Annotated in this window: 54 protein-coding genes and 1 pseudogene (2 of these 55 only partly in view); 30 read left to right on the top strand and 25 right to left on the bottom strand. The window is 62.4% G+C overall.

The features are described from left to right. A protein-coding gene (locus NKI49_RS13420; protein ID WP_352597962.1) for a phosphate/phosphite/phosphonate ABC transporter substrate-binding protein crosses the window boundary here: on the bottom strand, window positions 1-446 show its 5' portion. It extends 382 nt beyond the left edge of the window; the window shows 446 of its 828 coding nt (coding positions 1-446); the start codon lies at window positions 444-446; the stop codon falls past the left edge of the window. An 82-nt stretch (window positions 447-528) separates the two neighbouring features. Beyond that, window positions 529-1,539, bottom strand: a complete 1,011-nt coding sequence (locus NKI49_RS13415; protein WP_352597961.1) for a fatty acid desaturase — start codon at window positions 1,537-1,539, stop codon at window positions 529-531. 231 nt (window positions 1,540-1,770) lie between these two features. On the opposite strand from NKI49_RS13415, the gene NKI49_RS13410 reads away from it, so the two are divergent. Continuing rightward, window positions 1,771-2,628 (top strand): helix-turn-helix domain-containing protein, encoded by an 858-nt coding sequence (locus tag NKI49_RS13410; RefSeq protein ID WP_352597960.1) that lies wholly within the window; start codon window positions 1,771-1,773, stop codon window positions 2,626-2,628. Between the two features lie 166 nt (window positions 2,629-2,794). Then, entirely contained in the window at window positions 2,795-3,817 is a 1,023-nt protein-coding gene (bmt, locus tag NKI49_RS13405) for a betaine--homocysteine S-methyltransferase (RefSeq protein WP_352598055.1), read from the top strand. A gap of 17 nt (window positions 3,818-3,834) precedes the next feature. On the opposite strand, the gene NKI49_RS13400 is transcribed toward bmt, so the two are convergent. The 6 genes from NKI49_RS13400 to NKI49_RS13375 all read right to left on the bottom strand — a co-directional run bounded on the left by NKI49_RS13400 (window position 3,835) and on the right by NKI49_RS13375 (window position 10,404). Beyond that, the gene (locus NKI49_RS13400; RefSeq protein ID WP_352597959.1) at window positions 3,835-4,026 is read right to left on the bottom strand and encodes a hypothetical protein; all 192 of its coding nucleotides are present in this window, start codon (window positions 4,024-4,026) and stop codon (window positions 3,835-3,837) included. Window positions 4,027-4,330: 304 nt separating this feature from the next. Next, complete coding sequence (locus NKI49_RS13395) at window positions 4,331-6,466, bottom strand: vWA domain-containing protein (RefSeq protein WP_352597958.1); 2,136 nt, start codon at window positions 6,464-6,466, stop codon at window positions 4,331-4,333. Window positions 6,467-6,468: 2 nt separating this feature from the next. Continuing rightward, the gene (locus NKI49_RS13390; RefSeq protein ID WP_352597957.1) at window positions 6,469-7,029 is read right to left on the bottom strand and encodes an RNA polymerase sigma factor; all 561 of its coding nucleotides are present in this window, start codon (window positions 7,027-7,029) and stop codon (window positions 6,469-6,471) included. A gap of 177 nt (window positions 7,030-7,206) precedes the next feature. Beyond that, the gene (locus NKI49_RS13385) at window positions 7,207-7,944 is read right to left on the bottom strand and encodes a dienelactone hydrolase family protein (protein ID WP_352597956.1); all 738 of its coding nucleotides are present in this window, start codon (window positions 7,942-7,944) and stop codon (window positions 7,207-7,209) included. 106 nt (window positions 7,945-8,050) lie between these two features. After that, on the bottom strand, window positions 8,051-8,740 hold the full coding sequence (locus NKI49_RS13380; RefSeq protein WP_352597955.1) for a 4Fe-4S dicluster domain-containing protein: 690 nt from the start codon (window positions 8,738-8,740) through the stop codon (window positions 8,051-8,053). An 89-nt stretch (window positions 8,741-8,829) separates the two neighbouring features. Continuing rightward, window positions 8,830-10,404 carry a trimethylamine methyltransferase family protein gene (locus tag NKI49_RS13375; RefSeq protein ID WP_027026063.1) on the bottom strand — a complete coding sequence of 525 codons (1,575 nt, stop codon included), beginning with the start codon at window positions 10,402-10,404 and terminating at the stop codon, window positions 8,830-8,832. Between the two features lie 273 nt (window positions 10,405-10,677). On the opposite strand from NKI49_RS13375, the gene NKI49_RS13370 reads away from it, so the two are divergent. Then, window positions 10,678-11,376, top strand: a complete 699-nt coding sequence (locus tag NKI49_RS13370) for a cobalamin B12-binding domain-containing protein (protein ID WP_027026062.1) — start codon at window positions 10,678-10,680, stop codon at window positions 11,374-11,376. A gap of 90 nt (window positions 11,377-11,466) precedes the next feature. Here the strand turns inward: NKI49_RS13370 and NKI49_RS13365 are convergent, their stop codons facing one another. Further along, window positions 11,467-11,607: an entericidin A/B family lipoprotein gene (locus NKI49_RS13365; protein ID WP_032919642.1), complete on the bottom strand. Its 141-nt coding sequence runs from the start codon at window positions 11,605-11,607 to the stop codon at window positions 11,467-11,469. A gap of 63 nt (window positions 11,608-11,670) precedes the next feature. Here NKI49_RS13365 and NKI49_RS13360 point away from each other — a divergent pair, with 63 nt between their 5' ends. The 13 genes from NKI49_RS13360 to NKI49_RS13300 all read left to right on the top strand — a co-directional run bounded on the left by NKI49_RS13360 (window position 11,671) and on the right by NKI49_RS13300 (window position 22,158). Further along, a complete protein-coding gene (locus NKI49_RS13360) occupies window positions 11,671-12,300 on the top strand; it encodes a DUF1638 domain-containing protein (protein ID WP_352597954.1) in 630 nt (209 codons plus the stop codon). 206 nt (window positions 12,301-12,506) lie between these two features. After that, window positions 12,507-13,082: a DUF4893 domain-containing protein gene (locus NKI49_RS13355; protein ID WP_352597953.1), complete on the top strand. Its 576-nt coding sequence runs from the start codon at window positions 12,507-12,509 to the stop codon at window positions 13,080-13,082. Window positions 13,083-13,200: 118 nt separating this feature from the next. Next, a complete protein-coding gene (locus NKI49_RS13350; RefSeq protein ID WP_352597952.1) occupies window positions 13,201-13,983 on the top strand; it encodes a formyl transferase in 783 nt (260 codons plus the stop codon). A 73-nt stretch (window positions 13,984-14,056) separates the two neighbouring features. Beyond that, a complete protein-coding gene (locus tag NKI49_RS13345) occupies window positions 14,057-14,323 on the top strand; it encodes a type II toxin-antitoxin system TacA family antitoxin (RefSeq protein WP_027026058.1) in 267 nt (88 codons plus the stop codon). Further along, window positions 14,311-14,823 (top strand): GNAT family N-acetyltransferase, encoded by a 513-nt coding sequence (locus tag NKI49_RS13340; RefSeq protein ID WP_352597951.1) that lies wholly within the window; start codon window positions 14,311-14,313, stop codon window positions 14,821-14,823. The genes NKI49_RS13345 and NKI49_RS13340 overlap by 13 nt, the downstream gene beginning before the upstream one ends. A gap of 145 nt (window positions 14,824-14,968) precedes the next feature. Next, window positions 14,969-15,271, top strand: coding sequence for a virulence factor (locus NKI49_RS13335; RefSeq protein WP_027026056.1), 303 nt, complete (start codon window positions 14,969-14,971; stop codon window positions 15,269-15,271). Then, window positions 15,264-15,887: a methylenetetrahydrofolate reductase C-terminal domain-containing protein gene (locus tag NKI49_RS13330; RefSeq protein WP_352597950.1), complete on the top strand. Its 624-nt coding sequence runs from the start codon at window positions 15,264-15,266 to the stop codon at window positions 15,885-15,887. The genes NKI49_RS13335 and NKI49_RS13330 overlap by 8 nt, the downstream gene beginning before the upstream one ends. Next, window positions 15,884-16,975, top strand: coding sequence for a methylenetetrahydrofolate reductase (locus NKI49_RS13325; protein ID WP_352597949.1), 1,092 nt, complete (start codon window positions 15,884-15,886; stop codon window positions 16,973-16,975). The genes NKI49_RS13330 and NKI49_RS13325 overlap by 4 nt, the downstream gene beginning before the upstream one ends. Before the next feature lie 81 nt (window positions 16,976-17,056). Next, the gene (locus NKI49_RS13320; RefSeq protein WP_027026053.1) at window positions 17,057-18,031 is read left to right on the top strand and encodes a methyltetrahydrofolate cobalamin methyltransferase; all 975 of its coding nucleotides are present in this window, start codon (window positions 17,057-17,059) and stop codon (window positions 18,029-18,031) included. Between the two features lie 38 nt (window positions 18,032-18,069). Beyond that, window positions 18,070-18,417, top strand: a complete 348-nt coding sequence (locus tag NKI49_RS13315) for a hypothetical protein (RefSeq protein WP_352597948.1) — start codon at window positions 18,070-18,072, stop codon at window positions 18,415-18,417. A gap of 38 nt (window positions 18,418-18,455) precedes the next feature. Further along, on the top strand, window positions 18,456-20,504 hold the full coding sequence (locus tag NKI49_RS13310; RefSeq protein WP_502899436.1) for an ASKHA domain-containing protein: 2,049 nt from the start codon (window positions 18,456-18,458) through the stop codon (window positions 20,502-20,504). Window positions 20,505-20,787: 283 nt separating this feature from the next. After that, window positions 20,788-20,973, top strand: coding sequence for a hypothetical protein (locus tag NKI49_RS13305; RefSeq protein WP_352597946.1), 186 nt, complete (start codon window positions 20,788-20,790; stop codon window positions 20,971-20,973). Window positions 20,974-21,210: 237 nt separating this feature from the next. Further along, window positions 21,211-22,158 (top strand): alpha/beta hydrolase, encoded by a 948-nt coding sequence (locus NKI49_RS13300; RefSeq protein WP_352597945.1) that lies wholly within the window; start codon window positions 21,211-21,213, stop codon window positions 22,156-22,158. 21 nt (window positions 22,159-22,179) lie between these two features. On the opposite strand, the pseudogene NKI49_RS13295 reads toward NKI49_RS13300, so the two are convergent. Beyond that, window positions 22,180-23,069: pseudogene (locus tag NKI49_RS13295) on the bottom strand (LysR substrate-binding domain-containing protein). 198 nt (window positions 23,070-23,267) lie between these two features. Here NKI49_RS13295 and NKI49_RS13290 point away from each other — a divergent pair. The 4 genes from NKI49_RS13290 to NKI49_RS13275 all read left to right on the top strand — a co-directional run bounded on the left by NKI49_RS13290 (window position 23,268) and on the right by NKI49_RS13275 (window position 25,397). Beyond that, window positions 23,268-23,453, top strand: coding sequence for a hypothetical protein (locus tag NKI49_RS13290; protein ID WP_352597943.1), 186 nt, complete (start codon window positions 23,268-23,270; stop codon window positions 23,451-23,453). 340 nt (window positions 23,454-23,793) lie between these two features. Continuing rightward, on the top strand, window positions 23,794-23,928 hold the full coding sequence (locus tag NKI49_RS13285; RefSeq protein WP_013894968.1) for a hypothetical protein: 135 nt from the start codon (window positions 23,794-23,796) through the stop codon (window positions 23,926-23,928). A gap of 345 nt (window positions 23,929-24,273) precedes the next feature. Then, the gene (locus NKI49_RS13280) at window positions 24,274-25,212 is read left to right on the top strand and encodes a GlxA family transcriptional regulator (protein ID WP_352598054.1); all 939 of its coding nucleotides are present in this window, start codon (window positions 24,274-24,276) and stop codon (window positions 25,210-25,212) included. Beyond that, window positions 25,140-25,397, top strand: a complete 258-nt coding sequence (locus NKI49_RS13275; protein WP_352597942.1) for a type II toxin-antitoxin system TacA family antitoxin — start codon at window positions 25,140-25,142, stop codon at window positions 25,395-25,397. The genes NKI49_RS13280 and NKI49_RS13275 overlap by 73 nt, the downstream gene beginning before the upstream one ends. A 10-nt stretch (window positions 25,398-25,407) precedes the next feature. Here NKI49_RS13275 and NKI49_RS13270 read toward each other — a convergent pair whose 3' ends face one another. From NKI49_RS13270 to NKI49_RS13205, 14 genes are all read right to left on the bottom strand, one after another. After that, window positions 25,408-26,190, bottom strand: a complete 783-nt coding sequence (locus tag NKI49_RS13270) for an ABC transporter ATP-binding protein (protein WP_352597941.1) — start codon at window positions 26,188-26,190, stop codon at window positions 25,408-25,410. Next, complete coding sequence (locus NKI49_RS13265) at window positions 26,187-26,960, bottom strand: ABC transporter permease (protein WP_352597940.1); 774 nt, start codon at window positions 26,958-26,960, stop codon at window positions 26,187-26,189. The genes NKI49_RS13270 and NKI49_RS13265 overlap by 4 nt, the downstream gene beginning before the upstream one ends. A gap of 90 nt (window positions 26,961-27,050) precedes the next feature. After that, a complete protein-coding gene (locus tag NKI49_RS13260; protein WP_352597939.1) occupies window positions 27,051-28,001 on the bottom strand; it encodes an ABC transporter substrate-binding protein in 951 nt (316 codons plus the stop codon). A gap of 160 nt (window positions 28,002-28,161) precedes the next feature. After that, window positions 28,162-28,506, bottom strand: coding sequence for a peptidase inhibitor family I36 protein (locus tag NKI49_RS13255; RefSeq protein WP_352597938.1), 345 nt, complete (start codon window positions 28,504-28,506; stop codon window positions 28,162-28,164). Window positions 28,507-28,609: 103 nt separating this feature from the next. Further along, window positions 28,610-29,458 carry a DUF1194 domain-containing protein gene (locus NKI49_RS13250; protein ID WP_352597937.1) on the bottom strand — a complete coding sequence of 283 codons (849 nt, stop codon included), beginning with the start codon at window positions 29,456-29,458 and terminating at the stop codon, window positions 28,610-28,612. 83 nt (window positions 29,459-29,541) lie between these two features. Next, window positions 29,542-32,103: a GcvT family protein gene (locus NKI49_RS13245; protein WP_352597936.1), complete on the bottom strand. Its 2,562-nt coding sequence runs from the start codon at window positions 32,101-32,103 to the stop codon at window positions 29,542-29,544. Window positions 32,104-32,277: 174 nt separating this feature from the next. Beyond that, complete coding sequence (locus NKI49_RS13240) at window positions 32,278-33,510, bottom strand: hypothetical protein (protein WP_352597935.1); 1,233 nt, start codon at window positions 33,508-33,510, stop codon at window positions 32,278-32,280. Window positions 33,511-33,532: 22 nt separating this feature from the next. Further along, window positions 33,533-34,963 carry an aspartate aminotransferase family protein gene (locus tag NKI49_RS13235; RefSeq protein WP_352598053.1) on the bottom strand — a complete coding sequence of 477 codons (1,431 nt, stop codon included), beginning with the start codon at window positions 34,961-34,963 and terminating at the stop codon, window positions 33,533-33,535. 105 nt (window positions 34,964-35,068) lie between these two features. Next, entirely contained in the window at window positions 35,069-36,076 is a 1,008-nt protein-coding gene (locus NKI49_RS13230; RefSeq protein ID WP_352597934.1) for an NAD-dependent epimerase/dehydratase family protein, read from the bottom strand. Further along, complete coding sequence (locus NKI49_RS13225; RefSeq protein WP_027026036.1) at window positions 36,073-36,507, bottom strand: EamA family transporter; 435 nt, start codon at window positions 36,505-36,507, stop codon at window positions 36,073-36,075. Before NKI49_RS13225 ends, NKI49_RS13230 begins: the two co-directional genes overlap by 4 nt. 122 nt (window positions 36,508-36,629) lie before the next feature. Then, entirely contained in the window at window positions 36,630-37,982 is a 1,353-nt protein-coding gene (locus NKI49_RS13220; protein ID WP_352597933.1) for an FAD-binding oxidoreductase, read from the bottom strand. Window positions 37,983-37,984: 2 nt separating this feature from the next. Further along, a complete protein-coding gene (locus NKI49_RS13215; protein ID WP_352597932.1) occupies window positions 37,985-39,418 on the bottom strand; it encodes a UbiA family prenyltransferase in 1,434 nt (477 codons plus the stop codon). Window positions 39,419-39,641: 223 nt separating this feature from the next. Continuing rightward, window positions 39,642-39,905 (bottom strand): hypothetical protein, encoded by a 264-nt coding sequence (locus NKI49_RS13210; RefSeq protein ID WP_352597931.1) that lies wholly within the window; start codon window positions 39,903-39,905, stop codon window positions 39,642-39,644. Between the two features lie 146 nt (window positions 39,906-40,051). Continuing rightward, window positions 40,052-42,535 (bottom strand): mechanosensitive ion channel family protein, encoded by a 2,484-nt coding sequence (locus tag NKI49_RS13205; RefSeq protein WP_352597930.1) that lies wholly within the window; start codon window positions 42,533-42,535, stop codon window positions 40,052-40,054. Window positions 42,536-42,766: 231 nt separating this feature from the next. On the opposite strand from NKI49_RS13205, the gene NKI49_RS13200 reads away from it, so the two are divergent. The 4 genes from NKI49_RS13200 (at window position 42,767) to NKI49_RS13185 (ending at window position 47,981) form a co-directional block, all read left to right on the top strand. Next, window positions 42,767-44,026: a sarcosine oxidase subunit beta gene (locus NKI49_RS13200; protein ID WP_352597929.1), complete on the top strand. Its 1,260-nt coding sequence runs from the start codon at window positions 42,767-42,769 to the stop codon at window positions 44,024-44,026. 88 nt (window positions 44,027-44,114) lie between these two features. Further along, window positions 44,115-44,411: a sarcosine oxidase subunit delta gene (locus tag NKI49_RS13195; protein ID WP_027026030.1), complete on the top strand. Its 297-nt coding sequence runs from the start codon at window positions 44,115-44,117 to the stop codon at window positions 44,409-44,411. Further along, complete coding sequence (locus NKI49_RS13190; RefSeq protein WP_352597928.1) at window positions 44,408-47,401, top strand: sarcosine oxidase subunit alpha; 2,994 nt, start codon at window positions 44,408-44,410, stop codon at window positions 47,399-47,401. The genes NKI49_RS13195 and NKI49_RS13190 overlap by 4 nt, the downstream gene beginning before the upstream one ends. Further along, window positions 47,394-47,981 carry a sarcosine oxidase subunit gamma gene (locus NKI49_RS13185; protein WP_352597927.1) on the top strand — a complete coding sequence of 196 codons (588 nt, stop codon included), beginning with the start codon at window positions 47,394-47,396 and terminating at the stop codon, window positions 47,979-47,981. The genes NKI49_RS13190 and NKI49_RS13185 overlap by 8 nt, the downstream gene beginning before the upstream one ends. Before the next feature lie 128 nt (window positions 47,982-48,109). Here NKI49_RS13185 and NKI49_RS13180 read toward each other — a convergent pair whose 3' ends face one another. Next, entirely contained in the window at window positions 48,110-48,814 is a 705-nt protein-coding gene (locus NKI49_RS13180) for a nitroreductase (protein WP_352597926.1), read from the bottom strand. A 181-nt stretch (window positions 48,815-48,995) separates the two neighbouring features. Between NKI49_RS13180 and NKI49_RS13175 the strand changes: the two genes are divergently transcribed. From NKI49_RS13175 to NKI49_RS13150, 6 genes are all read left to right on the top strand, one after another. Further along, on the top strand, window positions 48,996-49,583 hold the full coding sequence (locus NKI49_RS13175) for a helix-turn-helix domain-containing protein (protein WP_352597925.1): 588 nt from the start codon (window positions 48,996-48,998) through the stop codon (window positions 49,581-49,583). Window positions 49,584-49,614: 31 nt separating this feature from the next. Further along, the gene (locus tag NKI49_RS13170; RefSeq protein ID WP_352597924.1) at window positions 49,615-52,068 is read left to right on the top strand and encodes a GcvT family protein; all 2,454 of its coding nucleotides are present in this window, start codon (window positions 49,615-49,617) and stop codon (window positions 52,066-52,068) included. A 2-nt stretch (window positions 52,069-52,070) separates the two neighbouring features. Further along, the gene (locus tag NKI49_RS13165) at window positions 52,071-53,024 is read left to right on the top strand and encodes a DUF4238 domain-containing protein (protein ID WP_352597923.1); all 954 of its coding nucleotides are present in this window, start codon (window positions 52,071-52,073) and stop codon (window positions 53,022-53,024) included. A gap of 109 nt (window positions 53,025-53,133) precedes the next feature. Continuing rightward, window positions 53,134-54,039 (top strand): homocysteine S-methyltransferase family protein, encoded by a 906-nt coding sequence (locus tag NKI49_RS13160; RefSeq protein WP_352597922.1) that lies wholly within the window; start codon window positions 53,134-53,136, stop codon window positions 54,037-54,039. Then, window positions 54,032-55,213 (top strand): pyridoxal phosphate-dependent aminotransferase, encoded by a 1,182-nt coding sequence (locus tag NKI49_RS13155; protein ID WP_352597921.1) that lies wholly within the window; start codon window positions 54,032-54,034, stop codon window positions 55,211-55,213. Before NKI49_RS13160 ends, NKI49_RS13155 begins: the two co-directional genes overlap by 8 nt. Then, window positions 55,210-56,961 carry the 5' portion of a GcvT family protein gene (locus NKI49_RS13150; RefSeq protein ID WP_352597920.1) on the top strand. It continues 699 nt past the right edge of the window, so only the first 1,752 of its 2,451 coding nucleotides appear in the window; it begins with the start codon at window positions 55,210-55,212; its stop codon lies beyond the right edge, outside the window. Before NKI49_RS13155 ends, NKI49_RS13150 begins: the two co-directional genes overlap by 4 nt.

The following is a 56,961-nucleotide window of genomic DNA, read 5'->3' as shown; positions in this document are numbered from 1 at the left end:
GGAAGGAAGGCGCTGCCGTCCGCCGGCGAACGAACCTCTGCCCCCTCGCCCGCCTGCATCACCAGCGCGCTGGAATAGAGCTCGCCTTGCCCGCCTTCGTAAGCGTCGTAGCTTGGTTGCCCGACCACCTGCACGTGCCGTGACAGGCCGAGTTCCATCGGCCCCCAGCAGGTCTGCGCGAACAGCAGAGCCGGGTGCAGCCAAACCTGGTGAAAATCGAGTTCGTCCGGCGGCAATGTCGCCGGGTCTGGCGCGATCAGTTTTCCCTGGGCATCGCGAATGCCGCCCGGCACCGGCGGCAGATCGCCAATGCGCCGCACGATGGTTTCCGGCGCATCGATGCCCCTTTGCCGGAACGCATCGCGCAACCCAGCCCATTGCGCGTCGACCTCGTCGCGTGCCTCGGGCCAGTCATACATCGGCAACGCCGCAACCAATTCGCTCATGCCGGGATCTGACCGCTATGTCTGGTATTGAAGGGAACCGACCAAAGCAGTCTAGCAGGCAGCGCCTGCTTGCTGCAAAAGCTCATTCCTTCGGCGGCTCAGCCGGGACCGGCACGGTGCCGAGCCCATTGATGTTGCGCGCCCTGACGCGTGGCTTGAATGCCCTGCCCGGTTCCGCCGCGCGCCGCAGCACGGGATGCACGACCGGCTCCTTCGCCTTGAAGGCATAGGCTTTGATCAGGGCGAAATAGTTCGGATAGGCATAGCCGTTGTTCATCCGCAGCCATTCCTCGCGGCGGTCACGAAACAGCTCGGGCAGCTTGTACCAGGCCACCGTCGGCGTCTTGTGGTGGACAAAATGCAGATTGTTGTTGAGGAACAGAAACGACAGCGGCGAGCGCTCGACGATGACCGTGCGGCCTTCGGGATGCTCGGACCATTGATGCTCGGCGAAGGTGCGGATCGCGATCAGCGACTGGCCGAGCCAAACCGGCACCAGAATGTAGAGCCACAGCGGAATACCGAAGCCGAACTCGACGATCGCCAGCACGACAGCAAGGCCGATCGCGTGCAGCAGCCAGGCTTTGCGGACTGCCTTGTCGCCGGCAATCATCTGCTTGGCATCGTCGATGAAGAAGCCGACGCAAGACAACCACGGGCCAAGCACGAACCGGCCGGCCATGGTGTTGTTGATCTTGAGCAGGAATTTCATCGTCGGCGGCAGGTCGTCATGCTGCCAGAGCGCCTGGTAATAGCTCTCGGGATCGTCGAGCGGATCGGTCAACCGCTCATCGGCGTGGTGGCGCAAGTGAAGCGTCTTGAAGCGGCGGAACGGCCAGACAAGCCCGATCGGCAGAAAGACGAAAGCTTCGTTGACCAGCGCGTTGCGCGTCGGATGGCCGTGCAGCACTTCGTGCATGAGCGACGACTGCAGTGCCAGGATGAAGCCGAGGATGGCAAGCGCCAGGATCGGATAATTCGGCCAGAGCAGCAAGCCGATAGCGAGCCAGGCTCCGTAGCAGAAGAAAGCGAGAGCCACGGTCGGCCACTCGATTGCCGGTGCATTGCGTCGCCTGATGCTCTTGCCTGCCATGCGATCGACCACTGTCCCTCAGTCGCCGGAACCCCGATCGGTTCCTGACAGCATTGTGTCAGGAGAAGCGATTCCACTCAACGAGACAAAGTGCACAAAATGTTGCGATTGCGCATTTGTGGCCGCATATGTTACACATTGTAAACAGTATCGGGGATTCATTTACGCCTGAGGCATGGCTTCGGCCCCGCTTTGGGGCAAAAATTTTCTCCCAATGTGCGGAGTCGGATGATGGACAAACGGGACCTGTCGGCGATCTTTAGGGAGCGTTTGAAGCTGCTCCTGACAAGGTCCGACCTCAACCAGTCAGCCTTCGCCACCGCTGTCGGCATCGATCGGTCGGCACTTTCGCAGCTGATGTCCGGCGCCTCGACCCGCCTGCCGCGCGCCGAAACGCTGCTCAACATCGCCGCCGAATTCAAGATTTCCCTGGATTGGCTGCTTGGCCTCAGCCAGGACGAAGGCGTCACGGGCGAAATCCGCGAAAGCCTCGAGATCGAGGAGGCTCCCGACGGTTTCGACCGCACCCTGCTCGCCAAATGGTTCGCCGAGGCGGCCGGCACAAAGATCCGCTATGTACCGGCCGGCATTCCCGATCTTCTGCGAACACGCGCGCTGGTCGACTACGAAGCCAACATCACCAACCGGAGCCGCCTGGCACAGGCCAGCGAGACCCAATACCGCATCGAATACAACCGGCGCCCGGAAACCGACATGGAAGTCTGCATGCCGCGCCATACGCTGGAGATCTTCGCACGCGGCCTGGGCGTATGGGATCGTTTTCCGGAAGCCGACCGCCAGCAACAGCTCGCCCACATGGCAACGCTGCTCGACGACCTCTACCCGACCTTCCGTCTGTTTCTCTACGACGGCCGCATGCGCTATTCGATCCCGCTGACCATTTTTGGGCCCTACCGCGCTGCCATCTATGTCGGCGACATGTACGTCGTGCTGAACGCCACCCAGCCAGTCCAGGCCCTGACCCGGCATTTCGACAATCTGATCCGTGCCGCCGACGTCAATCCGCATGAGGCCGCCGCCTTCGCGCGCAATCTGGCCGGCATGTCATTTCCATCGGGCGCCGGCTGATCGGCGTCAATCACGGTCATTCGGGTGAGGCGTTCGCGGTCGAGATCGTGCCGGCGGCGTGAGCGAAGGCATCGGCATTGACGGACGTCATCGCCGCTATTTCATTGACTAGACATAAAGACTTCTTTATATCCTTATTCGACTTCGAAACATGAAAGCCAATCCGATGACGACGACCAACCCGATCGATGCGCTGCTGGCCGAGAAGGGCGTGCTGCTCGCCGATGGCGCGACCGGCACAAACCTGTTCGCCATGGGACTGGAAGCCGGCGAGGCACCTGAGCTGCTGAACGAGACGGCGCCCGATACCATCACCAGCCTGCACCAGAATTTCGTCGACGCAGGCGCCGACATCATCTTGACCAATTCGTTCGGCGGCACACGCCACCGGTTGAAGTTGCACCACGCGCAGGACCGCGTGCATGCGCTGAACAAGCGCGCCGCCGAGATCGCCCGCGCTGTGGCCGACAAGGCTGGCCGCAAGGTGATCGTTGCCGGCTCCGTCGGCCCGACCGGCGAATTGCTGGTGCCGCTTGGCGCCATGACCTATGATGAGGCGGTCGACGCCTTCGCCGAGCAGATCGAGGGTCTCAAGGAAGGCGGCGCCGAAGTCGCCTGGATCGAGACCATGTCGGCTCCCGACGAGATCCGCGCCGCCGCCGAAGCCGCCATCCGCGTCGGCCTCCCCTACACCTACACAGGATCCTTCGACACCGCTGGCCGCACCATGATGGGCCTGCTGCCGAAGGACATCCACGGCGTCGTCAACGGCCTGTCGCAAGCCCCGCTTGGCGTCGGCGCCAATTGCGGTGTCGGCGCCTCCGATATTCTTGCTTCGCTGCTCGACATGACCGAGGCGAAGCCGGAGGCGACGGTCATCGTCAAGGGCAATTGCGGCATTCCCGAATTCCGCGGCACCGAAATCCACTATTCCGGCACGCCCGAATTGATGGCCGACTATGTCCGTCTGGCCGTCGATGCCGGCGCGAAAATCGTCGGCGGCTGCTGCGGCACCTCGTTCCAGCACCTCGCCGCCATGCGCAAGGCGCTCGACGCGCACACCAAGGCGGATCGCCCGACCGTCGGAGCGATCGTCGAGCGCATCGGTCCGATGCGCAACAAGGTGGCGACGGAAAACACCGCCGAGACCAGCGAAGCCCGCCGCGAGCGGCGCCGTGGCCGGGCCTGACCTCATCGTCGTTGTGATTATTCGCTGTTGTCGGCGTAGCTCGACTGCGCCGACCTGAAGTCGGTCCCGGCGCCGACCGCATCGCTGCGCATGATCATCAGCGCGCCCGAGGTGCCCGGATCGGTGATCTGCTCCAGCATGAGGCGGAACCGGTCGTTGTTGAGGGCCGACATGGCGGTGTTGCGAGCAGCGGCGACATCGTCCCGCATGCGCCTGGATTCCGCCGACGACGCTGGCGAAGCAGCTGCTTCTTGAGCTGGCTCTCGTGCCGGCGGTATCGAGTTCGCAACAGTCCTGATCTGCAATTCCGGCTCCTCAAGCCAAGTGGGCTGCCCCACGTAACAAGGAGGGGGTTGCGATCCTGTACCCGAAATGCCGAGCAATTTAACGACCGGGAAATTCTCGGAAAAAAGGCCGACAAGGGAATACCCCTCGCCGGCCCTGTCTCACCCGCCCGTGGGTCGTTTCCCTATCAGAACGATCCCATCTGAAGGAACCCGGCGGTCATCACCACTACCGCTTGCCGCCCAGCGCCGAGGCAAGGCGCACAAGCGAGAGGAACTCGGACCTGTACCCAAACGGGTCGGCTCCTCGGGCGGCAGTGGCGATCTCCATGATCTTGTCGTAACCGAACTTCGCGGTCGCATCCTCGTCGCGCAGCTTCTGGCCGAAGGCCGCGACCGCGACGGAGAAACGCTGGTCGATGCTGGCCTCGTCAAAGGACGCAACCTCGTTGGCCGATGTCACCGGCGTGGTGATCAGTTTCGAGACGTCTTCGTTGGGCAGCTTGTAGCGGATCTTGACGAAGGCATATTCGTCCGCATTGGCGACGCCGCCATTGTTCACCGCCGCCTGGCCATAGCGCAGCGGATCGATCTGCTCGCCGCCGCTGCCCCTGGGCGTGATCTCATAGATCGCGGTGACCGAATGCCCCGAACCGATATCGCCGGCGTCAACGCGGTCGTTGTTGAAATCCTCGCGGTTCAGCGCCCGGGTCTCGTAGCCGATCAGCCGGTATTCCGAGACCTTGTCCGGATTGAACTCGACCTGGATCTTGACGTCCTTGGCGATGGTGAACAGCGTCGAGGAAGCATCCTCGACCAGCACCTTTTCCGCTTCGGCAAGCGTGTCGATGTAGGCGGCGGTGCCGTTGCCGTTCTGGGCGATCGTCTGCATCATCTGGTCGTTCAGATTGCCGCGGCCAAAGCCGAACACCGACAGGAAGACACCGGTCTTGCGCTCCTGCTCGATCAGGCGCTTCAGATCGTCGTCATCGCTTTGGCCGACGTTGAAGTCGCCGTCGGTGGCCAGCATCACCCGGTTGACGCCGTCCTTGACGAAGGACTTTTGCGCCAGCCTGTAGGCTTCCTTGATGCCCGCCTCGCCGGCCGTGCTGCCACCGGGCGTCAAATTGTCGATGGCATTGAGAATTTTGTCCTTTTCGGACGCCTTGGTCGGCTCCAGGACGGTGCCCGCATCGCCGGCATAGGTGACGATCGAGATGGTGTCGTCGGCCTTTAGTTTGCTGACCAGCAGACGGAATGCCGACTTGAGCAGCGGCAGCTTGTCCGGCTCGTCCATCGAGCCAGAGACGTCGATCAGGAAGACCAGATTGGCCTTTGGCTGTTCGGCCGGCTTGACGTCAAAACCCTTGATGGCGACATGCATCAGCCTGGTGTGCGTGTTCCACGGCGTCGGCATGACGCTGACGGTCGAATTGAACGGCGTCGTGGCGGAGTCCGGCCCCTTCCAGTCGTAGGGGAAGTAATTGATCATCTCCTCGACGCGCACCGTATCGGCCTGCGGCACCAAGCCTTCCTTCAGCGAACGCCGCACGAAGGAATAGGAGGCGGTGTCGACGTCGATCGAGAAGGTCGAGACCGGGTCTTCGAGTGCTGCATGCACCGGATTGGTCTTGAAGTCCTGGACGCGGTCGCGGTTTTCCTCTTGCGGCTGCATCTGGTCGGCCGGCGCCATGGCTGGCTGTTGCGGTGCAATCAATTTGGACTCGGCCTGCATGCGGGAGGCGCGCGAAGTGCTGGGTGCGTTTACAGCGCCATCCAATGCGAATTCAGCTGTGGGTGCCGGTGGTGCTGGCTCGGCCGGCATACCACGTCCAAGCGCATTCTGCTGTACCGCGCCGCCAACGGCCGTCGATTCGGATTTCGGCGGCGCAGCCGGCGCCACAAGCGCATCGGTTGCATCGCGGCTTTCCATATCCGCATCGGCTTTTTTGTCCTTTTCCGGCGCAGTGGCCGCGAGCGGCTTCTTGGTCGCCTGATCTCCCTGCTTGGCCAGCGGCTTCACCGTCGCCGGCTTGTCGGCCAGTGTCTCGGTGATCTTCTCGCCGCCGCCGAAAGTGGACGGCTGCTCCCTCAGCATATGGAAAGTGGCATATCCGGCGATCGGCAGGGCGACGAGCCCGGCAATGGCCGGCGTGGCAATGAGTTTCTTTTGCATGATCTCGCTCCAGAGCTTTTGTGCTCGCTCTGTGAGACGAAGACCGCCGACCGAACCTTGGGTGACGGCAGAAATATTTTCCTCTTCGAAGGCGCGCATGGCGGCTTCGAAGGCACGCGCCTTCGCGCTCTCGCCAGGCGCCGGCACTGCTGCGTCGCGCAGTCTCTTGAGTTCGTTGTCGTCGACCATGGTCACACTTCCCCGGCTGAACGCATCAACGTCTTCAGCCGTTTCTTCGCTTCATGGATGTGCCAGGAAACCGTCGTCTCCGAGATCGCCATCGCCTCGGCGGCGACCGCGTGGCTCAAGCCCTCGCCATAGACCAGCAGCACCGCGTCGCGCTGCTTGTCGGGCAATTGCCGCACAGCCGCCCACAGCGCCTCGGCCGGATCCTCGCTCTCGGCCTCGGCCGCGCCCGAAATCAGCGCATGGACGCCGTAGGCCGCTGTCTTGACCGTCTCGCGTGCGGTCTTGCGCATCATGTCGCGCGCCGCGTTCATCGTCATGGTGTAGAGCCATGTCGTGAAAGCACTTCCGCCGCGATAGTCCCGGATCGCCCGGCCGAGCCGGACGCAGACTTCCTGGGCGATGTCTTCGGCATCGGCCTTCCTGCCGCACCAGCGATAGGCGGCGCGATAGACGAAGTCGTAGTGACGCTCCAGCAATGCGCCGAAAGCCCCCCTGTCTCCGCCCTTCGCCCGCCCGATCAGTTCGGCGTCGGAGGCTTCGCTCTCATCCAGCATCATCGCCATCATTTGCCTGTTGGACGAAGGCTAATGGCCAATCCTTGGGGTGTTGGAAAGATTTTTTTGCAGAGCGGTTTTTCCTTCTCCCCGTTCCACGGAGGTAAGGCATGGTCCGCGCAGCGGGCGAAACGCCAACGCGCTGCGTTCGGCAAATTGGGCTGGATTTGCGTTTGGATTGAAAGGCTACCCCAACGTCTCAGAAAACAGGGTGATCAACCTGTTCCAGTGACGCTCGGCGCCGGCGGCGTCATAGACGCTGTGGTCGGGCACGCACCAGCCATGCGCCATGCCGGCGTAATTCTCCAGGACATGATCAACTTTCGCCGCCCTCAGCGCCTCGGCCAGCCGCGTCGATTGTTCCGGCGGAAAACTCCTGTCGACGCCCGCCATGCCGACATAGACGCGCGCCTTGATCGTCTCCGCCTTGCGGTGCGGGCTGTCGGCGGCATCGCTGGCGAGATTGCCGCCGTGGAAACTGGCGGTCGCCCTGATCCTGTCGGGATAGCTAGCGGCTGCATTCAGCGATCGGGCTCCGCCCATGCAATAGCCGACGGTGCCGATCGGACCGGTCACGCCTTCGCCGGCGAGCGCATCGAGAAACGCCGCGCTGTCGCTGATGGTCATCTCTTGCGTCGTGCCGCTGACCAGCGCCGTCAGTGCCGCCTTGGTCTTTTCCTCGACGAAAGCGGTCTTGGCGTCGAACGGACCATAAGGCGCCTTGCGATAAAACAGATCCGGCACCAGCACCGCATAGCCCTCGCCCGCCAGCCGTTCGGCCATGCCGTCGAGCGCCGGGCGCGGACCGAAGGCATCCTGATAGAGAATGACACCGGCATTGACCGGGGAAGCCTTGGCTGGCCGGAACAGCGCGGCCTTTGCCGTACCGTCCCTGGTCTTGATCTGGAGATCTTGTTTCGTCATCACCTGCTCCGTTCGCGAGATGCGCGATACATATCCGCGCGAGCCGCCACGGCAAGGCGTCCCCTGAACCTGGCAGTCAACATTTCGTGCAGGATGGGGCTGCGAATTACAGGCCTGCAAATGCCGCCATGTGGAAGACCTGGACCTCCGGGGGATAGCGAAAGTCGGCACCGTAAGGGCAGGCGTTGCGATCGAGGCAACCGCCGCTGCGGCACGGTTCGCCGCTCGCTCCCCGCACATGCGCCAGACAGGATCGATAGGCAAATCCGTGCGCGGAATAGGCGTCGACCGGACAGGATTTCAGGCAAGGTTTTTCAACACAGCTGTCGCAGAGATGGATCGCCGGCTCGATGGCTTCGAGCGCAAGATCGTCCTCGAACAGCAGCGCACCGCGATAGGCATGCCACAGTCCGTATTGCGGGTGCATGAGGATGCCGAGCGGTGACGGCTTCAACCCTTCCGCCCGCATCCCCCATTGCTGGAACGGCAAATAAGGCTTGTCCGAGGGCGAAACGGCCCGCGCTCCGAATGTCTGAGCCACGACGCCAATGACCTGCCGCGACCAGCTGTCGAGCGGATTGGCAATTTTTTGTGGCTGCTGCTCGCGCCAGCGCTGGAAATACGGCCAGGGTGCCGCGCCCGCCTGCCCGACCAGCAGGACGGACCTGGCTGGAGCGCCCGAGGGGCCATGAGGCGCCTCCTCGCTGGCCGCAAAGGCGATGCCGCCGCGCAGGATGAGGCCATTGGCGCCAAGCGCGGCCGTGATCTCCCTGATCATGCCGCGCGCAGCAATCATCCCTTCTGGTCCGGGTCGGAGAAGGCGCTCCGCCAGACTTCCTTGTGGATGATGTTGGCGACTTTAGCCCCGCCTGACTCGGGCTCCTTTCAGGTGAAGGCGTCGGGCATCGACCCCTTCTTCTTGGCAATGAATTCCTTCAGCGCTTCGTCGATGGCCGGATCGAGATGCGGCGCCTCATAGCTTTCCAGCCAGCGGCGGGCGAGCTCGTTGGCGCGCTGCGGCGCCGTCTTCTGGCCTTCGGCCAGCCATTGCTCGTAGGAATTGTTGTCGGCGATGTTGGAGCGGTAGAAAGCAGTCTGGAAATTCGCCTGGGTGTGGTCGCAGCCGAGATAGTGGCTGCCCGGCCCGACCTGGCGGATGGCGTCCATCGCCTGGCCGTTTTCCGACAGGTCGACGCCTTCGGAGAATTTCTGCGTCATGCCGAGCTGGTCGATGTCCATCATGAATTTTTCGTAGCAGGAGGCCAGCCCGCCCTCGAGCCAGCCGGCCGAATGCAGCACGAAATTGGTGCCGGCCAGAATGGTCGAATTCAGCGTGTTGGCGCTCTCATAGGCCGCCTGCGCATCCGGGATTTTCGAGGCGCAGAGCGAGCCGCCGGTGCGGAACGGCAGGCCAAGGCGACGGGCAAGTTGTGCAGCGCCGTAGGAGACGAGCGACGGCTCCGGCGTGCCGAAGGTCGGCGCACCCGATTGCATCGAGATCGACGAGGCGAAGGTTCCGAACAGCACCGGCGCGCCGGGACGGATAAGCTGCGTGAACGATGCGCCGGCCAGCACTTCGGCCAGCACCTGCGTCAGCGTGCCGGCCACAGTGACAGGGCTCATCGCGCCGGCCAGGATGAACGGGGTGACGATGCAGGCCTGGTTATGGCGCGAATACACTTTCAGCGCGCCAAGCATGGTCTCGTCGAACACCATCGGCGAGTTGGCGTTGATCAGGCTGGTCAGCACCGTGTTGTTCTCGACGAAATCGTCGCCGAAAACGAGCTTGGCCATGGCGACCGTGTCTTCGGCGCGTTCCGGCGCCGTCACCGAGCCCATGAACGGCTTGTCCGAATACTTTATGTGCGAATAGATCATGTCGAGATGGCGCTTGTTGACCGGCACGTCGACCGGCTCGCACACCGTGCCGCCCGAATGGTGGATCGACGGCGCCATGTAGGCGAGCTTTACGAAATTCTGGAAATCCTCGATCGTCGCGTAGCGCCTGACGCCGTCCAGATCGCGCACGAAGGGCGGGCCGTAGACCGGCGCGAAGACGGTGGCATTGCCGCCGATCTGTACCGAGCGCTCGGCATTGCGGGCATGCTGGGTATAGACGGACGGCGCGGTTTTCAGCAGCGAGCGGCAGAGCCCCTTGGGAAAATGCACGCGCTCGCCCTTGACGTCGGCGCCGGCCTCTTTCCAGAGCTGCAGCGCTTCCGCGTCGTCGCGGAAGATGATGCCGATCTCTTCAAGCACCGTGTCGGTGTTCTTTTCGATCAGCGCCAGTCCTTCCTCGTCCAGCACCTCATAGATGTTGATCTTGCGCTTGATGTAGGTGAGCTGCGTGCCGGGACCGCCGCCGGAGCGGGCTGCACGCCTGGCCGCCGCTCCGCCGCTTGCGCCGCGCCCGCGTCGCGCGTTTGACGCTTCCTGGTCGACTGCCGCGTGATCGCTCATAATGTTTCTTCCCTGAATTGTTCTTGTCTGAAATCCGCTGCGGCCGCTGATCGCCGCTCCTCCTCGGATCGTAGCCATGCACCCTATTCGAAACGGCCAGCCAGCGCCAACGCCTGTCGCAAAATCGACAAGAAAACAGGTAGATTTTCCAGTCGCTTTCCTTTTGCGGGAAGTCGCAAATCAGCTATGGATACGTGCCCCTGGCGGGTTAGGTATCAATGCAAACATTTTGTGCCTTGCGACACAGTCGCGATGCGGGCAGGAGTTCGATACATGGCCGACGACGAGATCATCCTTTCCGAACTTTCCGACGACGAGTTGGTGCAGCAGATGCACGACGATCTCTACGACGGACTGAAGGAAGAGATCGAGGAAGGCACGCGGATCCTGCTCGACCGCGGCTGGGCACCTTACAAGGTGCTCACGGAAGCCCTGGTCGAAGGCATGCGCATCGTCGGTGAGGATTTCCGCGACGGCATCCTGTTCGTCCCCGAAGTGCTTTTGTCGGCGAATGCAATGAAGGCCGGCATGTTCATCCTGCGCCCGCTGCTCGCCGCCACCGGCGCGCCCAAGCAGGGCAAGATGGTGATCGGCACCGTCAAGGGCGACATTCACGACATCGGCAAGAACCTCGTCGGCATGATGATGGAGGGCGCCGGCTTCGACGTCATCGACCTAGGCATCAACAATGCGGTCGAAAAATATCTCGACGCCATCGAGCAGCATCAGCCCGATATCATCGGCATGTCGGCACTGCTGACCACGACCATGCCCTACATGAAGGTCGTCATCGACACGATGAAGGAGAAGGGCATCCGCGACGACTATGTCGTGCTGGTTGGCGGCGCACCGCTTAACGAGGAATTCGGCAAGGCCGTCGGCGCCGACGCCTATTGCCGCGATGCGGCGGTGGCGGTCGAGACCGCCAAGGACTACATGAAGCGCAAGCACAATGTACGCGCTTCGGCGTGAGCCCGACGGTTCCGCGACGACCCACGAAAAAAGCCGCGCCTTGCAGCGCGGCTTTTTTGTTCCCAGATGATGGAGAACGCAGTGCGCGGATCAGGGCTTGGTGACGGTGTCCTCGACTGCCTTGGCCGTCGACTTGACGTCCCTGCCGACGCCACGGACGGTGTTCGCGCAAGCCGTAAGGGCCAGGACGCAGGCTAGGATGGCAATCGGCGCGATGCGTAGCAGTTTCATGGACGGTATCTCCCTCGACAGATAAATTAGCGCCACAGCAACGAAGGCCGCTCGACTGGTTTCATGGCCAAGACGCAGAAAACCAAACCGAATCAAGACGACAGGCTGCTGGTCATTGCCTGTGGAATGATTGCGCGCGAAGTTTTGGCCGTCAAGGAGCAGCTCAAACTCGACCATCTCGATCTGATCTGCCTGCCGGCGGAGTTTCATTTCTATCCCGACCGCATCGCGCCGGCGATGGACAAGGCGATCGAAAAGGCCAAGGCGGAAGGCTACGGCAACATCTTCGTCGGTTACGCCGATTGCGGCACCGGCGGCTTGCTCGACCGGGTGTGCGAGAAGCATGGCGTCGAACGCATGGCCGGACCGCATTGCTTCGCCTTTTACCAGGGCATGGATGCCTATGCGAAGGTCGCCGACGACGACATGATGTCCTTCTACATGACGGATTTCCTGTGCCGCCAGTTCGATGCCTTCTTCATGAAGCCGCTCGGCCTCGACAAGCACCCGGAGTTGATCAAGGACTATTTCGGCAATTACGAGAAGCTGATCTATCTCGCCCAGACCGACGATCCGGAGCTCGACAAGGTCGCCGAGAACGCGGCGAAGATGCTGGGCCTCGTCTATGAGCGCCGCGCGACGGGCTATGGCGACCTGACGACCGGGCTGGCCAAGGCCACGGCACACGGCTGACGCTGATCAGGCCCGTATTCGGCCACGAGTCAGGCAAATACGCCGGCAAAGCTCGTCCAAACCACGCCTGCCCTTCGCCCGCGATGACCCCATAAGCAACATTCGCATTCGTCACACCATGATTTTCGAGCGCGACGCTGCTAAGCACGGGTAAGTTGTTCGCCAGATGCAGCGGCGCTGCTCCGCACATCGCCAGGGAGGCTACCATGACACTTCGCCCATTGTTTGCCGTTGTCGGCCTGCTCTGCTTCACCTTGCCCGCCCTTGCCGATGGCGAGGTGCAGAAGCTGATCACCGCCGCCGACAAGGCACGACTCGACAAATATGGCGAGACCCGCAAGGCGGCCCTCGCCGAGGCAAAAGCGGGCAACCCCGCCGAGGTCAAGCAGCTCGATGCCTTGCTGGCCAAGCCGCTGGTGTCCTTTTCCGACAAGGACCTGACCGGCACTTGGCAGTGCCGCACCATCAAGGCCGGCGGGCTTTCTCCGCTCGTCATCTATGGCTGGTTCAAATGCAAGGTGACCGACGATGGCTCCGGCTGGCGGCTGGAGAAAATCAGCGGCTCGCAGCGCACCAAGGGCCGCTTCTTCGACGACAGCGAGAAACGCGCGATCTATCTCGGTTCCGCTTCCGTCAACACCGATCCGGCGAAACCCTATGGCAGCGGCCCGCAGACCGATCAGGTCGGCTATGCCTTCCGCAACAGCGCCGGCGAATGGCGCATCGAACTCCCCGCGCCCTATTACGAATCGAAGCTCGACATCCTCGAATTCAAGCGCTGATCGAATCCTTTCCTCCCTTGATTGGCTGGCAACCAGGTTTTGGGCACACCAAGAATTAACCTGCCCTTCCTAGCATCCGCCCAGTCGACAACGGGTCGCTTGAAAGGGGGCAAGATCGATGGCAGCGTCGGAATCCAGTCCGCGACCGATCGTGATCGTCACCGGAGGAGGCTCGCATGTCTGGGCTATCGTCAATGCGATCGCCGACCGCATCGGTCCTGTCAGCGTCATTCTCGAAACCCCTGAATCCAAAAAACAATTGCTGATTGGCCGTGCTCGCCGCCAGGGCTGGCTACAAGCCATCGGTCAGCTCGGAACGATGGTGCTGACCAGGCTTGGCAAGCTGCTCCTCGCCGGCCATGCCAGGCGGCTGATAGCCGAGGAGAAGCTCGATATCGAGCCGCGACAGGACCAAGCAATCATCCATGTTGCTTCCGCCAACAGCCTGGAGTGTCTCAAGGCGATCGAAAAGATCCAGCCTGGCGTTGTCCTGCTTAACGGCTGCAGGCTCTTGTCAAAGGACATATTGGCCCGGATGCCCTGCCCGGTGATCAACTACCACGCCGGGATCACGCCCAAATACCGCGGCATGAATGGCGGCTACTGGGCGCTGATATCGGGCGATCCGCAGAATTTCGGCACCACCGTGCATCTGGTCGATGCCGGCGTCGACACCGGTGCCGTGCTGAAACAGGCGCACGGCCGGCCGAAACCGGGCGACAGCATCACGAGCTACGCATTGCGGCAGGCGGCGTTCTCGCGCGACATCTGCGTCGAGGCCGTCCGGGATGTGCTGGCGGGAAAGCTCGCAGCCGTCGATCCGGGCCTGCCGTCCCGGCAATGGTATCACCCGACGATCTGGTTCTATCTCTGGACCGGACTCCGTCGCGGCATCTGGTGAGGCTTCATTTGGTGAGGCTGGCAGCCGGAGCTTCCGTATGCTATTGTCATACAGGAAGCGAAAAGGTAATCCGATGTCCAACATGGGACCTGTCAGCGTGCGTGTCACCTCCGACGAGCGTGATATTCTTGAAGCAGCCGCCAAACAGACTCACACCAATCTCAGCGACTTCATTCGGCGAAAAGCCGTGGAAGCCGCCGAAATGGAGGTGCTGAGCGGGCGCGTGGTGGCGATCCCCGCGATCGACTGGGAAAAGTTCGAGGAATGGGCGAAGTCGCCGCCGAAGCATCTTCCGGCGCTCCGCAGGCTCGCCACGTCAGAGCCTGTATGGCAGGACTGACGCCGCCCCGGCCACTGGCCGCTGGCGACGACAGGGATGCTTTTGATTGCGACCGCGAGTCCCTCAACAACTGGCTTCGCCGCTATGCCTTGCGCAATCAGCAAGATGGGATATCGCGCACGAGTGTCGTATGCGATGCGAACGGTAACATCGCCGCTTATGTTGCTTTAAGCGCCGGTCAAATCGAGCGCGCATATTTGCCAAAACCGGCACAGCGCAACCGGCCCGATCCCATTCCCGTCATATTGCTTGGCCAACTTGCCGTCGATCGCAAATATCAAGGGCGCGGCTGTGGGCGCTCGCTGCTCTGGTTCGCGCTCAGGACAGCCGTTCGCTTCTCGAGCGAGATCGGTTGCTTCGGCGTGCTCACGCACCCACTTGATGAAGGCGTGAGAGCCTTCTACCGCAGCTTCGATTTTCAGGATCTCCCATTCGATCCGAAACGGAGCATGATCGTCCGCATCGCCGATTTAAGGCAAAACGGCTTCGACGAAGGATGAAACCACGGGTCAAAAGAATCGAAGATTTTCGCCTTTCATTTTGCGACATTCAAATGCGTCGCTTTTGAATGCGCGCGCGTCGTCCCATAACAAGCGGCTTCACGGCGCATGCGGCAATGCTCGAAACTTGGAGGAGCGAGAATTCATGGCCGATCTTATCGTCGTCTACTGGCGCGACATCCCTGCGCAGGTCATCGTCAGGAAAGGCCGGCAGAACGCCAAGCGCGAACTGCCGCTGCGCTTCACCGAGGCGATCGACATGTGCGCCATGCGCACCGGTGCCGGCGGCACCGACGACTATCTCGCCGAATGGCGCAAGGCCGATCCGGTTCCGGTCGGCGACGATCTCGAAGCCGAGGTCGAAAAGGCATTCCAGGATATCGACACGAAATATGACCGCGAGCGGCTGATCGCTCTCGTCAAGGCGGGCGGCAAAGAAAATGTCTGAAACTATTCCGGCCAAGGATAGCCCAGCGGTCACCCAGCCGGTTACCCAGGCCACGCTGGTCAAGAAGGCGGCGCCGAAATCCGACTACAAGCCGGCCGACGTGTCGCCGCAGCGGCGCGTGCAGCGCACCTTCGCGGTCAGGCTGTGGTCGATCAGGCACTCGCGCCTGCTCGAATGGTTCTACGCCCGTTTCGCCGACACCTTCCTGCTGCTGCATCCCTTGTGGAAGGGCATCGGCTATGGCCGCGTCGAGGCGCCGGTCAAGTTCGTCGAGAAACACGTCAAGGGCTTCATGTTCGACTGCCGCATGTGCGGCCAGTGCATACTGTCCTCGACCGGCATGTCCTGCCCGATGAACTGCCCCAAGCAGCTGCGCAACGGCCCCTGCGGCGGCGTGCGCGCCAACGGCAATTGCGAGGTCGAGCCCGATATGCCTTGCGTCTGGGTCAAGGCCTGGGAAGGCTCGCAGAACATGGTGCACGGCGACAGGATCCTGGCCGTGCAAAAACCGGTCGATCAGTCGCTGCGCGAAACCTCCGCCTGGCTGCGCGTCACCGCGCAGGCGGCAGCCGCCCGCGAGACGGCGGCCGATGCCAAGACCGGAGCCGCGGCATGAGCGCTCGCCAGCTTGACGAGAACCCGGCCGGCATTCATCTGCCGCTCGATCCCTTGCCCGGCCATACCTCGCGCGGCCGGCTTGAGCGCGTGCTGCGGCGTGGTGAATTCGCCGTCACCACCGAACTCAACCCACCCGACAGCGCCGACCCCGAGGATGTCTACAAAAGGGCGAAGATCTTCGACGGCTGGGTCGACGCCATTAACGCCGTCGATGCGTCGGGCGCCAACTGCCACATGTCCTCGGTCGGCATCTGTGCGCTGCTCACCCGCATGGGCTATGCACCGATCATGCAGATCGCCTGCCGCGACAGGAACCGCATCGCCATCCAGGGCGATGTTCTGGGCGGGGCGGCAATGGGTGTTGCCAACATGCTGTGCCTGACCGGCGACGGCGTGCAGGCCGGCGACCAGCCCGGCGCCAAGCCGGTATTCGACCTCGATTCCATGTCGCTGCTGGAGACCATCCGCATCATGCGCGACAACGGCAAGTTCCTGTCGGGCCGCAAGCTCACCACACCGCCGCAGCTGTTCCTCGGCGCCGCCGTCAATCCATTCGCGCCGCCCTTCGACTTCCGCCCGATCCACCTCGGCAAGAAGATCGCCGCCGGCGCGCAGTTCGTGCAGACGCAGTACTGTTTCGACGTGCCGATGTTCAAAACCTTCATGCAGAAGGCACGCGATCTCGGCCACACCGAAAAGGTGTTCGTCCTGTGCGGCGTGGGCCCGCTTGCCTCGGCCAAGACCGCCAAGTGGATCCGCTCCAACGTGCCCGGCATCCATATCCCGGACGCCATCGTCAAGCGGCTGGAGGGCGCCCAGGACCAGAAGAAGGAAGGCAAGCAGCTCTGCATCGACATCATCAACGAGGTGAAGGAAATCCCCGGCGTCTCGGGCGTCCATGTGATGGCTTACCGCCAGGAGGAATATGTCGCAGAGATTGTCGATGAATCGGGCGTGCTCAAGGGCCGCCAGCCCTGGAAACGTGAGATCCGTCGCGATGACCAGATGGTCGCCGACCGGCTCGACCACATATTGCACGACGAGATTACCGAAACCCAGGTGGACATGGTGAAGACCGCGCATTGACCGGCGCGGCGAGCCACCATTCACTTGATCGACAAGAGATAACGATATAAAGAACTCTTTATATCACGAGGGAGAGATTTCATGACCCGGACCATCGTCGCCTCGGCGACACGAGAAATCATCATCGGCTTCGACCAGCCCTTCTGCGTGATCGGCGAACGCATCAACCCGACCGGCCGCAAGAAGTTGGCCGCCGAGATGATCGCCGGCAATTTCGAGACCGTCATCAAGGATGCGCTGGAACAGGCGGCCTGCGGCGCCACCATGCTCGACGTCAATGCAGGCGTCACCTCGGTCAACCCGAATGAAACCGAACCCGGCCTCTTGGTGCAGACGCTGGAGATCGTGCAGGGCCTGGTCGACCTGCCGCTGTCGATCGACAGTTCGGTCACCGCCGCGATCGAGGCGGCGCTGAAGGTCGCCAAGGGCCGCCCGCTGGTCAACTCCGTCACCGGCGAGGAGGAGAAGCTCGAAGCCATCCTGCCGCTGGTCAAGAAGTACAACGTGCCGGTCGTTGCCATCTCCAATGACGAGACCGGCATTTCGATGGATCCGGACGTGCGTTTCGCCGTCGCCAAGAAGATCGTGCAGCGCTGCGCCGACTTCGGCATTCCGGCGCATGACGTGGTCGTCGATCCGCTGGTCATGCCGATCGGCGCGCTGGGTGATGCCGGCCGCCAGGTGTTTGCCTTGCTGCGCCGCTTGCGCGAAGAGCTCAAGGTCAACACCACCTGCGGCCTGTCCAACATCTCCTTCGGCCTGCCGCATCGCCATGGCATCAACGCCGCCTTCATCCCGATGGTGATCGGCGCCGGCATGACATCGGCCATCATGAACCCGGTGCGTCCGCAGGAGATGGAAGCCGTGCGCGGCGCCAACGTGCTGAACGGCACCGACGAGAACTGCACCAACTGGATCAGGACCTACAAGGACTACAAGCCGGCCGAAGGCGGCCACGCGGTCGCGGCACCTACCGCTGTCAATGCGCCTGGTGAAGGCGGCGGCAATGGTGGTCGCCGTCGCGGCGGCCGTGAAGCCCGGATGGCCAGGGGGTAGAGGCAATTCTTTAGGAAGGCAGTGAGTGGCTAACCTTGGTGTTTGAGCTCAGACGGCATTTTTTAATAATAGTGATCCTGCTGCCGGTGGTAGTGATCGCGCGTTATACGCTGTTCGAAAATGCCAGTGAGTTCGCCTTGTTTGCAAAGGAATTGAAGCGATATGTGGCGCCGCTTGGCATTGCGCTTTCGCTGGTTGCGATAGTGGGACTTATGGTTGTGGTAGTGGCGAAAGTCAGCATGTCCCAACAGAAACGACTGTCAAATATGTTCTTCTGGCTTAGTTCCATCTTGCTGGTGTTGGCTATTGCGGCGGTCTTTGCTCACGTAAAACTGCGAAGCGTTCAGTCTTTGGAAGAAGCCAATAGAAACGTGGTAGTGCTTTGAATTCACCTGCCAACATAACCGATCCGCTCGTGCTGTTCATGCCGTCGGGCAAGCGCGGACGGTTTCCTGTCGGCACGCCGGTTCTGGACGCAGCGCGCCAGCTCGGCGTCTACGTCGAAAGCGTCTGCGGCGGACGCGCCACCTGCGGGCGCTGCCAGGTCGAAGTGCAGGAAGGCAATTTCGCCAAGCATAAGATCGTCTCCTCCAACGACCACATCTCGCCCAAGGGCCCCAAGGAAGAGCGCTACGAACGCGTGCGCGGGCTGCCCCAACGGCGCCGCCTCTCCTGCTCGACGCAGATCCTTGGCGACCTCGTCATCGACGTGCCGCAGGATACGGTCATCAACGCCCAGACCATCCGCAAGGACGCCGACACCAGGGTGATCGCCCGCGATGCGGCGATCCGCATGTGCTATGTCGAGATCGAAGAGCCCGACATGCACAATCCATCAGGCGATCTCGACCGCCTCAAGATCGCGCTGATGAAGGACTGGAATCTCAAGAGCCTCGACTTCGATTTTCATCTTCTGCCTCAGGTGCAAGGCATTCTGCGCAAGGGCAACTGGACCGCGACCGCCGCAATCTACAAGGATGCCGACTCGGAGACCGCGCGCGTCATCGCTTTGTGGCCGGGCCTGAAGAACGAGGCCTATGGGTTGGCCTGCGATATCGGCTCGACCACCATCGCCATGCATCTTGTGTCGCTGCTGTCCGGCCGCGTCGCCGCCTCGTCCGGCACCTCGAACCCGCAGATCCGCTTCGGCGAGGATCTGATGAGCCGCGTTTCCTATGTGATGATGAACCCGGACGGCCGCGAAGGCATGACGGTCGCCGTGCGCGAGGCGATCTCCGGTCTCGTCGACAAGGTCTGCGCCGAAGGCAATGTCCAGCGCAACGACATTCTGGATTCCGTCTTCGTCGGCAATCCGATCATGCACCATTTGTTCCTCGGCATCGATCCGACGGAACTCGGCGGCGCGCCCTTCGCGCTGGCGGTCTCGGGCGCGGTGCACATCAAGGCGTCCGACATCGGCCTGAAGCTCAACCAAGGCGCCCGGCTCTACATGCTGCCTTGCATTGCCGGTCACGTCGGCGCCGATGCGGCGGCCGTCACGCTGTCGGAAGGGCCGCACCGCCAGGACGAGATGATGCTGATCGTCGACGTCGGCACCAACGCCGAGATCGTGCTCGGCAACCGTGCGCGCGTCGTGGCCGCCTCCTCGCCCACCGGCCCGGCCTTCGAGGGCGCGGAAATCTCCGGTGGCCAGCGCGCCGCGCCCGGCGCCATCGAGCGCGTGCGCATCGATCCGGACACGCTGGAGCCGAAATACCGCGTCATCGGGTCGGAGCTTTGGTCCAACGAGCCGGGCTTCATCGACAGCGTGCAGGCGACGGGTGTCACCGGCATTTGCGGCTCCGGCATCATCGAGGTGGTGGCGGAGATGTATCTCGCCGGCATCATCTCGGAAGACGGCGTCGTCGACGGATCGCTCGGCATGCGCTCGCCGCGGGTCGTCGCCAACGGCCGCACCTTCTCCTATGTGCTGAAGGAAGGCTCCGCCGCATTGAAGGAAGATGGGCCGAAGATCACCATCACCCAGACCGACGTGCGCGCCATTCAGCTCGCCAAGGCAGCGCTTTATGCCGGCACCAAGCTTTTGATGGAAAAGCAGAATACGGAGCATGTCGACCGGATCCATTTCGCCGGCGCGTTCGGCTCCTTCATCGATCCGAAATACGCCATGGTGCTGGGCCTGATCCCCGATTGCGACCTCGACAAGGTTTCGGCCGTCGGCAATGCCGCCGGCGCCGGCGCCCGCATGGCGCTGCTCAACCGCGGCTATCGCCGCGAGATAGAGGACACGGTCAGCAAGATCGAAAAGATCGAGACGGCGCTGGAGCCGAAATTCCAGGAGCATTTCGTCTACGCCATGGCGTTGCCCAACAAGGTCGATCCGTTCCCGAAACTGTCGGCGGCGGTAAAACTGCCGGCACGCAAAACCGTCAGCGAGGACGGTGTCGCCGGCGACGCGGCACCACGCCGGCGTTCGCGCGAAGGCCATGCCGCCCGCCGCGGCCGGGGATAGCAAGGATCCAGATGCGCGTCATCTGATGCCGTGTTTTCCACCAATGCATCGTCCTGCCTGGCGCCTCACCACGTCACCATACTGGGAGAAGGTGCCAGGAAGCGGATGAGCGACAGCCCTGCCGTCTGTTTAATTTCATTTGCATGCAAATGTTTCCGGATCGCCCGATCCAGAAACCAAAACACTGGTTTCGTGAAATCGGCCAGATACATGGCAGGCGCATTCAACCGACATTGAACGGCGGGCAGAATCTGCCGCCATAAGTGCTCCAAGGGAGAGATCAATGTCGATGTTCGAAAGCCTCGGCCGCTACGGTGCGGCCATCAAGATTGCCCATGACCGGAAGAAGTCGATCCGGGCGTTGAACAGCCTGCCGGCGCATGTCCAGAAGGACATCGGCTGGCCGGCATCGCCGCCGAACGATCCGCAGACAGCGCTCGCCTCGCTGCTTCTGGGCACGGGGCGCTGATGACATTCGCCGACAAATGCAAGCTGCTCACCAGGCGCCGGGCCCCGCACGCGGGCTCGGCGAAGGGCAGCAGCCGATTGCGCGCAGCACTTCTGCCGCGGCGCTGACCAGCCTCAGGGCATTGCGGCGCGGTTGACGCTTTAGGCGGGCCTAAATCTTGACATTTCGAACCAGGGCACGATCTTCGTAGAAGTGGAGGTACTCTTAGTCGGCTTCAGCCGAAGTTCGTGTATCCGCATGCCAAGTTTTAAAAGCCACCTCGTGTCCTTGGTGCTCAGGTATAGCCGCAAGAAGGCATTTGCCAGCCCGGAAAACCTGCAGCGCTGGATCGCTGCCGCGCGCAAGACCGAGGACCACCGCCCACCGGCTTCGCTCAACCAGCGCTTCGCCATCGAAACGCGCACCGTCGATGGCTTTCCGGTCTACGAAATCGCCCCCAGGGCCGGTGAGCGGAGGCGGATTCTCTATTTGCATGGCGGCGCCTATGTCTTCGAGATCACGCCCTACCATTGGCACCTGATTGCCGACATGGCCGACCGATTGGGCTATGCCGTTACGGTGCCGATCTATCCCATCGCTCCCGAACATGATTTCCACGCCATGTTCGGCATGGTCGGCAAGATCTACCGCCAGATGCTCGACGAGACGGAGGCCGAGGACATCATCTTCATGGGCGATTCCGCTGGCGGCAACATGGCCGTGGTGCTGACCATGATGGCTGCCGAAGAGGGTCTGCCCTTGCCGTCGCACCACGTCCTGATTTCACCGGGTCTCGACGTTTCGCTGGCGAACCCAGCGGTGTTCGAGGCCGAACGCGACGATCCCTGGCTGGGTATTGCCGGCGGACGCGAGGCGATCCGGCTCTACAGCGCCGGAATGGATCCATCCGACTGGCACATCAGCCCTGTCTATGGCGACCTGTCGGTGCTGCCGAAAACGCTGCTTTTGACCGGCTCTCGCGATCTGCTCACCCCCGACAATCTGATCTTTGCGCAAAAGGCGCGTGACGCCGGCGTCGAGGTGGAGTTGGTCCATGAGGAAGGCATGTTCCACGTCTGGCCGCTGATCGACATGCCGGAATCGCGACGTGCACGCGAGCGCATCGTCGCGTTCCTTGGCGAGAGCCAGTCGCCGATCAGCACGGACAAGAGCCTCGAAGCACCCTCCGCCGAAGCGGCGCAGTAGCGCTTCGATTTCAGGTCCGGATCAGAACTTGCCGGTTTCCCGGAACAGTTCGAAGGTGGCGCGAATGTGGTCGGCGACGGCCTTGACCGGCGCGCTGGCGTCCGGCGCCACCACCATGGCAAGGTTGTAAGTGCCGATGTCGGGCATGCCGTCCTTCGGGCAGAGCTCGACCATGTCGTTGCCGAGGAAGGATTTCGGCAGCGGCGCCACGGCGAGATCGGACATGATCGCCGCGCGCTGGCCGGCGGTATGCGCGCTCATATAGGCGATACGGTAGTTGCGGCCCTCGCGGCCTAGCGCTTCGAGCGCCCCGGCACGCCAGGCGCAGCCCTCTTCCCACAGCGACACCGGCAGGGGCTCGCGCATGTGCGCGCAGCCGCCCTTGGCGCCGGCCCAGACGATCGGCTCGGTCAACAGCACTTCGGCCCCGAGCGCGCTGGTCTTGTAGGAGTTGGTCAGCAGCGTGATGTCGAGTGCCCGGTCGTCCATCCGCCGGCGCAGATTGCTGCTCTGGTCGATGGTGACGTCGACGGCGATCGACGGATGCGACTGCGCGAAACGCTTCAGCACATGCGGCAGCACGCGCTCGCCATAATCATCCGGCGAGCCGAGCCGGACGACGCCGACAATGTCGGGAATGATGAACTTCGACACCACCTCGCGGTTGATCGACAACAGGCGCCGAGTAGCATTTCGCCATCCGTGGTCAATGTCACCGAACGGGCGTCGCGCGCGAACACGGAGCGGCCGAGAATGTCCTCCAGCTTCTTGATCTGCATGGAAACAGCCGACGGCGTGCGGAACACCGCATTGGCGGCAGTGGTGAAGCTGCCGGTTTCGGCAATCGCCACGAAGGTACGCAAAACGTCGAGATCAAGCAGCGGCAACGGATGATTGAGTGGGGCGTTCATGGGAATTGGCCTTCAATTTTTCTGATACAAAGCATCATTCCATTTCGTTTGATTGAACATCAGATTGGGAGGATAGTCAACTCCATCGAGGCAGGCGTCCCGGAAGCGACCGCGACACAGACCTCGACAAGTAGTGAAGCTGAAACAGACCCGACGTAACCCAATTGCCGCATCCGCCGGCATCTAAGGAGAGAGAAGATGTCTATCCTGTCGTCCCTCGGCCGCATCGCGACCGAATTCAGCGCGGCCCGCACCCGCTACCAGACCGAACGCGCCATCCGTTCCCTGCCGATCGAGTTGCAGAAGGATATCGGCTGGCCTGAAGTTTCCGACGCCAAGATCGGTACCCGCAATGGCGTTGGATCCTGGGCTGGAGCAAAGTAGATCGTGTGTACCAAACGCTGAAGGCCTGCCGCGCAAAAACCGCCCGGCAGGCCTTCTCTATTTTATCTGCATGCAAACGACATTCAGAGCTATGTTCCTGCTGCATGGCGCATATGAGCAAGTCGCATAGCGCTCAAATTTTCACCTAAGGCGCTGTAAACAACCATAAATTTAGAGCAGCTTGCCCAAATTTATCGCATTCGGTGTCGCTTTTCATATCAAGCGCTTCGCATTTGCGATTTAGTTTCTTCTCACACAAGCCTATGTCACCGGCAGCAAACGAGCTGCCCCACTCCATCAAGCGAAGGCGACCCGTCTGAGCAACAAATGGAGATGATTTATGAAGCTTTTTGCACGCCTCTTTGCCCGCCGCGAAATGAACCTGACGACCGCTCTCGAGCGTCAGCGCCTTGCCAACACCATGCCCGGCCAGACCGGCGCCATGGCTGCGGCTCGCCTCGGCTTCGTCGCCTGAAGATTTTTTCCGGGCAGCGCTCCCTGCCGCTGCTTCAAAACTGCAACGCCGCCCGGCTCAGCCAAGGCGGCGTTTTGTTTTGCCGCCACGCGTTTTGCCCGTTCGATGGACAAATGGAGGCCACGCCGCAAGCTTGCTGCTCGCCAATTGCCCATTTGCGACCCATGTCGCAAATTTAATCTCCTTCTGGCAGCATAGCCGATTGACAGGCATGGTTTTTCCTGATGTCGCTATGCTATTCGCGACATCCTGTTCGCGTCATGGCAGCGTGAGGTTCCGTTGAACGTCGTCGTAAAGCATCCGATCAAGCGATCGTTTGTGTTCTTCCTTATTCCCGACTTCACCATGATCGCTTTTGCGACCGCGCTAGACCCATTGCGCTCGGCCAACCGCATGCTTGGTTACGAGGCCTATTGCTGGCGCCTCGCCAGCATTGACGGCAAGCCGGTGCGTGCCTCTAACGGCGTCGAATGCGCGGTCAACACGTCGCTGGAGGAGGAGCGCAAGAAGATGGCCGGCCCAGACCGGCCGAACATGGCTATCGTGTGCAGCGGCATCAATGTCGAGCGCTACCAGAACAAGTCGGCCTTCGCCTGGCTGCGCGAGGAGTATAATCGCGGCGTTGCCGTCGGCGGCCTGTGCACCGGCGCGCACATCCTTGCCGCCGCCGGGCTCCTGTCCAACAAGCGTTGCGCCATACATTGGGAGAACCTGCCGGGCTTTTCCGAAGCGTTCCCGAAAGCCAATGTCTTCGCCGACCTCTTCGAGATCGACCAGAATGTCTATACATGCGCCGGTGGCACCGCGGCGCTCGACATGATGCTGAAACTGATCGGCGACGATTTCGACGAGAACCTCGTCAACCGTGTGTGCGAACAGGTGCTGACCGACCGCGTGCGCAGCCCGACCGACCGCCAGCGCCTGCCATTGCGGGCGCGCCTTGGCGTGCAGAACTCGAAAGTGCTGACCATCATCGAACTGATGGAAGGCAACCTGTCCGAGCCGCTCTCGCTGATCGAGATCGCCGATCATGTCGACCTGTCGCGCCGCCAGATCGAGCGGCTGTTCCGCACCGAGATGGGACGCTCCCCTGCCCGCTACTATCTGGAAATCCGGCTCGACCGCGCCAGGCACCTGCTGATCCAGTCGTCGATGCCGGTGGTCGAGGTGGCTGTCGCCTGCGGCTTCGTCTCGGCCTCGCACTTCTCCAAGTGCTACCGCGAGCTCTATGCCCGCTCGCCGCAACAGGAGCGCGTCGACCGCAAGCAGTTGCTGGCGGCGTAATTAGGTGTCACGTGAGTACGAGCACGACCCGATCCGAAAAACTGGCTGACCGGCGCAGCTTCCGTCTCGATGCGGAAAAATGGGCTGCTTTCATGGCCGCGCTGGATGCTCCGACGCGTGATCTCCCAAGCCTAAAGCGCCTGTTGAGCGAGCCGAGCATCTTTTCCGATCGCCATTCAGTGTGAGTCGATCTAACTACGCCTGCGCCGTGTGCATCGCTTCGACGCGGATATCTTCCGTGAGCCGCGCCTTCAGCGCCGAGAATTCCGGACTTGTCTTCAGCGTGTAATGGCGCGGGTGCGGCAGGTCGATGCCGACATCCGATTTGATGCGGCCGGGCCGCGCCGTCATCACGACCACCCGCGAGGCCATGAAGATCGCTTCCTCGATGTCGTGGGTGACGAACAGAACCGTCTTCTTGCGCCGTTCCCAAATGCCGAGCAAAAGCTCCTGCATCAGCCCGCGGGTCTGGTTGTCGAGGGCGCCGAATGGCTCGTCCAGCAACAGGATCTCGGGATCGTTGGCCAGCGCTCGCGCGATCGCCGTGCGCTGCTGCATGCCGCCGGAAAGCTGCTTCGGCCAGTGGTTCTCGAACCCCTTCAGCCCGACGAGATCGACATAGGAAGCCACGATTTCACCGCGTTCGCGCTCGGCCATGCCGCGTTCGCGCAGGCCGAAGGCGATATTCTCGGCGACCGTCAGCCACGGAAACAGCGTGTAGGACTGAAAGACCATGCCGCGGTCCGGCCCAGGCCGGGTCACCGGCCTGCCGTCGAGCAGCACGCGGCCTTCGCTCTGCGCCTCAAGGCCGGCGACGATTCTAAGCAATGTCGACTTCCCGCAACCGGATGGCCCCAGAATGGTGATGAAGTCGTTGGCCGCGACCGCCAGATCGATCGGCATCAGGGCGTTTACCGGCTGCCCGCCGCGCACGCCGGCGAAAGTCCGCGAAACGCCTTCGATGAGAAGCTTGCTCACGCCAGGCTCCAGGGAAAGAGCCAGCGGTTGAATGCCTTGAAGGCGAAATCGGATAAAAGCCCGATCAGCCCGATCACGATGATGCCGAAGATGATCTGCCCCGTGGCCAGCCGAGACTGGCTGTTGATGATCATGTAGCCGATGCCAGACGACGAGCCGATCAGCTCGGCGACGATGACATAGGTCCACGCCCAGCCGAGCACCAGCCGGAGCGTCTCGGCAATTTCGGGCGCATTGGCCGGCATGATCACCCGTTTGACGATGCCATTGCTGGTCGAGCCCAGCGTATAGGCGGCCTCGACCAGGTCGCGCCGCGTGGAACCCACCTTGACCGCGATGATCAGGATGATCTGGAACACCGAACCGACGAAGATGACGAGCAGTTTCTCCAGTTCGCCGATGCCCGCCCACAGGATGAGCAGCGGAATGAAGGCCGAGGCCGGCAAGTAGCGGGCGAAGGAGACGAATGGCTCCAGAAACGCCTCCACCGGTTTCCAGGCGCCCATCGCGATGCCGAGCGGCACGGCGATCACGGACGCCAGCACGAAACCGCCGAAAACGCGCCAGATGGTGATCAAAATGTCGAGCCAGAAACGGTCTTCGACCAGCAACCGCCAGCCGTCGCGCAGCATCGACAGCGGATCGGCGAGAAAGATGCGGTTGACGTGGCCGCCGAGCGTGATCCACGCCCAGAAGGCGACGAACAGCACGAAGAAGGAGATGCCGAGCGTGGTTCGGATGCCCGGCGAGACTGGATGCAAGGGGCGCATCTTCAAATCGTCCCCATCTTCAAATCGTCTCTCGTCCAGGAGAAGGCAGCGGCACCAGGCACCGCTGCATGATGGCCAAAGGCCGAAACGTCAGTTCGAAACCGCGCTGGCGTCGGCCAGCGTGGCGACATCTGGCGCTTCCTTGATCAGCCCCATCTGCAAGAGAAGCTCGCCGGCGGTCTTGGAAAAATCCTGGAACTCCTTGGTGAAGAACTGCTTGTTTTCCGCCCTGTCGGCCCATTTCAGGTACTTCGCCGAATCCTCGAACTCCTTGGCAGACTGCTTCACGTCGGCGCCCATGATCTCATAGGATTTCTGCGGGTCGCTCTTGATCAGGTCGAGCGCATCGAAATAGCTGTCGGCAAGCGCCTTGGCGGCGTCGGGATTGGCCTTGAGGAATTCCGGCGTGCAGCCGACCGTGTCGAGAACCATCGGATAGTCGAGCGTGGTCGCCAGGATATGGCCCTGATCGGCTTTGCCGCGCACGGCCGAGATGAACGGCTCGTAGGTGACGGCTGCATCGTTCTGGCCGGCAAGGAAAGCTTGCGCCGCCGCGTCAGGTTCGAGATTGACGACTGTCACATCCTTTGTCGACATGCCGTTCTTGTTCAGCACCCAGGCCAGCATGAAATAGGGCGACGTGCCCGGCGCCGAGGACGCGACATTCTTGCCTTTGAGATCGGCGACGGTCTTGATGTCGTTGCGGGCGACAATGCCGTCGGCGCCATAGGATTTGTCGAGCTGGAATATCTGCTTTGTTGTGACCCCGCTGGCGTTCCACACCAGCCAGGTCTCGACCGTGGTGGCAGCGCACTGCAGATCGCCGCTGGCGATGGCGAGCGGCCGGCTCGCTTGCGGCACCTTCTTCAAGGTCACGTCGAGGCCGTGCTTCTCGAAGATGCCGGCCTGCTTGGCAAGCGTTAGCGGCGCGAAGCCGGTCCAGCCGCTAATGCCGATGGTAACCGATGTTGCGGCCATGACCGGTGCGGACAAGCCGGCGGCAAGCGTCAATGTCGCGGTGAAAGCGGCGATCCTGTTCATGTCGGTTCCCCTTATTGTTTTCTTGAATGGGGAATTGTTCACAGACGCCAATCGGCTTGTCAATCAACAGCATAGTGAGGCGGACGGCAAACTGGCCGGCGACGTACAAACGATCGCCGACCAGGCGCGGAAACGCAGATGCCTGAAATCCAAGGACGGCTCAGTACTCGTCGCAATAGCACTCGGCCGACGAAATGCGATCGTTCCAGTCGCTGCCGCCGAAATCGCGGACCCTGCGCCTGATCTCGATCGAGCGACCTCCCCTGCGGGAATCCTCATACGCAACGAGGGTGCAGCCCCGGCGAACGAAGACCGACGACACGCGGTCGTTCCAGAACTGACCGCCGCGAAAATTGACGGCATCGTCGGCCCCCATTTCCAGCGACCGCCCGCGAAAGTTCGCGTGCTCGAACAGGACACAGGCGGGCTCATCGTTGTACTGGGCGCTGGCGCCCTCGACGCAGAGCACGGACGCGACGGCAGTGAGGATGACAAGGCGTTTCATCTGGTGTTTCCTCTGTTCGACCGCGGCGCCCTACCCCTCGCGCGGATTGCATCACTTTGCCACTGCTGCGGGCAGCGAAGCAAGCCGTGGCGACAGGAGTGGTCTAGCGGCTGTCGAACATCCAGCTGCGGTTGCGCCACATTTTCTCGCCGACCAGGCAGTCGCTGGCGGGCGTGTTCTGCGCCAGCACGACCGGCGGATGCACACCCTCCTCGGCCGCCCATTGCGGTGAGGCAGGGCCGGCCAGTTCCAGCACCAGTTTGCGGCGGATCGCCTCGGGAAATTGCGTCCAGTCGTTGACCGGGATCATGAAGGCGCCGGGGCCGCCAATGACGCAGTCGCTGTAATAGCGGTCGAGATCGTTGACATCGTAGGCACTGGTGAAGCCGCCTCGGGTCATCAGCGGCAGGCCGTTGATGACGATGCCTTGCTTGACGAGCCCGTCGCGGGTGAGATCGACCGGCGCGCCCTGGTTGTTGGGACCATCGCCCGAAATGTCGATGACCTGCTTCGTCCCCTGGTAGCCGCTTTCGGCGAAGAGATCGCTGCCGAACTCCAGCGCGCCCGAGATCGACGTGCGCCGAGCACTGTTGGGCGGCTGCGCCGACAATTGCGCGACCACCCGCTCCGCATCGGCGCGGCTGGCGATCACCGTCCACGGCACGATGACGCGCTGCCAACTGGTGCCGGCCCACTCGACATAGGTGACGGCGATCTTGCCATAGGCGCCATCTGCGATAGCCCGCAGCACATTGTCGTGCGTCAATGCCGCCGCATAGCCGCGACGCTGGATCTCGAGCTCGTCAGGCGACATCGACAGCGACACGTCGACAGCCAGCACCAGTTCGATATCGACCGGCTCGTCCGCCTGGGCGGCCGGCGCCAAACAGAACATCAGCGCCAGCGCGGCGGCGCCCGACAGGACATGTCTCGCACGGGAAAAAGCAGACATGACGCAAGGGTAAGCGAAAACAGCCGGTCGACAAAGAGAAAAGGCCGACCAAGCGCCGGGCTTCTCATCACAATCCTGCGTCCTCAGCTACGTGGCTTGAGGTTCTCCGGGTCGTAGAGTGGCTTGTAGCCGACGGCCGCGACTTCGACCGGGTACGTCTCGCCGAAATACTCGATGGCGAGCTTGCGGCCTTCCTGGGCATAGGCCCACGGCAGATAGGCGAGCCCGATGTTCTTGCCGATGGTCGGACCATAGGCCACCGACGTGGTGAAGGAGCGGCGGCCGAGTTCGTCGACCAGCGTCTCGCCGGTGGCGGGATCCAGCACCGGCATCGTGCCCACCGGATAGCGCGCCACGCCCTTGGAATCGGTGTTTTCGGTCATCACCAGCGTGCACAGCATAGCCGGCTGGTGCTCGCGGGCGCGGTATTCCAGATGCTTGGCCTTGCCGCAAAAGTCGTTCTCCTTGACCTTCGGACGTGCAAGATCGGCTTCGAGCAGATTGTACTCGGTCAGCAGGTCGGCGTTCTGCAGGCGCAGGCTCTTTTCCATGCGGCGGGTATTGGCATAGGTCTCGACGCCGAAGGGCATGACGCCGGTCGAACGCAACGCATCCCAGACGGCCAGGCCGTCGTCGTAGCGCATATGCAATTCCCAGCCTTGCTCGCCGACATAGGAGATGCGGAAGGCGGTGACATCCTTGCCGCCGATCCTGACCGGCTTGATCGCCGCGAACGGGAAGTTTTCGAGCGACAGCCCGTCCGGATTCTCGACAACCTTCTGCAAGGTCGCTCGTGCATTCGGACCCCAGATGCCGATGGTAACGAATTTCTCGGTCACATCCGTGATCGTGACATCAAAGCCTTTGTCCTGCGCCGTGCGGCGCATGTACTGGAAGTCGCGCGGGCCGGCGTCCGCCCCGTCGATCAAACGGCAGCGGTCGGCCATGCGGATGACCGTAAAGTCGGCGCGCACCATGCCCTCCTCGTCGAGGAAATGGGTGTAGATGCCCTTGCCGATGTTGTTGTCGCCGCCGATCTTGGCCGCGCACAGCCATTCCAGCAACGCCACATGGTCCGGACCTTCGATGTCGTACATGGCGAAATGCGACAGGTTGACGATGCCGCAATCCTCGCTCATCGCCAGGTGTTCGGCATTGGAGACGCGCCAGAAATGGCGGTTGTCCCACTCGTTCTCGCGCACCGGCACCCGGTTGGCGTATTTCTCCAGCAGGTGCTCATTGGCGGCGTAGCCATGGGCGCGCTCCCAGCCGCCCAGTTCCATGAAATAACCGCCGAGTTCCTTCTCCCGCTCCCAGAACGGCGAGCGCCTGATGTTGCGGGCCTTGGAGAAGGGCTCGCGCGGATGCACCGCCGGATTGTAGACCTTCATCGCCGTCTCGGTGCAGCGATCCCAGATGAACTGCTCCTTCGTCTGGTGCGGATAGAAGCGCGCATAGTCGATGGCGTGATGGTCGATGGCGGTGCGGCCGTCGGTCATCCAGTCGGCGATCAGCTTGCCCATGCCGGGACCGTCCTTGACCCAGATGGCGACGGCATACCAGAGCCCCCTCACCTTCTGGCTCTCACCCATGGACGGGCCGCCATCCGCAGTCACCTGCAGCAGGCCGTTGAAGGAATGGCTCTCGTTGTAGCCGAGCTCGCCCAGGATCGGCGTCAGTTCCATGGCGCGCTCCAGCGGCGCCAGGATCTGCTCCATGTCGAGGTCGCGTTGCGACGGCGAAAGCCGCGCCTGGTCCTTCTCCAGCAGATCGCGCGGATGGCAAAGGCGCGGATTGGTCTCTTCGTAATAGCCCCATTCGATCTGGCCGCCCTCGGCGGTCTTGGGGTCGCCGGTATCGCGCATATAGGCCGAGTTGCCTTGGTCTCGCAGCAGCGGCCAGCCGATCTCCTTGCCGGTGCCGGCGAACTCGTTGTAGGGGCCGAAGAAAGTCAGCGGATGGTCGATCGGCATCACCGGCAGGTCCTCGCCCATCATTTCCGCGATCAGCCGGCCCCATATGCCGGCGCAGACGACGACATAGTCGGCCTCGATCGTGCCACGGTCGGTCACCACGCCAGTGATGCGGCCGTCCTTGACCACGAGCGATCGGGCCGGCGTGTTGGCAAAGGACTGCAGTTTGCCCGAGGCCTCGGCCTGGTCGACCAACTTGCCGGCGACGGTCTGCGAGCGCGGGATGACAAGACCGGCATCGGGGTCCCACAGGCCGCCCTGCACGATCTCTTCTTCGATAAGCGGAAATTTTTCCTTGATCTCGGCCGGCTCGATCAGACGCGCTCGCGTGCCAAAAGCCTTCGCCGAGGCGATCTTGCGCTTGATCTCGTCCATGCGGCCATCATCGCCGACGCGTGCGACTTCAAGGCCGCCGATGCGCGCGTAATGGCCCATCTTCTCGTAGAAATCGATGGAATAAAGTGTCGTCCAGCACGACAGGAAATCATGGCTGGTCGTGTAGCAGAAGTCGGAAGCGTGCGCGGTCGAGCCGATATCGGTCGGAATTCCTGATTTGTCGATGCCGACAATGTCGTCCCAGCCACGCTCGATCAGATGATGGGCGATCGACGCGCCAACGATGCCGCCAAGGCCAACGATGACGACCTTCGCCTTTTTCGGAAACTCTGCCATTGCCCGCGACTCCAGATGCTATTGCGGGCAGCGTCGGCGCCCGTTTGATCGGCGCACAATATGCAGGCGGCGGACACCGCGCTACCGCCTGTTTGCGACACGCCACAGGTGCGGCGCGACCCGATATGGATCAGGAAAACGCTAAGGCGATACGTGCCGGGCCGGATAGCGAACTCATTGCCTGTCTCCGGGAATCATTTGCAAGGCGGCACGATGCTGCCCGCGCACCAGTGTTGCCCACAGCGCCATGAACGGCGGCGCCAGCAGCAGGAAGGGCGGGATCAGGTGCGGGAAATAGATGCGCGTGTCGTGGATCGGGAAAACGGTGAACTTCGCCAGCGCGCCGAGCACCAGCGCCGCAAACAGGATGCCGGCGCGCCGGTCGAGGTGGAAGCCGGCACGGGCGGCGGCAAACCAGCCGGCCAGCGCCAGCACCGATACGCCCACCCAGCTGTTCAGGTTCACGGCACGAAGCAGCGATGTGGCAAATGCCTTGAGATAGGCGGTGACGGAGAATGCTGGCTCGAAGCCGTCCATATTGTAGTGCTGCTCGATGCTGGAGAACCACAGATGCGGCCACCAGCCGGGATGATGGGCCCAGTGCGAAATGGCGAAATAGGCGACGAAGGACGCGGCAAAACCGGCCAGCGCGCCCCATGCCCGCTGCCGGAACGCGACCAGCAGTACTGCGAAAACCGCAAGGAAAACAATATTGTCGGGCCGCACCATGAAGGCGAGGAAGAGGAGGATGGCCGTTACCACCTCGCGGCCGCGGACATAGGCATAGAGCCCACCGAGCAACAGCGCCGAACATAACAGATCGGGTGTCGAGGCACGCGCCGCATCGCCGAAACCGGCCATGATCAGCACGGCGCCGAGCACCGGCGCCAACGCCAATGCCTTCTCCGAGCGCAGCCAAAGCAGCGTAATCGCGCCGAACAACAGCACCGAGAACACGGAGACGACCCCCATCGCCTCGACCGGCGACATCACCGAGCTCATCGTAGAAAGTATCTCGGCATAGAGGAACTTGATCCGGTACATGCCGAGCAGCGAATGGAAATCGGCGGCGTTTTCCGTCATGTGGCTGCGGTAGCCGCCGCCATCGTCGGTCAGCGTCTTGTAGTCGCTGGCCGAAACGCCTGATTTGACGGTGTTGTAAGCATAGTCGTGCAGCGCCTGCGCATCGGGATAGGTGCCTTCCTCGGCAATGGCGAGATAAGGCAGCATGTCCCAGTTGGCGTCAGGCATTACCCACGCTGTGAACGCCGTCAACAGAATGTAGAGCGCGAAGGTGGCCGCGCCGATCGGAGCCGCCAACCGCGCGTAAGTTCCCTCGCCCCACGCCAGACCGGCCTCGGTGAGCCGGTCGAGTTGGTTTTTCGCTAGGGGAGACTTGGTCAGCATGGTCTTGCTCAGCGACCTTCGCCTAACGGACTTGGCTTTTGACGAAATCCTTCACGATCGACACGATGCCGCGCGACAAGAGGCTGTCGAAAGCATTGACGAACTGGTCGACATGCTCGCGCTGGCAGATCAACGGCGGCTCGAGCCGGATGACGTTGCGATTGTATTCGGTGAAAGCGACGAGCACGTCGTAGTCGCGCAGCAACAGCGCGCCGACGAAGCCCGACAGCGAGCCTTTCAGCTTGTCGTCGAGCACGCTGACGATCGGGCGCAATACCATTGGCAAGGTCTGCGAGAAATCATGAAACTCCAGGCCGACCATAAAACCCTTGCCGCGCACATCCTTGATGATCTTGGGGTATTTGTCCTTGAGCGCCCGCAGCCGCTGCAGCAGATAGTCGCCTGTGACGGCGGCGTTGTCGATCAGCCCTTCGTCATAGAGCACGTTGAGCGCCTCGATGGAGGTGACGCAGGCCTCGCCCATGCCGCCGAACGTCGCCATGGCGTGGATCATCGCCGTCTTGGGCGTGCCATAGGCTTTCATGTAGATTTCGCGGCGGGCTATCATCGCGCCGACCGCGGCCTTGCCGCCGCCGAGCGACTTGGCCAGCGCCGTCACATCGGGAACGACGCCATAATGTTCGAAGGCATAAAAGCGGCCGGAGCGGCCATAGCCGCACTGCACTTCGTCGGCCACCCACAACACGCCATACTGGTCGCACAGCGCCCGCAGCTTCTGCCAGTATTGCGCCTCTGCCTGGACGATGCCGCCGCCGCCCTGGATGGTTTCCAGAACGATGACGCCGACCTCCGGGTCGGAGCGGAACAGACGCTCGACCGCCTCGATGTCGGCAAAGGGGATGCGGACCGTATTCTCGGCCATCTTGAAGTCGGCGCGGTAGAGCTGGCCGTCGGTGATGCCGAGCACGCCCTTGGTTTTGCCGTGAAAGGAATTCTCGGCATAGACGATTTTCGGGCGCTTTGGGCCTGCGGCGCGTTCCGCAAGTTTCACTGCCGCTTCCATCGCCTCCGAGCCGGACGAGCCCAGGAACACCATGTCGAGATCGCCCGGCGAGCACTTTGCAATGTTGTGCGCCAGCGCTGCCGCATATTGAGACATGAAAGCGATGGCGATTTCCTGGCGTTTCTCCTCCTGGAACTTTTTCCGAACTTCCAGAATACGCGGATGGTTGTGGCCGAAGGCCAGTGACCCGAAGCCGCCGAAGAAATCGAGGATCTTGCGGCCGTTCTGGTCGATGTAGAACATGCCCTCGGCGCGCTCGATCTTGATCTTGTGGAAGCCGAGCAGCTTCATGAAATGCAGCTGGCCGGGATTGAGATGCGCCTTGAACAGGTCGGTCATCCCAGCGACGTCCATTGCCTTGGCCTGCTCGACGCTGATCAGGTCGGGCTTGGCGACGGTGACGGGCGACAGCCCCGGTGCGCTGACCATGGTGCGCGCATTCGTCTGGTCGGGCTTGGTCATGACGGTCATTTCAATCTCCTGTCTGTGCGCACGACCAGCATCGCGCGCAGCGAAAACTGTTCGGCGAGCCCGCTATTCGGCAGGCACATGTTTGGTGGCGACGGCATGGCCGGCCTTCTTGGCCCGGTACTCGCTATAGGCGGCGATCAGCATGTCCTCGTCGCGATATTGCGGTATCCAGCCGAGCTGACGCTCGGCCTTGGACACGTCGAGCACACACTCCTCGTCTGCAATCAGATATTGTTCCGGATCCATGATCGGCATGTTCATGAGGTCGAGCAGGTCGAGCGTGCGCTTGACCGCCCAGCCAGGCGTCGGCAACAGGATCGATCTCGATCCGGCATGCCTGATCAGATCGCCGAGCAGCTTCCTGACCGGGGGCGGATTGAGCGAGCCCAGATTGTAAGCCTCGTTCGGAACTCCTGCCTTCCAGGCAGCGCGTGCGGCCTCCGCGCAGTCGAACACCGAGATGAACTGATAGGGATTCTTGCCCGAACCGATCATCGGCACGGGAAAATTCCAGTCGATCAGCTTGAACAGTTTTTCGAGGATGCCGAGCCGGCCGGGGCCGATGATCAGGCGCGGGCGAAACAGCGAGATCGACATGCCGCGCTTGCGCCATTCGGCAGCCAGCTCCTCGGTCTTCTGCTTCGACCAGCCATATTCGCCAAGCGGCGCAACCGGGTGGTCCTCGGTCATTGGCTGGATAACCGTGTGGCCGTAGATCATGTCGGTGGTATAGTGGACGAGCTTGGCTGCGCCGGCTCTGTCCATCGCCTGCATGATGTGCTCGGTGCCGTGGAAATTCACCGGAAAGAAAAAATCGTGCCGCTTGGCGCGCACCTGGAGCGGCGACAGCATCTTGGCCGACAGATTGTAGACCATGTCGCCGCCCTTAAGCCCGACGGCAGCGACCGAGGCCGGATCCGTGACGTCGCACTTGATAAAACGCGCGTTGCGGTAATGCGACAGCTCGCTTTTCACGACGTCGGCAACGACGACCTCTTCACCATCGGCCACAAGTTTTGGGGCAAGGTGGCGGCCGACGAAACCGTCGCCGCCGAAAATCACATGTCTCATCGAATGATCTCGTTTGCTTGGATCTTGTCGTGGGTGATGGAAGCGGTCTGGTCCTCATGGCCGCGACCGCTCTGCGCGATCAGCACGGTGCCGACGCAGATGCAGGCGATGCCGGCGATGCGCCAGCCATTGAGGTCCTCGCGGAAGACGAAATAGGCGAAGATGGCGACAGCGACATAGGCGAGGCTGAGGAACGGATAGGCGAAGGAAAGCTCGACCTTTGACAGCACATAGAGATGCGAAGCCATGGAGATGACGAAGGTGCAGAGGCCCAGGAATACCCATGGGCTGAAGACGATCTGCAACAGCTTGACCAGGGGATTGACACCCTCGAACGAGATCGGCCCGAGCGACATCATGCCTTGCTTCAGCATCAGCTGTGCGGCAGCATTGGTCATGACCGTAAAGAGAATGAAGACGATGTATTTCATGTCGGCCCACTCACCGTGACATCAAGTAATACAAATCCGAAAAGACTTCGTGAACTCACAAGAGGGTTCTGAGTAAATCTCGCCCTTAAGAATTCGCTAACCACGATCCATTCCAGATTTATCTATTCGGCGGCCTCGACGCCTCGCCGCAGCGGGTCGATCCTCCTGGCCGTTCGCGCCCAGAAGTCCGACATGAAGACGGGGTCGCGCAGCGCTTCCAGCTTCGGCCACTCCGGAAAGGAGGCGGCGAAGGTCGCGGCAGCCATGCGCGCGTCCTTGTAGGGGTTGACCGCGCCGCCGGCCTCGACCGTGATGCGGTCGAGTTCCGCAAGCAGCGCAAGCGTCGCGGGCCCCCTGTTGGGGAAATCCAGCGTCAGCGTATAGCCCGGCCGTGGGAACGACAGCAGCGCGGGCGAGCGGACCTCGCCGAAGCGTTTCAGCACGGTGAGGAAGGAGCCTTGCCCGGCGCGCCTTGCCGCCGCGAGCAGTTCCGGCACGATCGCGCGTGCGACGTCTTCCGGCACCACGCTTTGATGCTGGAACAGCCCATTGGGGCCATAAAGTCGATTCCAGTCGCTCACGCCGTCGAGCGGAAAGAAGAAACCTTGATAGCCGATCTGACGCGGCGCGGTGGCCCGGCGCTTCTTCCACCGGTAGGCCGCGTTGAAAGCAGTCAGGAACGGCCGGTTGAGCACGTTGAACGGCGGCTGGAACGGCACCGAGAAATTGCCGCCGGCGCGCGAAGCTTTATGCGAGCCATGCTCGGCATGGTTGCCGGTGAACAGCAGCCCCCGCCCGCTGTGGCGGCCGCTGGCGAGCTGATCGATCCAGGCAACGGCGTATTCATTGGCCTGGTCGGCTGCTTCTGCCAGGCCGAAGAATTCGCTGAGATCGCGAAACGGCGTCGCTTTCTCGACGATGTCGAGCGAATGCACCCGCATCAACCGGATCGAAGCCGACAGGATCAGGCCTGTCAGCCCCATGCCGCCGATCGTCGCCCGAAACAGGCGCGGGTTGTCGACGGCCGAGCAATGATAGGTGCGTCCATCGGACCGCAGCAGCGTAAAACCTTCCACATGGCAGCCAAACGTGCCGCGCCGGTGGTGGTTCTTGCCATGAACGTCGTTGGCGATAGCGCCGCCGAGCGTGACGAACTGCGTGCCCGGAATAACGGCCGGGAAAAAACCGTAAGGCGCGGCATGAGCGATGACGTCCAACAGCAGCACGCCCGCATCCGCTTCGAGAACGCCGGTCTCGGCATTGAAAGCTCTGATACGATTCAGGGACCGCATGTCGACGACGGCGCCGGTGTGGTTCTGGCAGGAATCGCCGTAGGAGCGGCCGTTTCCATAAGCGAGCAACGACCCGTCCCGCGCCTTGCCGCCCTTCAGCAGCGCAATGCCGTCGTCGGCACCGATCGCGCGCGGCGCGGGCGGTGTGGCGAGACCGAAGCTTTGAAAGAGCGCCCCAGCCATGCCTACCAGCCCCCGATGAACAGCAGAACAGCACCGATCAGCACCACGATCTGGCTGCGCCAGTCTCGGATGATGAAGACGACCGGGTCGTCGTGCATCTCGTCGCGACGCGCCAGGATCCAGACGCGCATGGTGAGATAGAGCACGATCGGCGGCAGCGGCCAGATCAGCCACGGATGCGGATAGAGCTCGCGCACCGCGACGCTGTCCATGTAAAGCGCCAGCACCAGCGCCGAGGAGAAGGCCGAGGCCATGCCGGCCTGGGCGACGATCTCCTGGTCCTCGGTGCGATAGCCGCGGCCGGCGATGCGCTCGCCGACCGCGATGGCGGTAGTCCGCAATTCGACAAAGCGCTTCACCAGCGCGAGCGACAGGAAGAAGAAAATCGAAAAGGCAAGCAGCCAGAACGAGACGTCGACACCGGTCGCGGCCGCGCCCGCCAGGACGCGAATCGTGTAGAGGCCGGCAAGGGTCAGCACGTCGACCAGGAGCATGCGCTTGAACGACAACGAATAGGCCGTGGCGACGACCATGTAGCCGGCGAGCACGGCCAGGAATTCGAGCGACAGAAAGAGACCGATGCCGACGCCGATCGCCAGCAGCACCGCGATCGCGCCAAGGCCGAACGGGATCGATAGCGCGCCGCTGGCGAACGGCCTGTTGCGCTTGGTGAGATGCTTGCGATCGAGCGCCAGATCGAAGAAATCGTTGAGGATATAGATGGCCGACGCCACGGCGCTGAACGAGACGAACGCCAGCAGGCACTGCCAGATCATGTTGGTGTTGAAATATTCGTGCGACAGCACCATCGGCACGGCGATCAGCGAGTTTTTCAGCCACTGATGGACGCGCAGCATCTTGACGATGGTTTTGACGGTCGGCTTCGGCGCCGGCATGGTTTCGGCGTTGCGCGATGTCTGCCAGCGCGCGGCGTGACGGTCGGGCGCCACGACGATTGCATTGCGCGCGGCGTCGAACACCTGGAGGTCATGGCGGCTGTTGCCGGCGTAATCGAAGCCGCCGTCGCCAAAGGCGGTGATCAGCGAGGCGCGCTTCTTGCCCGAGGTGAGATTGTCGAGCCCGTCGGTGGCCATCACCCGGTCGAAAATGCCGAGATGGGCGGCGATGGCTTCGGCGAACTTGCGCGGCGTGCCGGTCGCCAGCACGATCTTGCGGCCCTCGGCGCGTTCGGTGCGCAAGCGGTCGAGCAGCGGTTCGCGATAAGGCAGCGAGGCAGGATCGATGTCTACGCGCTGCGCGATTGCCTGCTTCAGCCGGGCCGGTCCGCCGGCGGCCCAGAAGGGCACGAGGAAGATATAGAGCGGGTTCTTCTTGAGAAGAATGAACAGCCCTTCCCACAACAGGTCGGTCGCGATCAGCGTGCCATCGAGATCGACCGCGAGCGGTATTGCGTTGCTGTCCGACCGCGCATCCATGCCCGTCCTGCCCTGCCGCCATATGACCCGGAAAGCCGGAGTCTCGCCGCGCCGTTCTCGACGTCTTGACGCTGGTATAGCGGGGGTTGGCGTAGCGAACGTTAAAACGCACGGTTGCAGGCGGCTGATGTCGGTATTTCCGGCGTCAATGTTAAGCAACCGCTACCGGAAACGATAAAAGGCCGGACAAACTATCCGGCCTTTCCAGAATATGCCGCTGAAATTACTTGATGCGCGCAGCGCCGCCCGAGATCTCGATCGTTTCCGAGCCGGTCAGGGCTTCGAGGTCACCATTGGGCAAGGTGACGAAGCAGCCATTCTGGCAGAATTCGACGGTTTCGCCGGCAGCCAACGCGAGTTCGGTCTTGCTGCCGCCCTCGGTCACGACCAGCGTGCGGGTCTCGGCGTCCTTGTTGACCGCGCTGGCGGCATGGACCGAGCCGCTCACGGCGAGCAAGGCGACGGCAGCGACGAGAGACTTCCACATGTTGCGATATCGGTGTTCCCACCGCCTCTGTTGCATTCGCAAGGCATTCTCGCCTTTGCTTGGAAGCTTATATGAGATGGAAGCTGAACAGCAACTGAATGCCGCATTCATGCCGCAATTGGGTTTGCGCGGTTTGAGCTCCACGATTAGTCAGGATCGGGCTTCTTGGATTTGCGGGGCTTGACCAGCAGTTTCGCCTCGGCCGCGGCCACCTTTGCCTGTTCCTGTTCGGCGAAGTCAGCCTCGATCTTGTCATCGTCGGTTGGCCAGGCCTTGGGCTTTTTGACGTCAACGACGGCACGCGGCGTCGAGGGTATCTCGATGTGCTCGTTGTTGAAGGTTTCGAGAATGGTGAAGCGGATATCGTTCTGCACGATGTTGCCGTTCGTCACATCGGCCAGGAACACGCGGACCTCGAATTCGAGCGCGGCAGCCCCGAAATTGGCAAACAGCACGAAAGGCTCGGGGTTCTTCAGCACCAGCGGGTGGCCGCGCGCGATTTCCAGCAGAGTGGCATGCACCTGCTTGACGTCGCTGCCATAGGCGACGCCGACCTTCAGGTCGATGCGCCCGAGCTTGTTGCGGTGCGTCCAGTTGCCGACGGCGTTGTTGATCAGGTTCGAGTTGGGCAGGATTACCGATTGCCGCTGGAAAGTCTCGATCTCGGTGGCCCGCACGCTGATCTTCTTGACCGTGCCGCTGATGTCGCCGGCGACGATCCAGTCGCCGACCTTGAACGGCCGCTCGGCCAAGAGGATCAGGCCCGAGACGAAATTGGACACCACATTCTGCAAGCCAAAGCCGATACCGAGGGAAAGGGCGCCGGCGACCAGCGCCAGGCTGGAGAGATCGATGCCGGCGGCCGAGATGCCGACGAGCGCCGCCAATGCCACGCCGGCATAGCCGATCGCCAGCCGGATCGAATTGCGCACCCCCGTATCGACCTTGCCGCGCGCCATCACCGAGCCGTCGAGCCAGCCCTGGAACCAGCGCGTCAGGAAATAGCCGATGATGAAGACGACGATGCCCGAAAGGATGCCGGTGACCGAAATGGTCACAGAGCCGACAGTGATTCCGGTTGCCAGTCTGTAGGCCCAGGCCTGGATGTCGCCCAGCTGGAAGCCCCACATCAAAAGGATCAGCGGCAGGAAGACCAGCACGATCATCACGTTGATGGCGACGCTGACGACAAGGCCGAGCTGGTCGAGTGCCGTGTCCTCATAGCTGGAATTGGCTGACAGCCAGCGACCGACGGATGTGTTGGCGAAAGCACCCTCCTCGCCGATCGCCTGCGCCGAGAGGAAGCCGATATAGGCGGTGACAAGGGCGGTGCCGGTGACGACAACCTGGAGCGAGACGAAAAGGGCGAGGCCGATATAGCCGAGCAGCGCCGTGATAATGGTGAAGAAACCGAGCGCAAGCGATGTATAGCGCAGCCATGCCGGCCATGGCCGCCAGCTTCCGTCATGCGCCTTGAACGGCCTCAGCATCGCCATCAGGATCAGGATGACGCCAACGATGATGGTGGCGACGAAACTGCGGGCGATGGTCAGCGACAGGGGCGATCCCATCTTGTCGTTGATTATCGACAGGAAGGTGTTGACGCTGATGACGACGGCCATGGCGGTGGCCAGGCGCACCAGCCATCGCGCCGGCCCGGTCTCGACTGGGATCAGGCGCCAGTTCGGCAGCCGCGGCGACAACGCCGCATTGGTCAGCCGGTTGACGCAGAACACCACGCCGATGACGGTCGCCAGCGCATTGAGGAAGAAGCCAATATCGCCGCGCAACACATTGTAATAATTGAAGAAGAAGATCGTCGAGCCAAGAAACGCACCAACCGCCAGCGTCGGCAGCAAGGTCGACCAGAAGGCCACCGAGAGGCGGCTGAGATAAGACGGGTCCTCGTTGGTGGGGTCAGGTTCGAACACTCGTCCGAACAGCCGTCTGCCGCCGACCAGCAGCACGAGGGCCAGGCCAAGCGCCACGAAGGTCGCCGCCAGGATCGCCTGGAACTTGAATTTAAACGCGAAGCTCAGCCAGGACGACACCGCCTTGTAGAAATTGTCGAACTCGTCCTTGGCATCGGAGAAAACCTGCGGGCTCAATGCATCGGAAAGCACGTAGCGCTTGGTGAGCAGATTGCGGAACAACTCGCTGCGCATGTTGCCGATCTTGTCGATCAGCCCGCTGATACGGATCGACAAGGTCTGGGCTTGCGCGATGACCGCGTTGATTTCCGCCTTTTCCGACGCCAGCGCCTGGCGTTCGCCGCTGACGATATCGGGCTCCGCCGGCTGGCCGGCAGCGGGCGCGGCACCAAGCTGTTCGAGTCGGGCGTTGATCTCACCGAGGCGGGAACGAAAGGCCAATGCGCTGTTCAGCGCCTTGTGCGACAATTCCTCGAGTTGCAGGCGGATATCGACCAGGTCGCTGTCATCCTCGCCGTCCTGCTGGATCTTCTTGTCGAGATTGTCCGTCTTTGTCGTCAGATCCTGCAGGATCTTCTGCTGGTCGGCCACCAGTCCGGCAGGAGCCTGGCCGAGCCCTTGCGCCGCAGCGTCGAACGACAGCGGCGCCGAAACGACGAGCGTGATGATCAGGATGAGGCGAAGCAATCGGAAAAGCATGATTTGTTGACGACTCACGGGCGGCAAAGGCGTTGAAGAGCCTGTCCTTGATAAAGACGGCCATATCATGGGGCAAGCCGTCGCATCCGATCGCCGATATCATCCCATCCGCTGGCCCTCCTCTGATCCCTGACAAAGGCGTCGGCCAGTCGAAAGGCAATGGCGCAATATTGGCTTTGCGGCTGCGGCCTGCTCTATAGTCTGCCGCATCGCCCGAACCGGATGACAATGATGGCAGAGTACTCGGCCTTTTCGCTGCTTGCGAACGCGCTCAAGGGAAACAAGGACTGGAAGCCGGCCTGGCGCAAGCCGGATCCCAAGGCTTCCTATGATGTCATCATCATCGGCGGCGGCGGCCACGGGCTGGCGACCGCTTACTATCTCGCCAAGGAACACGGCATCACCAATGTCGCCGTGCTGGAAAAGGGCTGGCTCGGCTCCGGCAATGTCGGCCGCAACACGACAGCCGTACGCTCGAACTACCTGCTGCCGGCGAACACCCGCTTCTACGAACATTCGATGAAACTGTGGGAGAACCTCGCGCACGAGCTCAACTACAACGTCATGTTCTCGCAGCGCGGCTGCCTGAACCTGGCGCACACGCCAGCCCAGTTCGACGACTATGCAAGGCGCGGCAACGCCATGCGCCATCTCGGCGTCGACGCCGAGTTGATGACGCCGGCCGAGATCAAGCGCCTGATCCCGGCGCTCGACATCTCCGACAGCGCTCGCTTCCCGGTGGTTGGCGGCCTGATGCAGCGCCGCGCCGGAACCGCCCGCCACGACGCGGTGGCCTGGGGCTATGCGCGCGGCGCCGACCGTCGCGGCGTCGACATCATCGAGAATTGCGAGGTCACAGGCTTCCTGCGCGACGGCGACCGCATATCGGGCGTCACCACCTCGCGCGGAGACGTCCGCGCCAGGAAGGTGGCGGTCGCGGTGGCCGGCAGCACCGGACGCGTCATGCAACTGGCCGGCGTCGAAACGATGCCGATCGAGAGCCATGTCTTGCAGGCCTTCGTCACCGAATCGCTAAAACCCTTCATCGACACCGTCGTGACCTTCGGCATGGGGCATTTCTATATGTCGCAGTCCGACAAGGGCGGCCTCGTCTATGGCGGCGACATCGACGGCTACAACAGCTACGCCCAGCGCGGCAATCTGCCCATCGTCGACGAGGTGATGAGCGAGATGCTGGCGCTGTTTCCAGGCCTTGCCCGCGTGCGCATGCTGCGCTCCTGGGGCGGCGTCTGCGACATGTCGATGGACGGTTCGCCGATCATCACCACCGGTCCCCTGCCCGGCATGTATCTCAATTGCGGCTGGTGCTATGGCGGCTTCAAGGCGACGCCGGCCTCCGGCTGGTGCTTTGCCTGGACCATCGCCAAGGATCAGCCGCACGATTTCAACGCCCCCTTCACGCTCGACCGCTTCCACCGCGGCCTGGTGATCGACGACAAGGGCCAGGGCGCCACCCCGAGGCTTCATTAGCCATGATCCGGAACCGAAGGGCCGCATCGGCGAAGACTGGAAGCCGGTTCCCAGACAAGTTCATGGTCAAACAAGAAGATACAATTCGATGCTGATCACTTGCCCCTACTGCGGCCCGCGCGACGTCATCGAATTCACCTATCAGGGTGACGGCAACCGCGAGCGCCCCGATCCCGCCTCGCAGAATTTCGAGGCGTGGAACGCCTATGTCTACGACCGGCTGAACCCGGCCGGCGACCACAACGAGATCTGGCAGCATTCCGGCGGTTGCCGCGCACATCTGCGGGTCGTGCGCAACACGCTGACGCATGAGATTTCCAGCGTCGCCTTCGTGCGAGGCGATCACACCTCTGCCACGCGCCGCAAGGCGGAGGGCAAGTCATGAGCCCGCGGCGCACCGACAGCGGCGGCCGCATCGACCGGCTGAAAACCATCCGCTTCACCTTTGACGGCGCGCCCTACACCGGCCACGCCGGTGACACGCTGGCGTCGGCGCTGCTGGCCAAGGGCGTAACCCTTTACGGGCGCTCGTTCAAATACCATCGTCCGCGCGGTCTGCTGACCGCCGGCGTCGAGGAGCCCAACGCGCTGGTGACGGTGCTGAAGGGAGAGGTTCGCGAGCCCAACATTCCGGCGACCATGGTCGAGATCCACGATGGGTTGGTGGCCGTCAGCCAGAACCGTTTTCCCTCGCTTGCCTGGGACATCAACGCCGTCAACCAGCTTGGCGGCAAGCTCCTCTCGGCCGGCTTCTACTACAAGACCTTCATGGGTCCGGTGTTCGGCCCGCTGAAGGGCACGCGCCTCTGGATGTTTTGCGAGCATTTCATCCGCCGCGCCGCCGGCCTGGGCAGGGCCGGATCCGCGAGGGACCCGGCCCGCTACGAGCGCATGAACGCCTTTTGCGACGTGCTGGTGGTCGGCTCCGGCCCCGCCGGTCTGATGGCCGCCAAGGCAGCCGCAGATCAGGGCGCCCGCGTCATGCTGGCCGATCTCGAGCCGCGCTTCGGCGGTTCGGCCAACTGGTCCGATGAAATCGTCGATGGCGCGCCGGCGGCCGATTGGGCGCGCCGCACCGTCGCCCAGCTCGAAGGCCGCGACAATGTCCGGCTTCTGCCGCGCACCACGGTCTGGGGCTATTACGACAACAACACGCTTGCCGCGCTGGAAAGGGTCAGCGACCACAAGGAAGCCCCGGCCAAGGGCGAGCCACGCCATCGCTACTGGGCAATCCGCGCCAAATCCGTGGTGCTGGCCACCGGCGCCTTCGAGCGGCCGCTGGTATTCCCCGGCAATGACAGACCCGGCGTGATGCTGGCGCATGCGGCCGAGCGCTACGCCAACGAATTCGGCGTGCTGCCGGGCGAGCGCATCGCGCTGTTCACCAACAATGACAGCGCCTATCGCTCCGCACTTGCCCTGAAGAAGGCAGGTGCACAGGTGGTCGCCATTATCGACGTCCGGCCAGAGCTTTCGACGGAGATGCGCCAGCTGATCGCGGAAACCGACGCCGAAATTTTCGCCGGTCAGGCCGTCGTCGCGACAGAGGGAGGCAAGGCGCTCTCGGGCATCAAGGTTCAGCGTTTCGACATGACCAACGGCTCGCTCACCGGCGACGCCCGCAGCATCCACGCCGACTGCCTGCTGATGTCGGGCGGCTGGTCGCCGACCATCCACCTGGCCAGCCAGGCCGGTGCCAAGGCGGAATGGAATGCCGCGCGACAGGCTTTCCTGCCGCCGAAGCCGATGCAAAAATGGATCGGTGCCGGCGCTTTCACCGGCAGTTTTTCCACCGCCGAGGCGATGGCCGAAGGGCGCGCCGCGGGCCTTGTCGCAGCGGGTGGGCAAAGCACGCCCGCCATACTGCCGACGGTCGAGGCAGCGCCCGGCGATCCCGATCCGGCGCCGGTCTTCGAGATCCGGGCCAAGGGCAAGAGCTTCGTCGATTTCCAGCATGACGTCACGGCCGAAGATGTGCGCTTGGCGCATCGCGAGGGCTTCGTCTCGGTCGAACATCTGAAGCGCTACACCACGCTCGGCATGGCGACCGACCAGGGCAAGAGTTCCAACATCCCCGGCCTCGCCATCATGGCCGAAGCGTTGGGCAAGCCGATCCCCGAGGTCGGCACGACGCGTTTCCGGCCGCCCTTCGCGCCGGTGTCGATCGGCTCGCTGGCAGCGGAGCGCTTCGGCGATCTGAAGCCTGAACGGCTGACGCCGATGCATGACTGGCATCTCGCCAACGGCGCGACCATGTATTCCGCCGGACTCTGGTATCGACCGATGATCTATGGTCATGCAGGCGAAACCATCGAGCAGGCCTATGTGCGCGAGGCCAAGGCGACGCGCGAAAGCGCCGGCATGGTCGATGTCTCGACACTGGGCAAGATCGCCGTGCAGGGCCCCGATGCCGCCGAATTCCTCGACCGCGTCTACACCAACATGTTTTCGACGCTCACCATCGGCAAGGCGCGCTACGGATTGATGCTGCGCGAGGACGGCCTCGCCTTCGACGACGGCACCACCTGGCGGCTCGGCGAACAGGATTTCCTGATGACCACCACCACGGCCAATGCCGGCAAGGTCATGCAGCATCTGGAATATTTTCTCGACGTGATCTGGCCGGAGCTGAAAGTGCACGTCACCTCCGTGACCGACGAATGGGCGGGCGCGGCGATCGGCGGGCCGAAGGCCAGACAGATTCTCGCCGCCTGCGTCACCGGCACATCGGTCGACAATGCCACCCTGCCCTTCATGGGCATCGTTCGCGGCGAAATCGCAGGCGTGCCGGTGATGATCTGCCGGCTCTCCTTCTCCGGTGAAATGGCCTTCGAGGTGTACTGCGGCGCCGGCTACGGCACCCATGTCTGGGAGGCGCTGGTCGAGGCCGGCAAGCCGTTCGGGCTGGTCACCTATGGGCTCGAGGCGCTGGGCACGATGCGGATCGAGAAAGGCCATGTCACCGGCGCCGAGATCGACGGACGCACCACGGCGCGCGACCTGCATCTCGACTGGATGCTGTCGAAGAAGAAGCCGTTCATCGGCTCGGCGATGATGGACCGTGAGGGCCTGATCGCGCCCGATCGGCTGGAACTCGTCGGCCTGGTCGCGCTCGACAACCGGCCGCTCAATGGCGGCGCGCACATTGTCGAGGAGCTTGACGAGGCCAACCCGCACGGCTCGATCGGCCACATCACCGCCTGCTGCTATTCGCCGGCGCTGGGCAAGTATATCGCGCTGGCACTGGTTAAGGGCGGCAAGGCGCGGCACGGCACGCGCGCTCATGTCTCCGATCCCTTGCGCAACCGCTTCGGACCGGTCGAGATCGTGTCCAACCACTTCTACGATCCGGACGGGAGCCGCATGCATGGTTGAGCGTCAATCACCGCTTGATCCGGAATTTCACCCCGGCTCCCACGGCAATTTCGAGCATGGCGTCGAGATCATCCTTACCGAGACGAGACCGGGCTCGATCGTGCAGCTTGCGGCGTGGCCCGGCGAAGAGAAGAAACTGATCGCTGCCATCCGCACCGTCACCGGGCTTGCGCTGCCGGACGGCGCCGGTGGCGGCCTGAGCGACGGGGTGAAGTCGGCGTTCGGCTTCGCGCCGGGAAAGTTCACCGCCGCCGACGAGGCCGAAGGGCTGGCCGCGGCCTTCGTCAATGTGGTCACCCCGGCCATCGGTACGGTGACCGATCTGTCGCACGGCCGCACCGCTATCCGCATTGCCGGGCCAAAGGCCGAATGGGTGCTGGCGAAATTCTTCGCCATCGACTTCGCGTTGCCAGCCTTTCCGGTCGGCTCTGGCCGCTCGACCGCCCATCACGACGTCTTTGCCCAGATCCAGCGCACCGGCGCCGACCAGTTCGACATCTATGTCTTTCGCTCGTTCGCGCGCTCGTTCTGGAAGGCGCTCTGCCATGCCAGCGAGGAAGTCGGCTACGAGGTGCAGTAGCTGGCGGCCGCATGGCCGCCTTGGCGCTGCTTCTGGCATCAAGGCCAGCCGGTCTTGCCGCTAGAAATATCCGCCGGCGCCACCGATCGCGCCGATGTGTCGGCCAAGGCCAACTGGCGATCAGCCATCTACTCGCTGAACGTCACCCACTCTTCCAGCGGCACGCGGTCGGTGCGGAAGGCGTTTTCAGGCTTCGTCGTATCCTCGTAACCGAGTGCCATGCCGCAGACGACGATTTCCTCGTCGGGAATGCCGAGCACCGGCCTGATCTGCCGGTGATAGGGGGCAAACGCCGCTTGCGGGCAGGTGTGCAGGCCTCTGCCTCGCGCCGCGACCATGATGTTCTGCAGGAACATGCCGTAGTCGATCCACGAGCCCTGGTTGAGCCGGCGGTCGATGGTGAAGATCATGCCGACAGGAGCGTCGAAGAAGACGAAGTTGCGGTCATGCTGGGCGCGCATCTTGTCGACTTCGCGGCGGCCGATGCCAAGCGCGCCATACAGGCCGAAGCCGTTGGCGCGCCGCCGTGTCAGATAGGGCTCGAAGAACTGGGTGGGATAGTAGCGGTACTCGTCCCAGTCTGCTTTCTCGGCGCGAATGCCCGAGCTGAGAATGGCGGCTGATATCCGCTGCTTGGTCTCGCCCTTGGTGACATAGACCCGCCACGGTTGCATGTTGGTGCCCGAAGGCGCCTGGGCCGCGACCGTCAGTATGGCGCGGATGGTGTCATCGTCGACCATGTCGGGCAGGAATGCACGCACCGAACGGCGCGACAGGATCGCGTCGTCAACGACGTCGGCATCGCCCGCAATTCGAGGCATTTTCTCTAGCATGGGCCGTCCCTTTAGCCTTTGTCTCGCTCGGACGTCCCCACTCGCCGCTCGCCGCCGAGCCTTTGCATGAACCGCCAAAATCCTGCAAGTAAATCTTGAGCATCGGTGAAAATCCACTTGATTTTTTCATGAGCTTGATTTCTCATGAAATTTGGTCGCGAATTTTCATGAAGAGATCGTTTTGCCTTCAACCATCGCACGAACATTGCAGGAACCTGACGAACGGGTGCTGGCCAGCGATATCAGAGCTTTGCGCAGGGCGCGCGGACTGACGCTGGCGGAAATCGCTCTGAGACTTGGCCGCTCGGTCGGCTGGGTCAGCCAGGTCGAACGCGGCCTGTCGACGCCTTCGCTCAGTGATCTCAGGGCCTTCGCCGAATTGTTCGGCGTGCCGCTCAGCCTATTCTTCAGCCACGACGTTCCCATCGAAAGCGAGCGTGGCGTGATCGTGCGCTCCGCCAGCCGCCGCGCGCTTGGCACAAGCGAATCCGGCCTGATGGAGGAACTCCTATCGCCCGATCTCGGCGGTAGCTTCGAGATGCTGCGCTCCGTCTTCGCGCCGGGCGCCGAGCTCAAGACGGAGGCGCGTCGGCCGACCGAAGAGGCTGGATATGTCGTGTCGGGCACATTCGACATCGAAATATCAGGTACATGGCATCGGCTCGGCGAAGGCGATTCCTTTCGCTTCGACGGCAAGCCTTTCCGCTGGCGCAATCCGGGAACGGAGCCGGCGGTCGTCATCTGGGTGGTTTCGCCGCCAGTTTATTGAATGAACGCTAGACCAAGGGTTGGAGAAGAATATGGCCGGTTTGCCGAGCACGGCACGCGTGGTGATCATCGGAGGCGGCGTCGTCGGCGCCTCCTCGCTCTATCATCTGGCCAAGGCGGGCTGGACCGACTGCGTGCTGTTGGAAAAGAACGAGCTGACCTCTGGCTCGACCTGGCATGCCGCCGGCAATGTGCCGACCTTCTCCTCGTCCTGGTCGCTGATGAACATGCAGCGTTATTCGACCGAGCTTTATCGCGGGCTGGCCGACGAAGTCGATTACCCCATGAACTATCACGTCACCGGCTCGCTGCGGCTCGCCCACTCGGTCGAGCGGATGCAGGAGTTCCAGCGCGCCAAGGGCATGGGCCGCTACCAAGGCATGGACATCGACATCATCGGCGTCGATGAGGTCAAGCGCCGCTACCCCTTTATCGAGACGCATGATTTGAAGGGTGCACTCTACGATCCAAGCGACGGCGACATCGATCCGGCGCAGCTCACCCAGGCGCTGGCCAAGGGCGCGCGTGACATGGGCGCCAAAATCATCCGCTTCTGCCCAGTCACCGGTGTGCGCCGCGAGAAGGATGAATGGGTCGTTGTATCAGCCCAGGGCGAGATCCGCTGCGAGATCGTCGTCAATGCCGCTGGCTACCGCGCCGCCGAGGTGGGCCGCATGTTCGGCCGCGACGTGCCGATGATGGTGATGAGCCACCAGTACATATTGTTCGAGGAAATCCCCGAACTCGCCGCATGGTCGCGAGAGCAGGGAAAGAAACTGCCGCTGCTGCGCGACGTCGACACTTCCTACTATCTGCGCCAGGAAAAGAACGGCATGAATCTTGGCCCCTACGAGCGCAATTGCCGCGCGCATTGGGCCGGTCACAACGATCCGATGCCGGACGATTTTTCGTTCCAGCTGTTCCCGGACGATCTCGACCGGCTGGAACATTACCTAGCCGATGCTGTCGCCCGCGTGCCGATCCTGGGCACCGCCGGCCTGTCCAAGGTCATCAACGGCCCGATCCCTTATGCGCCGGACGGCAATCCGTTGATCGGACCGATGCCGGGCGTCCCCAATGCCTTCGAAGCCTGCGTCTTCACCTTCGGCATCGCGCAAGGCGGCGGCGCCGGCAAGGTGCTGGCGGAATGGGTGACGCAGGGCCAGACCGAATGGGACATGTGGTCATGCGATCCGCGCCGCTTCACCACCTTCGCCTCGGCGCCGGATTATTGTGTCGCCAAGGGCATGGAAATCTACGGCAACGAATACGCCATCCAGTTTCCCCGCCATGCCTGGCCCGAGGGCCGCAATCGCAAGCTGTCGCCGATCCACGATCGCATCAGCGCGCTCGGCGCCCGCTTCGATGCCTATAATGGCTGGGAGCGCGCCACCTGGTACGCGAAAGACGGCGACGACATCTCCGAGGAAGCGACACTGACCTTCCGCCGCGATGGGCCGTGGCAGCATCGCGTCCGCGAGGAGTGCCTGGCCGTGCGCGATGCCGCCGGCATTCTGGACCTGCCGGGCTTTTCGCGCTTCAATCTCGAAGGACCTGGTGCCGCCGAATGGCTGAGCCTGCAGATCACCGGCCTGGTGCCGAAGCCCGGTCGCATCGGCCTCGTCTATTTCTCCGACGACAAGGGCCGCATCGTCACCGAGATGTCCGTCGTGCGCCACGATGAAAATCTGATGACGCTGATCACCGCCGCGGTCGCGCAATGGCATGATTTCGAATGGCTGAAATCGCGCATGCCTGGGGATGCGCCTTTCAAGCTGACCGATCGGACCGAGGAATATTCCACTCAGGTCCTGGCCGGCCCCAACGCGCGAAAGATCCTTGCCGATGTCTGTGGCGCCGACCTCGCCTTGCCATGGCTGACGCACCAGGAAACCAATATCGCCGGCCGCTGGGCAAAGCTTGTCCGCGTCTCCTTCGCCGGTGAACTCGGCTGGGAGATCCACACCAGGGTCGGTGACACCGCCGCTATTTTCGACACGATCTGGGCCGCCGGCCGGAAGCATGGGCTGAAGCCGTTCGGCATGTACGCGCTGGATTCGCTCAGGCTTGAAAAAGGCTACCGCACCTGGAAGGGCGACCTGTCCACCGACTATTCGATCCTGCAGGGCGGGCTGGAGCGTTTCGTGAAATGGGAAAAGCCTGACTTCCGGGGCAAGGCGGCACTTCAGAACGAGAAGCAGCAAGGCGTGAAGAAGCGTTTCGTCACGATGGTCGTCGAAAATCCCGGCGATTGCGACGCGCCCTACATGTCGACGCTCTGGCATGACGGCCAGATCGTTGGCGAGACGACATCCGGCGGCTGGGGTCATCGCATCGACAAGTCGATCGCGCTCGGCATGCTGCGCGCCGACCTGGCCGAAGCCGGCACTTCTGTCGAGGTCGAAATCTTCGGCGACCGTTTTCGGGCGGTGGTGCAGAAAGACGAGCCTTTGTGGGATCCGAAGAACGAGAGGCTGCGAGGATAGACTTGGGCAACCACCATTTTGTGCCAAAGTTCATCTTGAAACGCTTTGTGGGTGAACACGGCCGACTTTGTGCATATGCACTGTCAAATGGCGCGCGCTCATACGTTCCCGTGACGAAAGCCGCGTGCTCCGAGAATTTCTATGACTTCGAAATATCAGGGAGAAATATCTCATACGAAGGTCGATTGTCTAAACTTGAATCAAACTGCGCACGCTCCATCAAAAAAATGGTGGATCACGAGAATGTACTTTCAATCTCCGAGCAGGAGCGGGAGATCGTCAGTCTCCTTATTGCCATTCAGAGTTTTAGGACGGCATCGTTTTTTGAGGGAGCTTCTGCCGTCGACAAAGAAAGGCGAGCTAACATATTCATGACCTCGATGAGATCCTCGTTCTTGATACAAAAGGAGATATTGGGGCGGAAGTGGGTCTTAATGAAGATCGAGGGTAGTCATACATTTTATGTTGGCGACCATCCCGTCACCTTCCAGAACACGGAGAATCCATCTCAAAGCGGAGATCTCGGTTTCGACGTTGCAGGGATTGAGGCGTTTTTTCCACTGACCCCAAAGTTGGCGTTGTATATCCCGCATCAATCGACATCGAGGCAACTAACCGATGGATATGCGAGCGCACAACAGTTTCAGATCGAGGCGAACCGGGCAGTCCTTTCTGGCCAGTATCACCCGATGGCGAACCCGGAAGGGCTTAGCTCGATTCGAAAGACATTGATTTCAGGAAAAATTTTTGATGATGCATTCCACCGGGGGACACCAATGCCAGCGGTCGAAGAAAATGTCATAAACTTCAACTACTTACAGATTCTCTTTGCGCACAAAAATGTGTTCTCCTGCAAAGACGACTTTTCATTCGCCGACTACGTCTTGGAAAAGAGCCCTCAATACAGGCAAGTGCCCAAAGTGTTTTTCTCGACTTACTCTCCAGGAGCTGAATAGCCATGTCCAGACCATCATCGCACGTCTCCAGCATCGTGCCTTTGGGCAAGGGCGGCTGGGAGGTCCACTACGCCCCGCTACAGGATCCCAGGAACGAAAGGCTGCGCGCATGAAGCAAGTCGTCCTTACCGATGGCGGCATGGGCCAGGAACTGGTTCGCCGCAGCAAGTCCGAGCCAACACCGCTCTGGTCGGCCAGGGTGCTGATCGACGAGCCGGATCTGGTGCGCGACCTGCACGCGGAATTCATCCGCGCCGGCGCCCGCATCATCACCATCAACACCTATTCGGCAACACCCGAACGCCTGGCCCGAGAGGGTGCGGAGGATCTGTTCAAGCCGTTGCAGAAGCGCGGCATCGAACTGGCCAGGCAGGCGCGCGACCTGGCCGGCGACACCGCTATCGCCGGCTGCCTGTCGCCGCTTTTCGGCAGCTATGCGCCGGCGCTGACCATTTCCTATCAGGAGACGCTCGATATCTACCGCCGCATCGTTGCCGAGCAGGCCGACGGCGTCGACCTGTTCCTCTGCGAAACCATGGCGTCGGCCGAGGAAGCGCGCGCGGCGGTGACCGCCGCGTCGGAAAGCGGCAAGCCGGTATGGGTGTCGTGGACGCTGGCCGACCACGGCCAACCGCGTCTGCGCAGCGGCGAAGCCATCGCCGCCGCGTCCTCGGCGCTCGGCGACCTGCCGGTCGCGGCGCGGCTGGTCAACTGCTGCCGGCCGGAAGCGATCGCCGTGGCCTTGCCCGAACTGATCGAGCTTGGCGGTCCGGTCGGTGCCTATGCCAACGGCTTCACTTCCACCGAGGCGCTCAAGCATGGCGGCACGGTCGATGTGCTGCATGCCCGTCATGATCTCGGGCCGGACGCCTATGCCGACCAGGCCATCGGCTGGGTGGAGGCCGGTGCCGACATCGTCGGCGGTTGCTGCGAAGTCGGACCGGCCCATATCGCCGCTCTGCGCGAACGGCTCGAACGGGCCGGCTATGAGATTTCAGGAGTCATCCATGCCTAGACCATCATCGCGCATTTCCGGCATCGTGCCTTCGGGCAAGGATGGCTGGGAAGTCCATTTCGCCGCCTGGGCCCGCAAGGAGGCCGGCGAAGACATCATCATGCTGTCGGTCGGCGACCACGACTTCGACACGCCTTCGCAAACGATAGAAGCATGCGTGACCGCGGTTCGCGGCAGCAATCACCATTACACGCCGCTGCCTGGCCTGCCACGCCTGCGCAAGGCGATGGCCGCGGCATCGCGCGCCTGCACCGGCGTTGCGACGGACCCCGACCAGATCATCGCCACGCCCGGTGGACAGGCGGCGCTCTACGCGGCCGTCCAGGCCGTGCTCGATCCGGGCGATCATGCCATCGTGGTTGCGCCTTACTATGCGACCTATCCCAACACTTTCAGCGCGGCTGGCGCCGAATTCACAGTGGTCGAGACACCGGCAGCGGATGGTTTCCAGCCACGCGCCGACATGATCCGCGCGGCGCTTCGGCCGAACACGCGCGCTATCCTGATCAACACGCCGAACAATCCGACCGGTGCGGTCTATTCGCGGGAGCGGTTGGAACAGCTGGCCGAAGTTTGCCGGGAGCATGATCTTTGGCTGTTGTCGGACGAGGTCTATTGGACGCTGGGTGGTGGCGAGCACGTCTCGCCGCGCTCGCTGCCCGGCATGGCCGAGCGCACGCTGGTCATCAATTCGATGTCCAAGAGCCACGGCATGACCGGCTGGCGCATGGGCTGGCTGACCGGCCCCAGCGAGATGATCACGCTGCTGACCAATCTCAATCTGGTAACGACCTACGGCTTGCCTGCCTTCATCTCGATCGCCTGTGTCGAGGCATTGGAAAACGGCTATGGCGTCAAGGAGATCGCCGAGCGCTATGCGGCGCGACGCACCGTGTTGCTCGACGCCGTCCATGGCATGAACAACGTTGCCGTGCGCGGCTCCGAGGGCGGTATGTATGTCATGCTCGACATATCGGCCATCGAGCCGGACGATGAGAAATTCGCCTTCGCCTTGCTCGACAAGGAGAGGGTCGGCGTGATGCCGGGTTCCAGTTTCGGCGAAGCTGCCGCTGGTCATATCCGCGTCAGCCTGTGCCAACCCGAACCCGTGTTGCGGGAAGCAGCGCTTCGGCTGCGCCGCTTTGCTTCCAGCTACCGTCGCGAGGCCGCATGACCGCCAAGGCCGTCCCTACCAAAGCCCGTGCCGTCATCATCGGCGGCGGCGTCTCCGGCTGTTCGGTCGCGTACCACCTGGCCAAGCTCGGCTGGACCGACATCGTGCTGCTCGAACGCAAGCAGTTGACCTCGGGCACGACCTGGCATGCCGCCGGCCTGATCGGCCAATTGCGCGGCTCGCAGAACATGACGCGGCTGGCGAAATATTCGGCCGACCTTTACGTCAAGCTGGAAGCCGAGACCGAGGTCGGCACCGGCATGCGCCAGGTCGGCTCGATCACCGTGGCGCTGACCGAGGAGCGCAAGCACGAGATCTACAGGCAGGCGTCGCTCGCCCGCGCCTTCGACGTCGATGTGCGCGAGATTTCCCCCAATGAAGTCAAAGAGATGTACCCGCATCTCAACGTGTCCGACGTGGTCGGCGCCGTGCATCTGCCGCTCGACGGACAGTGCGATCCCGCCAACATCGCCATGGCGCTGGCCAAGGGCGCGCGCCAGCGCGGCGCCACCATCGTCGAGAATGTGAAGGTTACCAAGGTCCATGCCAAAGCCGGCCGCGTCACCGGCGTGTCCTGGGCGCAAGGCGAGGAACAAGGCACCATCGAGGCCGACATCGTCGTCAACTGCGCCGGCATGTGGGCGCGCGAACTGGGCGCGCAGAACGGCGTCACCATTCCGCTGCACGCCTGCGAGCATTTTTACCTCGTCACCGAGCCGATCCCCGGCCTCAGCCGCCTGCCGGTGCTGCGCGTGCCGGACGAATGCGCCTACTACAAGGAAGACGCCGGCAAGATGATGCTCGGCGCCTTCGAGCCGGTAGCAAAGCCATGGGGCATGGACGGCATCCGCGAGGATTTCTGCTTCGACCAGTTGCCCGAGGACATGGACCATTTCGAGCCCATCCTCGAAATGGGCGTCAACCGGATGCCGATGCTGGCGACCGCCGGCATCCACACATTCTTCAACGGCCCCGAAAGTTTCACCCCCGACGACCGCTACTATCTGGGCGAAGCGCCGGAGCTCAGCGGCTACTGGATGGCGACCGGCTATAATTCGATCGGCATCGTCTCCTCCGGCGGCGCAGGCATGGCGCTGGCGCAATGGATCAACGATGGCGAGGCGCCTTTCGACCTGTGGGAAGTCGACATCCGCCGCGCCCAGCCGTTCCAGAAGAACCGCCGTTACCTCAAGGAGCGTGTCTCGGAAACGCTCGGCCTGCTCTATGCCGACCACTTCCCCTATCGCCAGATGGCGACGTCGCGCAACATCAGGCGCTCACCCCTGCATGAGCAACTCAAGGCGCGCGGCGCCGTGTTCGGCGAAGTCGCCGGCTGGGAGCGCGCCAACTGGTTCGCCCGCGAAGGACAGGAGCGCGAATACCGCTATTCCTGGAAGCGGCAGAACTGGTTCGACAACCAGCGCGAGGAACACCTTGCGGTCAGGAACAAGGTCGGCCTGTTCGACATGACCTCGTTCGGCAAGATCCGGGTCGAGGGCCGAGACGCCTGTGCTTTCCTGCAAAGGCTCTGCGCCAACGACATGGACGTCGCGCCGGGCAAGATCCTCTACACGCAGATGCTCAACCAGCGCGGCGGCATCGAAAGCGACCTCACCGTGTCGCGCCTTTCGGATACGGCCTACTTCCTGGTCGTACCCGGTGCCACGCTGCAACGTGATCTAGCCTGGCTGCGCCGGCATGTCGGCGAGGAGTTCGTCGTCATCACCGATGTGACGGCGGCGGAAGCC

Origin of the sequence: Mesorhizobium sp. M0587 (genome assembly GCF_040320945.1) — a bacterium.
Classification (GTDB): Bacteria; Pseudomonadota; Alphaproteobacteria; order Rhizobiales; family Rhizobiaceae; genus Mesorhizobium.
Note: the sequence above shows the minus strand (reverse complement) of the source record. Positions and strands in the feature narration are given on the sequence as shown.

Coding starts and splice junctions, on each gene's coding strand:
- NKI49_RS13415 (WP_352597961.1), bottom strand. CDS start 1,539: ATGGCAGGCAAGAGCATCAGGCGACGCAATGCACCGGCAATCGAGTGG.
- NKI49_RS13410 (WP_352597960.1), top strand. CDS start 1,771: ATGGACAAACGGGACCTGTCGGCGATCTTTAGGGAGCGTTTGAAGCTG.
- bmt (WP_352598055.1), top strand. CDS start 2,795: ATGACGACGACCAACCCGATCGATGCGCTGCTGGCCGAGAAGGGCGTG.
- NKI49_RS13400 (WP_352597959.1), bottom strand. CDS start 4,026: ATGCGGGACGATGTCGCCGCTGCTCGCAACACCGCCATGTCGGCCCTC.
- NKI49_RS13395 (WP_352597958.1), bottom strand. CDS start 6,466: ATGGTCGACGACAACGAACTCAAGAGACTGCGCGACGCAGCAGTGCCG.
- NKI49_RS13390 (WP_352597957.1), bottom strand. CDS start 7,029: ATGGCGATGATGCTGGATGAGAGCGAAGCCTCCGACGCCGAACTGATC.
- NKI49_RS13385 (WP_352597956.1), bottom strand. CDS start 7,944: ATGACGAAACAAGATCTCCAGATCAAGACCAGGGACGGTACGGCAAAG.
- NKI49_RS13380 (WP_352597955.1), bottom strand. CDS start 8,740: ATGATTGCTGCGCGCGGCATGATCAGGGAGATCACGGCCGCGCTTGGC.
- NKI49_RS13375 (WP_027026063.1), bottom strand. CDS start 10,404: ATGAGCGATCACGCGGCAGTCGACCAGGAAGCGTCAAACGCGCGACGC.
- NKI49_RS13370 (WP_027026062.1), top strand. CDS start 10,678: ATGGCCGACGACGAGATCATCCTTTCCGAACTTTCCGACGACGAGTTG.
- NKI49_RS13365 (WP_032919642.1), bottom strand. CDS start 11,607: ATGAAACTGCTACGCATCGCGCCGATTGCCATCCTAGCCTGCGTCCTG.
- NKI49_RS13360 (WP_352597954.1), top strand. CDS start 11,671: ATGGCCAAGACGCAGAAAACCAAACCGAATCAAGACGACAGGCTGCTG.
- NKI49_RS13355 (WP_352597953.1), top strand. CDS start 12,507: ATGACACTTCGCCCATTGTTTGCCGTTGTCGGCCTGCTCTGCTTCACC.
- NKI49_RS13350 (WP_352597952.1), top strand. CDS start 13,201: ATGGCAGCGTCGGAATCCAGTCCGCGACCGATCGTGATCGTCACCGGA.
- NKI49_RS13345 (WP_027026058.1), top strand. CDS start 14,057: ATGTCCAACATGGGACCTGTCAGCGTGCGTGTCACCTCCGACGAGCGT.
- NKI49_RS13340 (WP_352597951.1), top strand. CDS start 14,311: ATGGCAGGACTGACGCCGCCCCGGCCACTGGCCGCTGGCGACGACAGG.
- NKI49_RS13335 (WP_027026056.1), top strand. CDS start 14,969: ATGGCCGATCTTATCGTCGTCTACTGGCGCGACATCCCTGCGCAGGTC.
- NKI49_RS13330 (WP_352597950.1), top strand. CDS start 15,264: ATGTCTGAAACTATTCCGGCCAAGGATAGCCCAGCGGTCACCCAGCCG.
- NKI49_RS13325 (WP_352597949.1), top strand. CDS start 15,884: ATGAGCGCTCGCCAGCTTGACGAGAACCCGGCCGGCATTCATCTGCCG.
- NKI49_RS13320 (WP_027026053.1), top strand. CDS start 17,057: ATGACCCGGACCATCGTCGCCTCGGCGACACGAGAAATCATCATCGGC.
- NKI49_RS13310 (WP_502899436.1), top strand. CDS start 18,456: ATGCCGTCGGGCAAGCGCGGACGGTTTCCTGTCGGCACGCCGGTTCTG.
- NKI49_RS13305 (WP_352597946.1), top strand. CDS start 20,788: ATGTCGATGTTCGAAAGCCTCGGCCGCTACGGTGCGGCCATCAAGATT.
- NKI49_RS13300 (WP_352597945.1), top strand. CDS start 21,211: ATGCCAAGTTTTAAAAGCCACCTCGTGTCCTTGGTGCTCAGGTATAGC.
- NKI49_RS13290 (WP_352597943.1), top strand. CDS start 23,268: ATGTCTATCCTGTCGTCCCTCGGCCGCATCGCGACCGAATTCAGCGCG.
- NKI49_RS13285 (WP_013894968.1), top strand. CDS start 23,794: ATGAAGCTTTTTGCACGCCTCTTTGCCCGCCGCGAAATGAACCTGACG.
- NKI49_RS13280 (WP_352598054.1), top strand. CDS start 24,274: ATGATCGCTTTTGCGACCGCGCTAGACCCATTGCGCTCGGCCAACCGC.
- NKI49_RS13265 (WP_352597940.1), bottom strand. CDS start 26,960: ATGCGCCCCTTGCATCCAGTCTCGCCGGGCATCCGAACCACGCTCGGC.
- NKI49_RS13260 (WP_352597939.1), bottom strand. CDS start 28,001: ATGAACAGGATCGCCGCTTTCACCGCGACATTGACGCTTGCCGCCGGC.
- NKI49_RS13255 (WP_352597938.1), bottom strand. CDS start 28,506: ATGAAACGCCTTGTCATCCTCACTGCCGTCGCGTCCGTGCTCTGCGTC.
- NKI49_RS13250 (WP_352597937.1), bottom strand. CDS start 29,458: ATGTCTGCTTTTTCCCGTGCGAGACATGTCCTGTCGGGCGCCGCCGCG.
- NKI49_RS13245 (WP_352597936.1), bottom strand. CDS start 32,103: ATGGCAGAGTTTCCGAAAAAGGCGAAGGTCGTCATCGTTGGCCTTGGC.
- NKI49_RS13240 (WP_352597935.1), bottom strand. CDS start 33,510: ATGCTGACCAAGTCTCCCCTAGCGAAAAACCAACTCGACCGGCTCACC.
- NKI49_RS13235 (WP_352598053.1), bottom strand. CDS start 34,963: ATGGTCAGCGCACCGGGGCTGTCGCCCGTCACCGTCGCCAAGCCCGAC.
- NKI49_RS13230 (WP_352597934.1), bottom strand. CDS start 36,076: ATGAGACATGTGATTTTCGGCGGCGACGGTTTCGTCGGCCGCCACCTT.
- NKI49_RS13225 (WP_027026036.1), bottom strand. CDS start 36,507: ATGAAATACATCGTCTTCATTCTCTTTACGGTCATGACCAATGCTGCC.
- NKI49_RS13220 (WP_352597933.1), bottom strand. CDS start 37,982: ATGGCTGGGGCGCTCTTTCAAAGCTTCGGTCTCGCCACACCGCCCGCG.
- NKI49_RS13215 (WP_352597932.1), bottom strand. CDS start 39,418: ATGGATGCGCGGTCGGACAGCAACGCAATACCGCTCGCGGTCGATCTC.
- NKI49_RS13210 (WP_352597931.1), bottom strand. CDS start 39,905: ATGTGGAAGTCTCTCGTCGCTGCCGTCGCCTTGCTCGCCGTGAGCGGC.
- NKI49_RS13205 (WP_352597930.1), bottom strand. CDS start 42,535: ATGCTTTTCCGATTGCTTCGCCTCATCCTGATCATCACGCTCGTCGTT.
- NKI49_RS13200 (WP_352597929.1), top strand. CDS start 42,767: ATGGCAGAGTACTCGGCCTTTTCGCTGCTTGCGAACGCGCTCAAGGGA.
- NKI49_RS13195 (WP_027026030.1), top strand. CDS start 44,115: ATGCTGATCACTTGCCCCTACTGCGGCCCGCGCGACGTCATCGAATTC.
- NKI49_RS13190 (WP_352597928.1), top strand. CDS start 44,408: ATGAGCCCGCGGCGCACCGACAGCGGCGGCCGCATCGACCGGCTGAAA.
- NKI49_RS13185 (WP_352597927.1), top strand. CDS start 47,394: ATGGTTGAGCGTCAATCACCGCTTGATCCGGAATTTCACCCCGGCTCC.
- NKI49_RS13180 (WP_352597926.1), bottom strand. CDS start 48,814: ATGCTAGAGAAAATGCCTCGAATTGCGGGCGATGCCGACGTCGTTGAC.
- NKI49_RS13170 (WP_352597924.1), top strand. CDS start 49,615: ATGGCCGGTTTGCCGAGCACGGCACGCGTGGTGATCATCGGAGGCGGC.
- NKI49_RS13160 (WP_352597922.1), top strand. CDS start 53,134: ATGAAGCAAGTCGTCCTTACCGATGGCGGCATGGGCCAGGAACTGGTT.
- NKI49_RS13155 (WP_352597921.1), top strand. CDS start 54,032: ATGCCTAGACCATCATCGCGCATTTCCGGCATCGTGCCTTCGGGCAAG.